General features: G+C 64.4%; 58 protein-coding genes and 2 pseudogenes (1 of these 60 cut by a window edge). 48 read left to right on the top strand and 12 right to left on the bottom strand.

Going from position 1 to position 56,593, the window contains the following annotated elements:
* The 19 genes from rplN to rplQ all read left to right on the top strand — a co-directional run.
* Positions 1-90: the 3' end of a 50S ribosomal protein L14 gene (rplN, locus tag NT151_00450; protein MCX6537391.1), read on the top strand. The gene continues 279 nt to the left of window position 1, outside the view; only the last 90 of its 369 coding nucleotides appear in the window; its start codon lies off the left edge, out of view; it ends in the stop codon at positions 88-90.
* Between the two features lie 4 nt (positions 91-94).
* The gene (gene rplX / locus NT151_00445) at positions 95-427 is read left to right on the top strand and encodes a 50S ribosomal protein L24 (protein MCX6537390.1); all 333 of its coding nucleotides are present in this window, start codon (positions 95-97) and stop codon (positions 425-427) included.
* Positions 424-966 (top strand): 50S ribosomal protein L5, encoded by a 543-nt coding sequence (gene rplE, locus NT151_00440; GenBank protein MCX6537389.1) that lies wholly within the window; start codon positions 424-426, stop codon positions 964-966. The genes rplX and rplE overlap by 4 nt, the downstream gene beginning before the upstream one ends.
* A 5-nt stretch (positions 967-971) precedes the next feature.
* Positions 972-1,157, top strand: a complete 186-nt coding sequence (locus tag NT151_00435) for a type Z 30S ribosomal protein S14 (protein ID MCX6537388.1) — start codon at positions 972-974, stop codon at positions 1,155-1,157.
* A gap of 24 nt (positions 1,158-1,181) precedes the next feature.
* Positions 1,182-1,595, top strand: a complete 414-nt coding sequence (rpsH, locus tag NT151_00430) for a 30S ribosomal protein S8 (GenBank protein MCX6537387.1) — start codon at positions 1,182-1,184, stop codon at positions 1,593-1,595.
* 21 nt (positions 1,596-1,616) lie between these two features.
* On the top strand, positions 1,617-2,153 hold the full coding sequence (rplF, locus tag NT151_00425; protein MCX6537386.1) for a 50S ribosomal protein L6: 537 nt from the start codon (positions 1,617-1,619) through the stop codon (positions 2,151-2,153).
* A 19-nt stretch (positions 2,154-2,172) separates the two neighbouring features.
* Positions 2,173-2,541, top strand: a complete 369-nt coding sequence (rplR, locus tag NT151_00420) for a 50S ribosomal protein L18 (GenBank protein ID MCX6537385.1) — start codon at positions 2,173-2,175, stop codon at positions 2,539-2,541.
* A complete protein-coding gene (rpsE, locus tag NT151_00415) occupies positions 2,542-3,063 on the top strand; it encodes a 30S ribosomal protein S5 (protein MCX6537384.1) in 522 nt (173 codons plus the stop codon).
* A 69-nt stretch (positions 3,064-3,132) separates the two neighbouring features.
* Positions 3,133-3,327: a 50S ribosomal protein L30 gene (rpmD, locus tag NT151_00410; GenBank protein MCX6537383.1), complete on the top strand. Its 195-nt coding sequence runs from the start codon at positions 3,133-3,135 to the stop codon at positions 3,325-3,327.
* A gap of 20 nt (positions 3,328-3,347) precedes the next feature.
* A complete protein-coding gene (rplO, locus tag NT151_00405) occupies positions 3,348-3,788 on the top strand; it encodes a 50S ribosomal protein L15 (GenBank protein MCX6537382.1) in 441 nt (146 codons plus the stop codon).
* A gap of 27 nt (positions 3,789-3,815) precedes the next feature.
* Complete coding sequence (gene secY, locus NT151_00400) at positions 3,816-5,204, top strand: preprotein translocase subunit SecY (protein ID MCX6537381.1); 1,389 nt, start codon at positions 3,816-3,818, stop codon at positions 5,202-5,204.
* Positions 5,205-5,260: 56 nt separating this feature from the next.
* Positions 5,261-6,046, top strand: coding sequence for a type I methionyl aminopeptidase (gene map, locus NT151_00395; protein MCX6537380.1), 786 nt, complete (start codon positions 5,261-5,263; stop codon positions 6,044-6,046).
* A gap of 30 nt (positions 6,047-6,076) precedes the next feature.
* On the top strand, positions 6,077-6,295 hold the full coding sequence (gene infA, locus NT151_00390; protein MCX6537379.1) for a translation initiation factor IF-1: 219 nt from the start codon (positions 6,077-6,079) through the stop codon (positions 6,293-6,295).
* A 76-nt stretch (positions 6,296-6,371) separates the two neighbouring features.
* On the top strand, positions 6,372-6,485 hold the full coding sequence (rpmJ, locus tag NT151_00385) for a 50S ribosomal protein L36 (protein ID MCX6537378.1): 114 nt from the start codon (positions 6,372-6,374) through the stop codon (positions 6,483-6,485).
* Between the two features lie 4 nt (positions 6,486-6,489).
* On the top strand, positions 6,490-6,864 hold the full coding sequence (rpsM, locus tag NT151_00380) for a 30S ribosomal protein S13 (GenBank protein ID MCX6537377.1): 375 nt from the start codon (positions 6,490-6,492) through the stop codon (positions 6,862-6,864).
* Between the two features lie 4 nt (positions 6,865-6,868).
* Positions 6,869-7,303 carry a 30S ribosomal protein S11 gene (gene rpsK / locus NT151_00375; GenBank protein MCX6537376.1) on the top strand — a complete coding sequence of 145 codons (435 nt, stop codon included), beginning with the start codon at positions 6,869-6,871 and terminating at the stop codon, positions 7,301-7,303.
* 33 nt (positions 7,304-7,336) lie between these two features.
* Positions 7,337-7,966: a 30S ribosomal protein S4 gene (gene rpsD / locus NT151_00370; protein ID MCX6537375.1), complete on the top strand. Its 630-nt coding sequence runs from the start codon at positions 7,337-7,339 to the stop codon at positions 7,964-7,966.
* Positions 7,967-8,050: 84 nt separating this feature from the next.
* Positions 8,051-9,037 (top strand): DNA-directed RNA polymerase subunit alpha, encoded by a 987-nt coding sequence (locus tag NT151_00365; GenBank protein ID MCX6537374.1) that lies wholly within the window; start codon positions 8,051-8,053, stop codon positions 9,035-9,037.
* Positions 9,038-9,170: 133 nt separating this feature from the next.
* Positions 9,171-9,776, top strand: coding sequence for a 50S ribosomal protein L17 (rplQ, locus tag NT151_00360; GenBank protein MCX6537373.1), 606 nt, complete (start codon positions 9,171-9,173; stop codon positions 9,774-9,776).
* A 32-nt stretch (positions 9,777-9,808) separates the two neighbouring features.
* Here rplQ and fusA read toward each other — a convergent pair whose 3' ends face one another.
* The 6 genes from fusA to NT151_00330 form a co-directional block, all read right to left on the bottom strand.
* Positions 9,809-11,908: an elongation factor G gene (gene fusA / locus NT151_00355; protein MCX6537372.1), complete on the bottom strand. Its 2,100-nt coding sequence runs from the start codon at positions 11,906-11,908 to the stop codon at positions 9,809-9,811.
* A gap of 318 nt (positions 11,909-12,226) precedes the next feature.
* Positions 12,227-13,534 (bottom strand): ABC transporter permease, encoded by a 1,308-nt coding sequence (locus NT151_00350; GenBank protein MCX6537371.1) that lies wholly within the window; start codon positions 13,532-13,534, stop codon positions 12,227-12,229.
* Between the two features lie 248 nt (positions 13,535-13,782).
* Entirely contained in the window at positions 13,783-15,096 is a 1,314-nt protein-coding gene (locus NT151_00345) for an ABC transporter permease (protein ID MCX6537370.1), read from the bottom strand.
* Complete coding sequence (locus tag NT151_00340) at positions 15,096-16,319, bottom strand: ABC transporter permease (protein ID MCX6537369.1); 1,224 nt, start codon at positions 16,317-16,319, stop codon at positions 15,096-15,098. Before NT151_00340 ends, NT151_00345 begins: the two co-directional genes overlap by 1 nt.
* Positions 16,320-16,323: 4 nt before the next feature.
* On the bottom strand, positions 16,324-17,658 hold the full coding sequence (locus NT151_00335) for an efflux RND transporter periplasmic adaptor subunit (GenBank protein ID MCX6537368.1): 1,335 nt from the start codon (positions 17,656-17,658) through the stop codon (positions 16,324-16,326).
* A gap of 2 nt (positions 17,659-17,660) precedes the next feature.
* Positions 17,661-18,422, bottom strand: a complete 762-nt coding sequence (locus tag NT151_00330; protein MCX6537367.1) for a YIP1 family protein — start codon at positions 18,420-18,422, stop codon at positions 17,661-17,663.
* 438 nt (positions 18,423-18,860) lie between these two features.
* On the opposite strand from NT151_00330, the gene pilB reads away from it, so the two are divergent.
* The 12 genes and pseudogenes from pilB (at position 18,861) to NT151_00270 (ending at position 32,438) form a co-directional block, all read left to right on the top strand.
* Complete coding sequence (pilB, locus tag NT151_00325) at positions 18,861-20,597, top strand: type IV-A pilus assembly ATPase PilB (GenBank protein ID MCX6537366.1); 1,737 nt, start codon at positions 18,861-18,863, stop codon at positions 20,595-20,597.
* Positions 20,598-20,640: 43 nt separating this feature from the next.
* Positions 20,641-21,762 carry a type IV pilus twitching motility protein PilT gene (locus NT151_00320; protein ID MCX6537365.1) on the top strand — a complete coding sequence of 374 codons (1,122 nt, stop codon included), beginning with the start codon at positions 20,641-20,643 and terminating at the stop codon, positions 21,760-21,762.
* Between the two features lie 5 nt (positions 21,763-21,767).
* Entirely contained in the window at positions 21,768-22,985 is a 1,218-nt protein-coding gene (locus tag NT151_00315; protein ID MCX6537364.1) for a type II secretion system F family protein, read from the top strand.
* 11 nt (positions 22,986-22,996) lie between these two features.
* Positions 22,997-24,649 carry an ATP-binding protein gene (locus NT151_00310; protein MCX6537363.1) on the top strand — a complete coding sequence of 551 codons (1,653 nt, stop codon included), beginning with the start codon at positions 22,997-22,999 and terminating at the stop codon, positions 24,647-24,649.
* 10 nt (positions 24,650-24,659) lie between these two features.
* Positions 24,660-26,123 carry a sigma-54 dependent transcriptional regulator gene (locus NT151_00305; GenBank protein ID MCX6537362.1) on the top strand — a complete coding sequence of 488 codons (1,464 nt, stop codon included), beginning with the start codon at positions 24,660-24,662 and terminating at the stop codon, positions 26,121-26,123.
* 256 nt (positions 26,124-26,379) lie between these two features.
* A pseudogene (locus NT151_00300) lies at positions 26,380-26,463 on the top strand (prepilin-type N-terminal cleavage/methylation domain-containing protein).
* 607 nt (positions 26,464-27,070) lie between these two features.
* Entirely contained in the window at positions 27,071-27,607 is a 537-nt protein-coding gene (locus NT151_00295; GenBank protein ID MCX6537361.1) for a prepilin-type N-terminal cleavage/methylation domain-containing protein, read from the top strand.
* A 112-nt stretch (positions 27,608-27,719) separates the two neighbouring features.
* Complete coding sequence (locus tag NT151_00290; GenBank protein MCX6537360.1) at positions 27,720-28,946, top strand: thioredoxin domain-containing protein; 1,227 nt, start codon at positions 27,720-27,722, stop codon at positions 28,944-28,946.
* Between the two features lie 3 nt (positions 28,947-28,949).
* Positions 28,950-29,918, top strand: a complete 969-nt coding sequence (locus NT151_00285) for an ABC transporter ATP-binding protein (GenBank protein ID MCX6537359.1) — start codon at positions 28,950-28,952, stop codon at positions 29,916-29,918.
* A complete protein-coding gene (locus tag NT151_00280) occupies positions 29,918-30,730 on the top strand; it encodes an ABC transporter permease subunit (GenBank protein MCX6537358.1) in 813 nt (270 codons plus the stop codon). The genes NT151_00285 and NT151_00280 overlap by 1 nt, the downstream gene beginning before the upstream one ends.
* Positions 30,727-31,674, top strand: a complete 948-nt coding sequence (locus tag NT151_00275; protein ID MCX6537357.1) for a hypothetical protein — start codon at positions 30,727-30,729, stop codon at positions 31,672-31,674. The genes NT151_00280 and NT151_00275 overlap by 4 nt, the downstream gene beginning before the upstream one ends.
* A complete protein-coding gene (locus tag NT151_00270) occupies positions 31,674-32,438 on the top strand; it encodes a prepilin peptidase (GenBank protein MCX6537356.1) in 765 nt (254 codons plus the stop codon). The genes NT151_00275 and NT151_00270 overlap by 1 nt, the downstream gene beginning before the upstream one ends.
* A 22-nt stretch (positions 32,439-32,460) precedes the next feature.
* On the opposite strand, the gene NT151_00265 is transcribed toward NT151_00270, so the two are convergent.
* Positions 32,461-32,616: a hypothetical protein gene (locus NT151_00265; protein MCX6537355.1), complete on the bottom strand. Its 156-nt coding sequence runs from the start codon at positions 32,614-32,616 to the stop codon at positions 32,461-32,463.
* Between the two features lie 300 nt (positions 32,617-32,916).
* Here NT151_00265 and NT151_00260 point away from each other — a divergent pair, with 300 nt between their 5' ends.
* The 8 genes from NT151_00260 (at position 32,917) to NT151_00225 (ending at position 39,540) form a co-directional block, all read left to right on the top strand.
* The gene (locus NT151_00260; protein MCX6537354.1) at positions 32,917-33,456 is read left to right on the top strand and encodes a GspH/FimT family pseudopilin; all 540 of its coding nucleotides are present in this window, start codon (positions 32,917-32,919) and stop codon (positions 33,454-33,456) included.
* Complete coding sequence (locus NT151_00255) at positions 33,404-33,877, top strand: hypothetical protein (GenBank protein ID MCX6537353.1); 474 nt, start codon at positions 33,404-33,406, stop codon at positions 33,875-33,877. Before NT151_00260 ends, NT151_00255 begins: the two co-directional genes overlap by 53 nt.
* On the top strand, positions 33,877-34,551 hold the full coding sequence (locus NT151_00250; GenBank protein MCX6537352.1) for a prepilin-type N-terminal cleavage/methylation domain-containing protein: 675 nt from the start codon (positions 33,877-33,879) through the stop codon (positions 34,549-34,551). The genes NT151_00255 and NT151_00250 overlap by 1 nt, the downstream gene beginning before the upstream one ends.
* A 7-nt stretch (positions 34,552-34,558) precedes the next feature.
* The gene (locus NT151_00245; protein MCX6537351.1) at positions 34,559-35,980 is read left to right on the top strand and encodes a hypothetical protein; all 1,422 of its coding nucleotides are present in this window, start codon (positions 34,559-34,561) and stop codon (positions 35,978-35,980) included.
* Positions 35,981-36,284: 304 nt separating this feature from the next.
* The gene (locus NT151_00240; GenBank protein MCX6537350.1) at positions 36,285-36,758 is read left to right on the top strand and encodes a hypothetical protein; all 474 of its coding nucleotides are present in this window, start codon (positions 36,285-36,287) and stop codon (positions 36,756-36,758) included.
* Positions 36,752-37,924: a hypothetical protein gene (locus NT151_00235; GenBank protein ID MCX6537349.1), complete on the top strand. Its 1,173-nt coding sequence runs from the start codon at positions 36,752-36,754 to the stop codon at positions 37,922-37,924. The genes NT151_00240 and NT151_00235 overlap by 7 nt, the downstream gene beginning before the upstream one ends.
* On the top strand, positions 37,896-38,651 hold the full coding sequence (locus NT151_00230; GenBank protein ID MCX6537348.1) for a pilus assembly PilX N-terminal domain-containing protein: 756 nt from the start codon (positions 37,896-37,898) through the stop codon (positions 38,649-38,651). Before NT151_00235 ends, NT151_00230 begins: the two co-directional genes overlap by 29 nt.
* Before the next feature lie 295 nt (positions 38,652-38,946).
* The gene (locus NT151_00225; protein ID MCX6537347.1) at positions 38,947-39,540 is read left to right on the top strand and encodes a hypothetical protein; all 594 of its coding nucleotides are present in this window, start codon (positions 38,947-38,949) and stop codon (positions 39,538-39,540) included.
* Here the strand turns inward: NT151_00225 and aroB are convergent.
* Positions 39,537-40,631: a 3-dehydroquinate synthase gene (gene aroB / locus NT151_00220; GenBank protein ID MCX6537346.1), complete on the bottom strand. Its 1,095-nt coding sequence runs from the start codon at positions 40,629-40,631 to the stop codon at positions 39,537-39,539. The genes NT151_00225 and aroB overlap by 4 nt on opposite strands.
* 132 nt (positions 40,632-40,763) lie before the next feature.
* Between aroB and proS the strand changes: the two genes are divergently transcribed.
* Positions 40,764-42,224 (top strand): proline--tRNA ligase, encoded by a 1,461-nt coding sequence (proS, locus tag NT151_00215; GenBank protein ID MCX6537345.1) that lies wholly within the window; start codon positions 40,764-40,766, stop codon positions 42,222-42,224.
* A 98-nt stretch (positions 42,225-42,322) separates the two neighbouring features.
* Here proS and NT151_00210 read toward each other — a convergent pair whose 3' ends face one another.
* The 3 genes from NT151_00210 to NT151_00200 all read right to left on the bottom strand — a co-directional run bounded on the left by NT151_00210 (position 42,323) and on the right by NT151_00200 (position 44,832).
* The gene (locus tag NT151_00210) at positions 42,323-43,387 is read right to left on the bottom strand and encodes a hypothetical protein (protein ID MCX6537344.1); all 1,065 of its coding nucleotides are present in this window, start codon (positions 43,385-43,387) and stop codon (positions 42,323-42,325) included.
* Between the two features lie 322 nt (positions 43,388-43,709).
* Entirely contained in the window at positions 43,710-44,549 is an 840-nt protein-coding gene (gene tatC, locus NT151_00205; protein ID MCX6537343.1) for a twin-arginine translocase subunit TatC, read from the bottom strand.
* A gap of 19 nt (positions 44,550-44,568) precedes the next feature.
* A complete protein-coding gene (locus tag NT151_00200; GenBank protein ID MCX6537342.1) occupies positions 44,569-44,832 on the bottom strand; it encodes a TatA/E family twin arginine-targeting protein translocase in 264 nt (87 codons plus the stop codon).
* Positions 44,833-45,037: 205 nt separating this feature from the next.
* Here NT151_00200 and NT151_00195 point away from each other — a divergent pair, with 205 nt between their 5' ends.
* The 4 genes from NT151_00195 to NT151_00180 all read left to right on the top strand — a co-directional run bounded on the left by NT151_00195 (position 45,038) and on the right by NT151_00180 (position 52,679).
* A complete protein-coding gene (locus tag NT151_00195; GenBank protein MCX6537341.1) occupies positions 45,038-46,660 on the top strand; it encodes a S41 family peptidase in 1,623 nt (540 codons plus the stop codon).
* Positions 46,661-46,667: 7 nt separating this feature from the next.
* Positions 46,668-50,402 (top strand): chromosome segregation protein SMC, encoded by a 3,735-nt coding sequence (gene smc / locus NT151_00190; protein MCX6537340.1) that lies wholly within the window; start codon positions 46,668-46,670, stop codon positions 50,400-50,402.
* A 61-nt stretch (positions 50,403-50,463) separates the two neighbouring features.
* The gene (locus NT151_00185; protein ID MCX6537339.1) at positions 50,464-51,390 is read left to right on the top strand and encodes a DUF4097 family beta strand repeat-containing protein; all 927 of its coding nucleotides are present in this window, start codon (positions 50,464-50,466) and stop codon (positions 51,388-51,390) included.
* A 113-nt stretch (positions 51,391-51,503) separates the two neighbouring features.
* Positions 51,504-52,679: a M48 family metalloprotease gene (locus NT151_00180; protein MCX6537338.1), complete on the top strand. Its 1,176-nt coding sequence runs from the start codon at positions 51,504-51,506 to the stop codon at positions 52,677-52,679.
* 64 nt (positions 52,680-52,743) lie between these two features.
* Here NT151_00180 and NT151_00175 read toward each other — a convergent pair.
* Positions 52,744-52,863 (bottom strand): annotated as a pseudogene (locus NT151_00175) (phage integrase N-terminal SAM-like domain-containing protein).
* A 278-nt stretch (positions 52,864-53,141) separates the two neighbouring features.
* Between NT151_00175 and NT151_00170 the strand changes: the two are divergent.
* The 4 genes from NT151_00170 to NT151_00155 all read left to right on the top strand — a co-directional run bounded on the left by NT151_00170 (position 53,142) and on the right by NT151_00155 (position 55,891).
* Entirely contained in the window at positions 53,142-53,756 is a 615-nt protein-coding gene (locus NT151_00170; protein ID MCX6537337.1) for a hypothetical protein, read from the top strand.
* A gap of 238 nt (positions 53,757-53,994) precedes the next feature.
* Positions 53,995-54,282, top strand: coding sequence for a BrnT family toxin (locus NT151_00165; protein MCX6537336.1), 288 nt, complete (start codon positions 53,995-53,997; stop codon positions 54,280-54,282).
* 7 nt (positions 54,283-54,289) lie between these two features.
* Complete coding sequence (locus NT151_00160; protein MCX6537335.1) at positions 54,290-54,556, top strand: hypothetical protein; 267 nt, start codon at positions 54,290-54,292, stop codon at positions 54,554-54,556.
* An 81-nt stretch (positions 54,557-54,637) separates the two neighbouring features.
* Positions 54,638-55,891, top strand: a complete 1,254-nt coding sequence (locus tag NT151_00155) for a pentapeptide repeat-containing protein (GenBank protein ID MCX6537334.1) — start codon at positions 54,638-54,640, stop codon at positions 55,889-55,891.
* Positions 55,892-56,593: the final 702 nt, after the last annotated feature.

The raw sequence follows: 56,593 nt of genomic DNA, 5'->3' as shown, positions 1-56,593 counted from the left end.
ATCGGCACGCGCGTGTTCGGGCCGGTGGCGCGCGAGTTGCGCCAGAAGCGGTTCATGAAGATCATTTCACTCGCGCCCGAGGTGATTTAGCGTCATGTCACGGTTGCAGACACCCATCCGTCGAAACGACACCGTCATCGTGACGGCCGGGAAGGATCGCGGCAAGCGCGGGCGCGTGCTCAAGGTCCTGCCGGAGAAGAACCGCCTCGTCATCGAAGGCGTGAACTTCATCAGCCGTCATACCCGGCCGAACCCGGGCAAGAACATCAAGGGCGGCATTATGAAGCGCGAGGCGCCCCTGCACGCGTCCAACGTGCAGATCATCTGCCCCGAGTGCAGCGCGCGCACGCGCATCGGCCGCCGGACGCTCGGAGACGGGCGCAAGGTCCGGATCTGCCGCAAGTGCGAGGGAGTGGTCGACAAATGAACCGGTTGAAGGAGAAGTACCTCCGGGACGTCGTGCCGGCCCTGATGAAGGAGTTCGGCTACACCAATGTGATGGCCGTCCCCAAGATCACCAAGGTCGTGGTCAACATGGGGCTCGGCGAGGCCACGCAGAACGCTAAGATCGTGGACGTTGCCCAGGACGAACTCGGCCGCATCGTGGGCCAGAAGCCCGTGGTGACGCGGGCGCGCAAGTCCATCGCGCAGTTCAAGGTGCGCGAGGGCATGCCGATTGGCAGCATGGTCACGCTGCGCGGCGAGCGGATGTTCGAGTTCCTGGATCGCCTCATCGCGATTGCGTTACCCCGCGTGCGCGACTTCAAGGGCATCTCGCCCAAGGGGTTCGACGGCCGCGGCAACTACACGCTGGGGCTGCGCGACCAGTTGATCTTCCAGGAGATCGACTACATGCGCGTCGACAAGGCGCGCGGCATGAACGTGTCGGTCTGCACCTCGGCGCGGACCGACCAGGAGGCCCGGCGGCTGCTGCAGCTGGTCGGCCTGCCGTTCCGGACGAGCTAGACACTATGGCTACTACCGCGAAAATCGCCAAGGAAGCAACGGCGCTCAAGTACAAGATCCGCCACCGTAATCGGTGCCGGTTGTGCGGGCGCCCCCGCGCATATCTGCGCAAGTTCGCGCTCTGCCGTCTCTGTTTCCGGGAGCTGGCGCTCCGGGGCGAGGTGGCCGGGGTTATCAAGAGCAGCTGGTAAGCACGACGACAGAGTTGAGAAGCCATGACCGATCCGATTGCTGACATGCTCACGCGCCTCCGCAACGCCGTACAGGCGAAGCATGCGCGTGTCGACGTACCGGCCAACACGCTGAAAGCCGAGATCGCGCGGATCCTCCAGGACGAGGGCTACGTCGCCGGCTTCAAGATGGTCGACGAACCCTCCGACACGGCGCGCAAGGTGCCCATGCGGCAGCTGCGCATCTTCCTGAAGTACGGACCTCGCGGCGAGGGTGTGATCAGCGGAATCCGGCGCATCAGCCGCCCTGGTCGCCGGGTGTACTACAGCCACGACAAGGTGCCGCCCGTGCTGGGTGGCCTCGGCATCAGCATCCTGACGACGTCGCGTGGCGTCATGACGGGACGCGAGGCTGTGAAAAGCGGCGTCGGTGGCGAAGTGTTGTGCAACGTCTGGTAGCGAAGGCGTAGGTAGACGTCCATGTCCCGTATTGGCAAGAAACCGATTGCAATTCCCAAAGGCGTGACCGTCAAGGTCAGCGCCGGTGCTGTCGACGTGCAGGGCCCGAAGGGCAAGCTGCACCAGCCGGTTCCAAAAGGCATCAACTTCGAACTCGCGGGCGCCGAGCTGCGCGCGACCACCGAGAGCGATGCGCCGGGGCTCGGCAAGTTCCACGGCCTGGCCCGGAGCCTGGTGGCGAACGCCGTCGAGGGCGTCGTCAACGGCTTCAAGAAGGAACTGGACATCGTCGGCGTCGGCTACCGGGCCGAGCTGAAGGGGCGGCAGATCACCTTCGCGCTTGGGTACTCGCACCCGATCGTGTTCGACATCCCGACCGGGATTGAGGTGACTGTCGACAAGCAGACACACGTGACGGTGACCGGAGTCGACCGTCAGATGGTCGGCCAGGTGGCCGCTGACATCCACCGGATGCGCAAACCGGATCCCTACAAGCAGAAGGGCGTGCGCTATACCGGTGAGGTGTTGAAGAAGAAGGTCGGCAAGACCGGCGCGTAGAGGTCGACTGAGTATGAAGATCAAGACGAAGCTAGATCGTCGCCGGCGCATTCAGCTGCGCATCCGGAAGCGCGTCCATGGAACGGGCGAGCGCCCGCGCCTCAGCGTCTTCCGGAGTGTCGAGCATATGTACGCGCAGGCGATCGACGACATGACCGGGCAGACGCTGGCCTCGGCCGCGACGACCGAGCCGGCCGTCAAGGCCGTACTGGCCGGCGGGTCCAAGGGCGGCAACCTGAAGGGCGCCAAGGCCATCGGCAAGACGATCGCCGAGCGGTTGCAGGCCAAAGGGATCAAGCGGGTCGTGTTCGACCGCAGCGGATTCCTGTACCACGGACGCGTCAAGGCCGTGGCCGATGCCGCGCGCGAAGCAGGGTTGGAGTTCTAGATGTTCAGAACACGAGAAAAGATCGATCCGTCCCAGCTGGAGCTGAAAGACACCGTCGTCTCCATCAATCGCGTGACGAAGGTCGTCAAGGGTGGCAAGAACCTGAGCTTCAGCGCGCTGGTCGTCGTCGGCGACGGGCATGGCGTGGTGGGCTTTGGCGTCGGCAAGGCGCGCGAAGTGCCGTCGGCCATCAAGAAGGGCATCGAGGCCGCCAAGAAGGGGCTCATCCGGGTGCCGCTGGTGGGGACGACGGTGCCGCATATCGTCACCGGCAAGTACGGGGCGGGCAGTGTCTTGCTCAAGCCGGCGCCCGAAGGCACGGGCATCATCGCCGGCGGCGCGGTTCGCGCGGTGGTGGAGTCGGCGGGCATCCAGAACGTGGTGACCAAGTCGCTTGGCAGCGCGAATCCGCACAACGTGGTGCGCGCGACGTTTGTCGGGCTGATGACGTTGAAGGATCCTGTGATGGTGGCTCGGATGCGTGGACGCGACCTGGCCGAATTCGAGAAGGGCTTGGTCTGACATCCTTCGACACGGCGCTCGTGGCGCCGGGTCTGAGGGCTGGCCGGCTGAGTGAGACGAGGCAGCGACATGAGCGGTGATCGCGGCGCGAAGAAGACACTGAAAGTGACATTGGTGAAGAGCACCATCGGCTTCAATCAGAAGCAGGCGTTGGTGGTCCGCGGCCTGGGGCTGCGGCGCATCCGCCACACGATTGACGTGCCGGACACACCCGAGGTGCGCGGGATGATTTTCAAGGTCCGGCATCTCGTCACGGTCGAGTAGCGGATCAGAGGTCGGACGTTATGGATCTCAGCAATCTCAAACCGCCAAAGGGCGCGACCCGGAAGCGGAAGCGCGTAGGTCGCGGCCCGGGGTCGGGTCAAGGTAAGACGGCGGGGCGCGGAAGCAAGGGCGCCCAGTCCCGGTCGGGCTATCACAAGAAGCGGGGGTTCGAAGGCGGCCAGATGCCGCTGCACCGCCGCGTGCCGAAGCGGGGCTTCACAAACCCGTGCCGGGTCGAATACGCCGTGGTGAATCTGGACGACCTGGCCGCGCGGTTCGCGGCCGGCGCGGTGGTGACGCCCGAGGCGTTGCACGAACTGCGCCTGGTGACCAGGAAGCTGCCGATCAAGGTGCTGGGGCGCGGCGACATCAGCATCACGTTGACGGTGAAGGCGCACAAGTTCAGCGGCAAGGCAGCCGAGAAGATCGCTGCCGCCGGTGGGTCCATCGAAACGCTCTAGTCCTTCGGGATCGACGGTCGAGACGGTATGGTTGAAAGCATCAGGAACATCTGGAACGTCCCGGACCTGCGCAAGCGGGTGCTGTTCACGCTGGCGATGCTCGGCGTGTACCGCATCGGGAACCATATTCCGACGCCGGGCGTGAACACGGCCGCGCTGCAGCAGCTTGCCGAACAGGCCAAGAACACGATGTTCGGTCTGTACGACATGTTCTCGGGCGGCAGCCTGTCGAAGGTGACGATTTTCGCGCTGGGCATCATGCCCTACATCAGCGCGTCCATCATCCTCCAGCTGCTGACCGTGGTCTGGCCGTACCTCGAACGGTTGTCGAAGGAAGGTGATCTCGGCCGGCGCAAGATTACGCAGTACACGCGCTACGGCACGATCCTGCTGAGCGTGGTGCAGTCGTGGGGCATCGCGATTTACCTGGAACACCAGACCCAGATCGCCGGCGGGATGCAGCTGGTCTACGCGCCAGGGTGGCGCTTCCAACTGCTGACCGTGCTCACGCTGACCGCGGGCACGACGCTCATCATGTGGCTCGGCGAGCAGATCACCGAGCGCGGGATCGGCAACGGCATGTCGCTCATCATCTTTGCGGGCATCGTGGCGCAGTTGCCGCGGGCCGTGATTGCGACATTGAGCCAGATGAGCACCGGCCAGATCGGCCCATTCACCATCCTGTTCCTCGTCGTGATGGCGGCGATCGTGATTGCCGCCATCATCTTCATGGAGCGCGGCAACCGGCGCATCACCGTTCAGTACGCCAAACGCGTGGTCGGGCGCCGGATGTACGGGGGATCCAGCACGCACATTCCCCTCAAGGTCAATACGGGCGGCGTCATCCCGGTTATTTTCGCTTCGTCGATTCTCGCGTTCCCGGCGACGATTGCGGGCATGTTCCCGCAGGGGAGCTGGGGCCAGACGGTCATCCACCAGATCAGCTACGGGATGCCGCTCTACAACCTGTTGTACGTGGTCGGCATCGTGTTCTTCGCGTACTTCTACACGGCCATCATTTTCAATCCGGATGACGTGGCCGAGAACATGCGGAAGTACGGCGGGTTCGTCCCGGGGATCCGGCCGGGCAAGCGGACCGCGGAGCACATCGATACGATCCTGACGCGCATCACGCTCGCCGGGGCGATCTATCTGGCGCTTGTCGCGATCCTGCCGGAGTTCCTGCTGGTGGGCTTCAAGGTCGCGCCGATTCCGTTCATCGGCGAGTGGCTCGACTCGGTGCTGCCCCGGTTCATCACCGAAGGGTTGAACGTGCAGTTTTACTTCGGCGGCACGTCGCTGCTCATCGTGGTGGGCGTGGCGATGGATACCGTGCAGCAGATCGAGTCCCAGCTCATCATGCGGCACTACGACGGCTTCATGAAGAAGACGCGGATCCGCGGGCGTCGGGGGTAGATGAGGCTGGCGGCCAGAGGGGCGATGCGGCTCGAGCGGTCGAGCGAGGCTGGTCGATGATTGTGTGCAGGTCGGCGGCGGAGTTGGCGAGGATGCGGGCGGCCAACCTGCTCGTGGCCGATGTGCTGGCCGAGTTGCGGGAGAGGGTCCGGCCGGGTGTGACGACAGCCGAGTTGGACCAGTTCGCGGAGAGCCGCGTGCGCGGAGCCGGTGCGGTGCCGGCGTTCAAGGGGTATCACGGGTTTCCCGCGACGCTCTGCACGTCGGTGAACGAGGAAGTGATCCACGGGATTCCCTCGGCGCGGGTGCTCAGCGAGGGCGACATCGTGTCGATCGATCTCGGCGTCCTGCTGGATGGCTTCTACGGGGATGCGGCGATCACGGTGCCGTTAGTGCCGATCGACAGACGGGTGGCCGAGTTGCTGAGAGTGACGGAAGAGTCGCTCTACCGCGGGATCGAGCAGGCCAGGGTGGGCGCGCGGGTGTCGGACATCGGCCACGCGGTTCAGCAGCACGTCGAAGCCCACGGCTTCTCGGTCGTGCGCGAGTTCGTCGGCCATGGCGTCGGGACCGCGTTGCACGAGGACCCCCAGGTGCCCAATTACGGGCCCGCGGGACGCGGACCGAGGCTGGCCGAGGGGATGACGCTGGCCATCGAACCGATGGTCGCGATGGGACGGGCGGCGGTAAAGGTGCTTCGGGACGGCTGGACGGCGGTGACCAAAGACCGCAGCCTGGCGGCCCACTTCGAGCACACCGTGGCTATCACGGCAGGAGGGCCGGTCATCATGACCGTCCCGACTGGCGCGGCCCGGCAGGCAAGTCGAGGCGACGCCACGTAAACTGTCAGGTTGGAGTGTGGAGCCGAACTGGTGCCGAAAGACGACTCGATTGAAGTCACGGGTATTGTGCTCGAGTCGCTCCCGAACGCGATGTTTCGGGTGGAACTGGAGAACAAGCACCAAGTGCTCGCGCACGTGTCGGGCAAGATGCGGAAGAACTTCATCCGCATCCTCACGGGCGATCGGGTGCTGATTGAGCTGTCGCCATACGACTTGAGCCGGGGCCGCGTGACGTATCGGTACAAGTAAGGCGACGCCGGGAGCGGACGGCCTGCCGAGCAGGCGAGAGGGACCGGGCGCGGCCCGGAAGCGAAGGACCAGGGCTATGAAGGTCAGAGCGTCGGTCAAACGGATTTGCGACAAGTGTAAGATCGTCCGTCGCCGCGGGGTGGTGAGGGTGATCTGCACGAACCAGAAGCATAAGCAGAGGCAGGGGTAACGTCATGGCACGTATCGCGGGTGTGGACCTGCCGCGGACCAAGCGGGTAGAGATCGGGCTGACCTACATTTTCGGGATCGGCCATACGCGGGCCGCCGGGATCTGCAAGGACGCCGGGGTGAGCCCCGACATCCGGGTGAAGGATCTCTCCGAAGACGATGTGCGGAAGATCAGCCGCGTCATCGAAGAGCAGGGTGGCGTCGAGGGCGACCTTCGCAAGGAGGTCTCCATGAACATCAAACGGCTGATGGACATCGGCTGCTACCGCGGACTACGGCATCGCCGCAGCCTGCCGGTGCGGGGCCAGCGGACGCGAACCAACGCGCGCACGCGGAAGGGGCCGCGCAAGGGCGCTATTGCCAAGAAGAAGACGGTGTAGCCACATGGCGAAGACAGAAGCAAACGAGGGCGGAGAGAAAAAAGAGGCCGGAAAGCCCAAGAAGGCTTTCAAGAAGCGCGGTGAGAAGCGGGTGGTGCACCACGGCATCGTCAGCATCCACGCCTCCTTCAACAATACCAGCATCACGATTGCCGATACTGAGGGCAACGTGATCGCGTGGTCGAGCGCCGGCGCGGTGTCCTTCAAGGGGTCGCGCAAGGGCACGCCATTTGCGGCGACCCAGGCGGCGCTCGCGGCGGCCAATGTGGCGAAGGGCATGGGGATGCGCTCCTGCGAGGTGCGCATGAAGGGACCCGGCGCGGGCCGCGAATCGGCCGTTCGGGCGCTCAGCACGGTCGGCATCGAAGTGAAGTCGATTCGCGACATCACGCCGATTCCGCACAACGGTTGCCGGCCCACCAAGCGCCGGCGCGTGTAGAACGACGGAAACCCAGGTACACGGAAGATACGCATGGCTAGATACATCGGACCTGTTTGCCGCCTGTGCCGCCGCGAGGGCATGAAGCTGTTTCTGAAGGGCGAGCGGTGCTACGCGGAGAAGTGCGCGATCGAGAAGCGCAACACGCCTCCCGGCCAGCACGGAAAAGCGCGCAAGGCGAAGCTGGCGGGCTACGGCCTGCAGCTGCGCGAGAAACAGCGCGTCAAGCGCATCTACGGCGTGCTCGAGAATCAGTTCCGCCGCTATTTCGAGGCGGCCGAGCGCCAGCGCGGGATCACCGGCGAGCTGCTGCTCCAGAAGCTGGAGTGCCGGTTGGACAACGTGGTCTACCGCCTGGGCTTCGCGACGTCGCGATCGCAGGCCCGGCAGCTGGTCCGCCACGGGCACTTCTCGGTGAACGGGAGAAAGGCGGACATCCCGTCGCTGCTGGTTCGCGAAGGTGACGTGGTTGGCGTGCGGGCGCGCAGCCAGAAGAACGTATTCGTGCTGCACGCAATGGAAGAGGTCAAGGGGCGCGGCGTCCCGGAGTGGCTCTCGGTGCAGCCGGAGCAGATGTCCGGCCGCGTCGTCAGGCTGCCGAACCGCGCGCAGATCAACCTGCCCGTGCAGGAACAGCTGATCGTCGAACTCTACTCGAAGTAATCAAGGCCAGGCGGGGCAGGCGGGCGGCTCCGGCGAGCGGCCCGGACGAGGCGGAAACTGGACCTGTAGAAAGGATCGCCAACGATGCTGTGGAAAGGTTTCCAGCGGCCGAAGCGGCTGGAGTTCGAGCGTGACACTCTGACCGACCGGTTCGCCCGGTTCTACGCGCAGCCGTTTGAGCGGGGATTCGGCACGACCATCGGCAATGCGATGAGGCGCGTGCTGCTGTCGTCGATCGAAGGCGCAGCCTGCTCGGCGGTGAAAATCGACGGTGTGATGCACGAGTTCTCGCCCATCCCCGGGGTGGTCGAGGACGCAACCGATATCATCCTCAATCTGAAGCAGATCCCGCTCAAGATGCACGTCGACTACACGAAGACGCTCTACGTGCGCATCGACAAGGCCGGCGAGGTCAGGGCCCGCGACATCGAGGCCGATGCCGACGTCGAGATCCTCGAGCCGGATGCCCACATCGCGACCGTGTCAGAGGGCGGCAAGCTCCACATGGAGATGCGGATCAAGCGGGGGCGGAGCTACGTAACGGCGGACCGCAACTTCGATGAGGACCTCGGCATCGGCTGGATTCCGATCGACTCGGTGCATTCGCCCGTCAAGAAGGTCAACTACCTGGTCGAGGCCGCACGCCTCGGGCAGACCACCGACTACGAGAAGCTGACGCTGGATGTGTGGACCAATGGCGCCGTGACGCCGCGCGACGCCGTGTCGCTCGCAGCCCGGCTCGTGCGCGACCACCTGAACATCTTCGTCAACCTCGAGGAGACGATGGAGCAGGGCGAGGACGGCCAGGGATCGGTGCCCGGGCCATCAGCCGGGAACGAGCACCTGGACAAGAGCGTCGAGGAACTCGAACTCTCGGTCCGGTCGTACAACTGCCTCAAGAACGCGAACATCCGGACGATTCGCGAGCTGGTGCAGAAGACCGAAGGCGAGATGTTGAAGACCAAGAACTTCGGCCGCAAGTCGCTCAACGAGATCAAGGACATCCTGCAGACGATGGGCCTCAGTCTCGGCATGAAAGTGGACTCGTCGGCCCACGCGGCGGCGGACTAAGCGGTAGGCGGTAGACAGTCGTCAGTAGACAGACGAAGGCTTCTCAGGACGGCTGTTTGCTGGGACCACGAAGGTCTCCGACTGGCTATCGACTACTGACCACCGGCTACGTACAGCGTAAGGAAGCGAAGACATGCGTCATCGAGTTGCCCATCGGAAACTGGGACGAACCACCGAGCACCGCATCAGCCTGCTGCGCAATCAGGCCACCGCGATCCTCGAGCACGAGCACATCATCACGACCGTGCCCAAGGCGAAGGAATTGCGGCCGTACGTCGAGCGCTTGATCAGCGTGGCGAAGCGCGGAGTGGCGGCAGGTGGACCCCAGTTGCTTCACGCCAGACGGATGGTGGGTCAGGATATCGCCAACCGCGACGTCCTCAAGAAGCTGTTCGACACGCTGGCGCAGCGATTCGCCGAGCGGCCCGGCGGCTACATCCGCATCCTGAAGGCTGGCGTTCGCAAGGGCGATGCAGCCCAGGTGGCTCTGGTCGAGTTAGTCGGCAGCGAATTCGATCCGAAGAAGGCTGAGGCCGACAAGGACGGCACGGCTGCCGGCAAGGGCGGCAAGCAAGGCGGCATGGCCGGTCGGCTGCGCCGCGCGGCCGAGCGGGTCCGCGGGCGCAAGGCCGACTCGGACGAGACCGGCGGCGCCGTGCACGAGCGCACCAAGGCCCCGGGAAGATCCACGGCGAAACCGCGTCAGACCGGCCGTACCGGCGGTAACAAGGGAAGCTAACGGTCGCTCCCCGCCGCCGCCCGCCGCCGGGGCTATTCTTCCTCTTCCTCGGCCGCCTCACCCTTCTCGGCCTTCGCAGCCGAGATGATCTTCGCCTGCAGGTGGGCCGGCACTTCCTGGTAGTGTGAATACTCCATGTGGTAGGTGCCGCGGCCGCCGGTGGTGGACGTCAGTGTCTGCTCATAGGTGAGCATTTCGGACATCGGCACCTGCGCCTTGACGACCGTGGTGATCCCGCGCGTGTCCATGCCCGATACGTGCCCGCGCCGGCTGTTGATGTCGCCCATGATGTCCCCGGCAAAGTCGCTCGGCACGTACACCTCGACGTTCATGACCGGCTCGAGGATGGTGGGCCTGGCGCGAGTCATGCCATCCTTGAACGCCAGCCGGCCCGCCATCCTGAACGAGAGCTCGTTGGAATCGACCGGGTGGAACTTGCCGTCGATCAGGGTGACCCGGAAATCGAGCACCGGGAAGCCGGCGAGGTACCCACGCACGCGGGTGTCCTGGATGCCCTTTTCAACCGCCGGCCGGAAGTTCAGCGGGATCGACCCGCCGAAGATCTTGTCGACGAATTCGAAGTCGGAGCCACGTGCGAGCGGTTCCATCTTAATCGTGCAGTCGCCGAACTGGCCGTGGCCGCCGGTCTGCTTCTTGTGCCGGCCGTGCGCCTCGGTCGCCAGCGTGATCGTCTCCCGGTAGGGTATGCGCGGCAGCTTCAGGTTGACCTCGACGGCGAACCGGCGCTTCATCTTCGCGACCGTCACTTCGATGTGCATCTGGCCTTGCCCGGCGAGCAGCAGCTCGTTGGTCTGCTGATCGCGGCTGTACCGGACGGTCGGATCCTCTTCGAGGATGCGGTGGAGCGCCGTGCTGATCTTGTCCTCGTCGCCGCGGGTCTTCGGCTCGATCGCGTACGAGAGCACCGGGTCTGGGAAGACCAGCGGATTGAAGCGCGCGCCGCCGTCCTTGTCGCCAATCGTGTGGTTGGTCTGCGTGTCCTTGAGCTTGGCCACCGCACCGATGTCGCCAGCCTTGATCTCCGGGACATCCGTCGGTGTCTTGCCCTGTAGCAACATCAGGTGACCGATGCGCTCGGGCGATTCATGCGACAGGTTCTGCACGGTCGAGTCGGCCTTGAGCGAACCGCGGACGACTCGGAACAAGCTGATGCGCCCGGCGAACGGGTCGGCGATGGTCTTCCAGACGAACACGGAGAGCGGCCCGCTGTCGGAGACCTTGATGGGGGTGTCCGCGCCCGCCTTGTCGGTCGCTTTCACCGTGCGCTCGGATGCCGCCGGCAAGTAGGCGAGTACCGCGTCAAGGGCCGGCTGGATGCCGATGTTCGCGAGGGCCGAGGTGCAGACCAGCGGAAACATCTTGCGTCCGACAACGGCCCGGCGCAGCCCGCCGACCAATTCGTCCTGCGTGAGCGTGCCAGATTCGAAGAACTTCTCCATCAGGGTGTCGTCAGCTTCCGCGACGATCTCGACCAGCGCGTCGCGCGCCGATGTCACCGCATCAACGAGGTCGGCTGGCACGGCGTCCTCGGTCATCCTGCCGGAGCCGTCGGCGGCGAAGGTGTACGCCTTCATGCCGATCAGGTCGACCACGCCCTTGAAGTTCTTCTCCTCGCCGATCGGCATCTGGATCGGGACGACCATGCGGCCAAACGACGCCTGGATGGCCTCGAGCGTCCGGTTCAGGCTGGCGCGCTCGCGGTCCATGCGGCTGAGCACCACCAAACGCGGCAGTTCCTGCGCCTCAGCTTCTTCCCACACCTTCTCGGTCTGCACTTCAACGCCAGAGACCGCGTCAATGACCACCAGCGCGCCGTCGGCAACGCCCAGCGCGGCCCGGGCATCGCTGAAGAAGTTCCCGAAGCCCGGCGTATCGATGATGTTGACCTTGGTCTTGTTCCACTCGGCGTAACAGATGCTGGCCGACAAGGTGTGCTTGCGGGCGATCTCTTCCTCGTCGAAGTCGGTCACCGTGTTGCCTTCGTCCACCTTGCCCAGCCGGTTGACCATGCCGGCGTCGAACAGGATGGCGGACGTCAACTGGGTTTTGCCTGATCCGCTGTGTCCGACAATTGCGACATTCCTGATATTTGCGGCGTCATAAACCTTCATATCGGATAGCCCTCTTTCTGCCGTCAATGCGACCACGCCAAAAATCACATTCTACTAGGCGCTGGGGGATTGGGGATAGAGAGATTCCCGCCTTCGCCCGACTCCGCTCTTCGAGCTTCGTCGGGCTTCGGCGGGCAAGCGGGATTCGGGAGTCTGGATTCGGGATTCGGAGTTCGGTGCTGGGGACTGGGGCATTCTCCCCTTCTCCCCTTCTTGCTACTTGCTACTTGCTACTTGCTTCTGTTCTTGTCTCCTACCGTCTACCGTCTACCGTCTACTGATTGCGGCGCGGGCGCAATCAATCGCGCCCCCGTCCCTCTACTCGTACCGCAGCGCCTCGATCGGGTCCAGGCGTGAGGCCCGGATGGCCGGCACCAGGCCGAAGAAAATGCCGACGCCGCCCGAGAAGCCGAGGCCGATTGCAAAGCTCCACCAGGGCATCGACACCGGGAAGCCGGCGAGGAAGTGCACGCTCATGCCAATCACGCTGCCCATCACGACACCGAGGATGCCCCCGACCGATGTCAGGAAGACCGCTTCGAACAGGAACTGCCAGAGGATCTCGCGACGGCGGGCCCCGAGGGCCTTGCGGACGCCAATCTCGCGGGTGCGCTCGGTCACCGAGATCATCATGATGGCCATGACGCCAATGCCGCCCACCATCAGCGCGATCGACGAGATCACCACCAGGCCGATGAAGATGGCGCCGGTGACCTGTCCGTACATCTTCAGGGCCGCGTCCGCTGTGACGATTTCGAAGTCGTTCTGCTGCTCGAGTTTCAGGCCGTGCCGGATGCGCATGACCTGCTCCACCTCGGTCATCGCCTGGTCGCGCGTGGCCCCTTCGTCTGGCACGACGGCAATCATGGCGCTCTTGAATGCGTTGGCGTTGGTGGCTGTCCCGCCCGCGTGAATGTTGCCCGACGCACTCCGCCACCCGAACTGCTTCTGATAGGTCGTGTACGGAATGACGACGAAGTCGTCCTGGCCACCACCCGGACCGCCGACGCTCGGACGCGGCGCGACGTAGCCGATGACTTCGTACTCCTCCCTGCCGATGCGAATCAGCTTGCCGACCGGGTCGACATTCGGAAAGAGGGCCTTGGCGGGCGAATCCCCAAGGACAGCGAGAGTGCGCCGGTGCTCGACCTCGGCCTGGAGGAAGAACCGCCCACCCGGCAGCTTGAGGGCGTTGACCACGGCGTAGTTCTCAGACGCCCCGAAGATGGTGAGTTGCTTGGTCTTCGTGCCCTTGTAGAAAACGCGCTCCCGTGTGACGGCTATCCAGTTGCCCAGCATCACGTCGACGCGGCCGACCGATGGGGCATCGCGCTCGATCGCATTCGCGTCGGCCACGGTCAGCACCGGGCGCTTGATGAGATCCTTGAATTCCTTGCCAGACATCATGCTCAGGCCGCTGAACTTCATGACAATCACCGTGTCCGGCCCGAGCTGCCGGATCGAGTCGCGCACCGATTCGTCGAAGCCCCGGATGAGCGACGTCATGCCGACAATCGCGGTGATGCCAATCACGACGCCGAGCACCGTCAACGCCGACCGCATCTTGTTGGCGCGCAGCGTGTCGTACGCCATCACGACGACGTCCGAGAGGAGCGCGAAGCGCATCACGACGCCTCTTTCTTCAAGGCTTCGGCATGAGATTCATGATGACAATGCCACACACGACGAGTGACAGGGCGACCACGCCAGGGAGCCTATTCTACTAGGCGTGAGGGATCGGGGATAGCGGGATTCGGGATGGAACGCCCTCCCATTCTTGCTTCTTGCTACTTGCTACTTCTCGGACGCGACCACCTCCGCCAAGGCTACGGCGGTCCGCCGAAGCTTCACGCGAAGGCGGATAAATCGCGCCCCTACTCGTACCGCAGCGCCTCGATCGGGTCCAGACGCGAGGCGCGGACCGCCGGCACCAGGCCAAAGAAGATGCCGACGCCACCCGAGAAGCCGAGGCCGAGGGCAAAGCTCCACCAGGGGAGCGACACCGGGAAGCCGGTAAAGTAATGCACGCCCATGCCAATCGAGGCGCCCATGACGACGCCGAGGATGCCCCCAAGCGACGTCAGGAAGACGGCTTCAAACAGGAACTGCCAGAGGATCTCGCGGCGGCGGGCCCCGAGGGCCTTGCGGACGCCAATTTCGCGGGTCCGCTCAGTGACTGAGATCATCATGATGGCCATGACGCCAATGCCGCCCACCATCAGCGCGATCGACGAAATGACCACGAGGCCGATGAAGGTCGCGCCAGAAATCTGGTCCCACATCTTCAGAGCCGCGTCCTGCGTGATGAGGTCGAAGTCGTCCGGCTGTTCGAGCTTCAGGCCGTGCCGGATGCGCATGACCTGTTCCACCTCGGCCATCGCCTGGTCGCGCGTGGCGCCTTCGGCCGGCACAACGGCAATCATCGCGCTCTTGAAGGCGTTGGCGTTGGTCGATGTCCCGCCCGCGTGGATGTTACCCGACATCCTCCGCCACCCGAACTGTTTCTGATAAGTCGTGAACGGAATGACGATGAAGTCGTCCTGGCCCCCGCCGAGACCGCCGACGCTCGGACGCGGCGCAATGAAGCCGATCACTTCGTACTCGTCCCCGGCGATGCGAATCAGTTTGCCGACCGGGTCGACATTTGGAAACAGGGCCTTGGAGGGCGAATCCCCAAGGACAGCGAGATTGCGCCGGTGCTCGACCTCGGCCCCGACGAAGAACCGCCCACCGGCGATCTTCAGGTAGTTGACCTCGGCGTAATTCTCCGACACGCCGATAATGGCGAGCTGCTTGGTCTTCTCACCCTTGTAGTAGGCGCGCTCCCTCGTGCCTACGCCCCAGGCGCCAAGCCACACGTCCACCTTGCCAGCCGACGGCGCGTCGCGCTCGATGGCACGCGCGTCGGCCACCGTGAGCACCGGGCGCTTGATGAGGTCCTTGAATTCCTTGCCGGAGGCGAAACTCAAGCCGCTGAACTTCGCGACAAAGAGCGTGTCCGGCCCGAGCTGGCGGATCGAGTCGCGCAACGATTCGTCGAAGCCACGGATGATCGAGGTCATGCCGACAATCGCCGTGATGCCGATCACCACGCCCAGCACCGTCAACGCCGACCGCATCTTGTTGGCGCGCAGCGTGTCGTACGCCATCACGATGACGTCCGAGAGGAGCGCGAAGCGCATCACCATTACTCTTTCCTCAACGCCTCGATCGGGTCGAGCTTGGCCGCCCGCATCGCCGGATACACACCAAAGACCAGGCCGACAACCGCCGTGATCCCGATGCCCAGGACCACCGACCACATCTGCACCGCGGCCGGCAGCGGGCTCAGCTTCGCGATCGCCAGCGCCAGCAGGAATCCGAGCGACGTGCCGACGATGCCGCCGGCGACCGACAGCGTCACCGACTCGGCGAGCACCTGCAGCATGATGTCCCGCCGCTTCGCGCCCAGGGCCTTCCGCAGGCCGATCTCGAAGGTGCGCTCCGTCACCACCATCAGCATGATGTTCATGATGACGATGCCGCCCACGACGAGCGACAGGGCGACCACGCCAATCAGCACCGCGAAGATGCCGGCGGTCGCCGTTCGGTAGATGGCCAGGATCGATTCGGCTGTGAACATGCCGAAATTGTCCCGCTGCTTCGGCTTGAGTCGGCGCTCGATGCGCAGGGCAATCGTCGCGTCGTTCATCGCTTCGTCCACGAGCGACGGGTGAATGGGCTTCACATTCAGCTGGATGCTCCGGCGCGAGCCGAAGATCTTCTGGAACGCGCCGAGCGGAATCAGCGCGAACTCGTCCTGGGACTGCCCGAAGATGGCCCCCTTCTTTTCGTTGACACCAATCACCCGGTAGTGGATGCCCTGGATCTTGATGCTCTGGTCCAGCGGGTTGCGTTCTCCGAACAGGCGATCCGCCGTGCCCCAGCCCAGGAGCACCACGTTGCGGTTGCGGTCGACCTCGCTCGGACTGATCAGGCGGCCACGCTCGGCGTTGTAAGACGAGAAGTTGATGTACTCCGCCGACACGCCCCGGATCGTGACGCTCTCAAGCAGGTGGTCCTTATAGGACACCTGGCCCGAGGTCTCGCTCGCGGCCATCACCGATCGGATTAAGGGACTATAGCGCCGGATCGCCTCGGCATCCTGCATCGTGAGCCGGGGATTGCTCCGCACCTTTTCGAAGTCTTCCTCGCTTCGCGTCAGCCCGTAGCGGTCGACCGTGAACGTGTCGGCTCCCACATCGGAGACGATGGCTTCGGTGACCTTCGCGTTCAACCCCTGGATGAGGGAGACGACGGCGATGATCGATGTCACGGCCACGATATTGCCGAGCACGCTCATGAACGAGCGCAGCTTGCTCCCCCAGATCGCCCGGAGCGCGATCGCGACGCCTTCGATGATACGGCCCATGACGCTACTTCTTCACCGTGGTGTCGATCTTGACCACGACGCCGTCCTTCAGCTCGCGCACCGCGCTGAACGGCCCGGTGATGACCTCGTCGCCGTCCTTCAGCCCGGAGAGCACCTCGAAGTACTTCTCGCCGGCGATGCCCGTCTTGATGGGCACGAATTCGACCTTCCCGGCCTTCGCGATAAACACGCCCTCGGTTTCCTTCTTCGTCTGGCCCGGCTTCAGCTCGGCCGCCGCCGCAAGCGCCGCCGCTGTCGCGGGTCGGCCGGTTTTCGGATCTGGCGCCGGCGGCTTCACGATGTTGCCCTTGTCGTCGTAGACGAGCTCCCGCACCGTGGTCGCCTGGATGGGCATCGCCAGCACGTCCTTCCGGGTCGCCGTCGTGATGTCGGCGGTGCAGGTGAAGCCCGGTCGGACCTCCGGGATCTGACCGTCGACGGTGACCACGACCTTGAAGTTGATGGCCTGCGAACTGGCCGACGCCGTCGTCTGGATCGGGCTGTTGCCGACCTCAGTCACCTTTGCCGGGAATTTCTTGTCGGGAATCGCGTCAATGCTGATCTGGACCTTCTGCCCGATCTTCACGTTCGGGATGTCGGTCTCGTCCACTTCCAGCTCGGCTTCGATGACCGACATGTCCGCCACGGTGAGCAGCACCGTGCCGGCGTTGTTCATCGTGCCAATCATGACCATCTCGCCCAGTTCGATGTTGCGGCGCGTGATGATCCCGTCAATCGGCGAGTCGATGGTCACTTGACTCAGGTTATACCTTGCATTCTCGAGGTCCGCCTGCGTCTGCCGGATGCGCGTCGTTTCCGAGGTAATCCCCGACTGACGCGCCTCGACGTCACGCTCTCGTAGTTGCACGTCGTTGACGGCGCGATCGAGTTCCTGCTTGGTCGTCAGCTGTTCCTTCCAGAGGTCCTGCTGGCGCTTCAGGTTGTCCTTTGCGAGGCTCAGCTGGAGCTTCGAAGACTCGAGGGACGTCTTCGCCTGCTCGACCGCTGTGCGCTGGGCCGACAGGCCCGCGTCGCCGCGCTCGACCTGGGTGCGGAGCTGCCGCGGGTCGATCTCCATCAGGAACTGACCGGCCTTGACGCGGGCGCCTTCCTCAACCGCCAGCTTGGTGACACGGCCCATGGTGTTGGCGCTGATATTCACTGTCGTCTTGGCCCGCACCTTGCCCGAGGCCGAGACAATCGCCTCGAGGTTCCGCTTCTGGATCTTTTCCACTTGCACGCTGAGCCCGGTTTCGCGCTTGAAATAGAGGTTGGCCCCAACCAGCGCGGTGCCCAGCAGGAGGATGAGGATGCCGATGATGATCTTCTTGCGATTCACGCTTATGCCCCCGCGCGGCCAGCCGTGACCGCAGCAAAGATGACGGCAATGATGCCGTAGACCACAAACAGCGCTGTGGCAATGGGCCCGGTCTTGCGCTTGTAGAGCACGCTCAGACCCGTGGCCAGGACGATGACCCACCAGACGCGAATCAGATCGACCGATCCGAGCAACTTCGCCAGGAACGAATTCTCATCGAGCATCGGCAGGAACACCCCGAGGTTGGTGACCCCTGTCATCGACCCGCGGAAGTACATCAGCGGCGTTGTGAAGAGCACGCCCACGAGCATGACGGGGTTGGCGTGCACGACGGTCGCGAACATCTGCTTGAAGGTCGCATCGCCCCCCAGCACGACGTTGAAGACCAGGAAGAACACGCCCGCCAAGATGAGCGGCAGCAGGATGCCCATCGTGACTTGTCCGAGCGCCGCGTTGAGTCCCAGTCGCCAGAGCGGCGCTTCCATGATGCCGCGCTCCATCTCGGCTTCCGCTTCGGGCGGGAGGTTGATGCCAAAGCTCTTCATGCCGCTTCGGCTCGCATCGAGCGCGGCCAGCCGGCCGGAGTCGGTCGCCATCAGGGCGGTGCCCGCCACGATTCCCACGATGACCAGCGCCGCGAGCATGCCGAACCACCGCGGCCTGGCGGCCACCTCGGCAAACGTGGCTCTCGGGGACGTCAGCACACCCAGAAAACGGGCGACGAAGCTCTGGCCTGGCGGAGGCGCCTGGACAACGGCAGGCTGGGTCGTAGGCACTTCACTCATGGCTCCTGGCCTTTCTTGAAAAAAATGCAATCTCAGGTGGCAGGTCGCTCCAAGGGAACCGTACCTTGAGGACGCGCAACCTGTTTAGTGTAGACGATTTCCAACGCTTTCTGGTTCCGGACCGGCGGGGTGGCCGGTCTGGCCCGCAATTGGCAGGAGTGTCCGATTGGAAGCCGTCGTGGCGGGTTTTGCCGAGTCAGGCTCAAGACCAGGGGGAGAAGCGCCGACAAGAAGGAGACGGAGCTTGGTGTCGTCCGGTTGGTTGGCGTGTGCGTGGGCTGTGCGGGTTGTTTTCTGTTGAATAGCCTAGAATGGTAGGTCTATCAATCTCGGTTTGCCGGCCAGAATGTCATGAAAACGCCAGAGTACGTCCCGAGATTGACGGAATTCGCGAGCCGTTGACAAGAATCGTCACAAAGCTATAGTTCGGCACGATCCATGGCTGTACGCATCGGCGAGCTGCTCCTCAAGGAGCGGCGCATCACACCGGAACAACTCCAGGAAGCGCTGGCTTACCAGAAGGCTCACGGAGGGAAGCTGGGGTCTGCGCTGGTGAAACTCGGCTTCGTGAAAGGCGAGGACATCACCGCCCTGTTGAGCCGGCAATACGGCGTGCCCTCCATCAATCTGCCGCAGTTCGAGATCGACCCCGTCGTCATCAAGCTGATTCCGGTCGAGACCGCGCAGAAGTACCAGGTGATTCCCCTGAGCCGCACCGGCGCGACGCTCACGATCGCGATGACCGATCCCACCAACGTCTTCGCCATGGACGACATCAAGTTCATGACGGGCTACAACGTCGAGCCGGTGGTCGCGTCGGAGTCGGCGGTCCAGGATGCGATCCAGAAATACTACGCGAGTGCGGTCAGACCGGCGGGCGAAAGCGCGCTCGAGATGGCCTCACGCGTGCTCGACGAGATGCCCGTGGGGGGCGATGCCGACGTCCAGGTGCTCGGGGACCTCGAGGAGATCAGCGTCGACGCGCTGCTGAAGCAGGGTGAGGAAGCGCCGATCATCAGGCTGGTCAACGTGCTGCTGATGTCGGCGATGCAGAAGGGCGCCAGCGACATCCACATCGAACCGTACGAGAAGGAGTACCGGATCCGGTACCGCATCGACGGCGTGCTCTACACCATCATGAACCCGTCGATGAAGTTCCGGGACGCGATCGCGTCGCGGCTGAAGATCATGGCGAAGCTCGACATCGCCGAGAAGCGGCTGCCGCAGGACGGCCGCATCAAGATCCGCTACAACGACCAGGGCAAGTCGAAGGACCTCGACTTCCGAGTGTCCGCGCTCCCGACGCTCTTCGGCGAGAAGATCGTCATGCGGTTGCTCGATCGCGACAAGCTGATGCTCGACATGACGCGGCTCGGGTTCGAACCCGAACCGCTGGCGCGCTTCGAGGCCGCGATCCAGCGGCCGTGGGGCATGGTGCTGGTGACGGGGCCGACCGGCAGCGGCAAGACCAACACGCTCTACTCGGCGATCTCCCGCCTGAATACGACCGAAACCAACATCATGACGGCCGAGGATCCGGTCGAGTTCAACCTGGCGGGCATCAACCAGGTCCAGATTCGTGAGAACATCGGTCTGAATTTCGCCGCCGCGTTGCGCGCGTTCCTGCGGCAGGACCCGAACATCATTCTGGTGGGCGAGATCCGCGACTTCGAGACGGCCGAGATTGCCGTCAAGGCGGCGCTGACCGGGCATCTGGTGCTCTCGACGTTGCACACCAACGACGCGCCGAGCACGATCAGCCGGCTGATGAACATGGGCATCGAGCCCTTCCTGGTGTCGAGCTCCGTCAACCTGATCTGCGCCCAGCGACTCGTGCGGGTTGTGTGCACCAACTGCAAGCAGCCGAATCCGGTGCCTCCACAGGCGCTCGCCAAGGCCGGGTTCAGCGCCGAGGACGCGCGGATCGTCGTGCCGCAGCGCGGCGCCGGCTGCGAGAAGTGCAATGGCACCGGCTACAAGGGCCGCGTGGGCCTGTACGAAGTCATGGAAATCTCGGAATCGCTGAAGGAACTCGTGCTGGTCGGTGCGTCGAGCCAGGAGCTCAGGCGCAAGGCGGTCGAGGAAGGGATGGTCACGCTGCGGCAGAGCGGCATCCTGAAGATCAAGGCCGGCGTGACCACCATCGAAGAGGTCCTGAGGGAGACGGTCAACTAGCCGGCGCCCCATGAGGGACGCCGGGTTGGGGAGAACACCAGATATGGCGACGCTTCCGGATCTGCTGAGGAAAGCGATCGAAATGGGCGCGTCCGACCTGCATGTCACCGCCGGCACGCCTCCCCAGGTCCGCGTCCGCGGCAGCCTGGTTCGTCTCGATCTGCCGGACCTGACGCCGACCGAAACCAAGCAGATCGCGTACAGCGTGCTGACCGACGCCCAGAAGAAGCGCTTCGAGGAAACATTCGAGCTCGACTTCTCGTTTGGCATGCGCAACCTGGCGCGCTTCCGCTGCAATGTGTTCAGCCAGCGGGGCGCCGTCGGGGCGGTGTACCGCGTCATTCCCGATCAGATCCGGAATTTCAGGGAACTGGGACTGCCCCAGGTCGTCTCGATGCTCGCCGATCGTCCACGCGGCCTGGTCCTGGTCACCGGACCGACCGGCAGCGGCAAGAGCACGACGCTCGCCGCGATGATCGACAAGATCAACATCGAACGCCATCAGCACATCCTGACGATCGAGGATCCGATCGAGTACATCCACATGCACAAGAACTGTCTGGTCAACCAGCGCGAGCTGCTCGGTGACACCCTGACATTCGGTGCCGCCCTGCGCTCCGCGCTGCGCGAAGACCCCGACGTGGTGTACATCGGCGAGATGCGCGATCTCGAAACGGTCGAATCCGCGCTGCGCATCGCGGAAACCGGTCACCTGACCTTCGCCACGTTGCACACGAACTCGGCCGCCCAGACCGTCAACCGGATTGTCGATGTGTTCCCGGCGCATCAGCAGACGCAGATCCGGACACAGGTGTCCATGGTGCTCGAGGGGATCGTCTGCCAGACGCTCCTGCCGCGGGCGGATGGCAGGGGACGGGTCGTCGCCGTCGAGATACTGATCCCGACGCCCGCGATTCGGAACCTGATTCGCGAGGACAAGGTCCACCAGATCTACTCATCGATGCAGGCCGGGCAGGAGAAAGTGGGATCGCAGACGCTCAACCAGTCGCTGGCCAGTCTGTACTATGCCGGCGCGGTCTCGCTCGACGTGGCGCGCGCGGCGTCATCGCTCAAAGACGAGTTGACGGACATGATCAACCGGGGTGTCGGCACCGTGCCGGGGGCCGGGACCGGACGGCCCGGTGGGATTCGTGATCGGGGATAAGCATCATGGCGACATTCGCGTATACCGGCCGGAAGCGTAGTGGCGAGACGGTCAGCGGCGAACGGGTTTCCGACTCGATGGAGAACGCGGTCGCCGCGCTGCGCAAAGAACAGATCCTGGTGACCAGGATCATGCCGATCGAAACCAAGGCCCAGTCTGTCGCGCGGACCGGCAAGTCGGGCCGCAAGGTCCCGGCCAAGAATCTGGCGATTTTCACACGCCAGTTCTCCGTGATGATCGACGCGGGCCTGCCGCTGGTCCAGTGCCTCGAGATCCTGGGCAACCAGGAAGAAGACAAGCACTTTGCGAAGACGATTCTGCAGACCCGGAGCGATGTCGAGTCGGGCGCGTCGCTGGCCGACGCCATGCGCAAACACCCCCGCGCGTTCGACAGCCTGTTCACCAACATGGTGGCCGCCGGCGAGGCGGGCGGCATTCTCGACACGATCCTCAAGCGGCTGGCGGTCTACATCGAGAAGAACGTCAAGCTGAAGGGCCAGGTCAAGGCGGCCATGATCTACCCGATCGCGGTGATCTCGATCGCGGTGGTGGTCATCGCCGTCATCCTGTGGAAGGTCATCCCGACGTTCGCCTCGCTGTTCGCGGGCCTCGGCGCGGAACTGCCGTTGCCAACCCGCGTGGTCATCTGGCTGAGCGAGACGCTCGTCAAGTTCATGCCCATCATCGTCGTGGTGGTGGTGGGCACGGGCTATTTCGTAAGGCAGTACTACGCCACCAATGCCGGGCGCCATGCGCTCGACAGGCTGGTCCTGCGCGCGCCCGTGATCGGCGCGATCCTGCGCAAGATCGCCGTCGCCCGATTCTGCCGGACGCTGTCGACACTGATCAGTTCGGGCGTGCCGATTCTCGATGGCCTCGACATCACGGCCAAGACCTCGGGCAACGCCATCATCGAGGACGCCATCCTGACGACGCGTACCAGCATCGAGCGCGGCGAGACCATCGCGCAGCCGCTCAAAGAGACGGGCGTGTTTCCGGCCATGGTCAGCCAGATGATCGGCGTCGGCGAGGCGACCGGGGCGCTCGATACGATGCTGGCCAAGATCGCCGACTTCTATGAAGAGGAAGTCGACACGGCCGTCGCCGGCCTGCTCACGTTGATGGAACCCATGCTGATCGGCTTCCTCGGCGGCGCGGTGGGCGGGATCGTCATCGCGATGTACATGCCGATCTTCGATCTGATCGGCAAGCTCACCGGATGAGTGGCCACGGCGTGACCCAACGCGGGATCCGGCGCGAAGTCGTCATGCTGATGACGGTGCGCCTCGCGGTCAGCGTGGCGCTGCTCGGATCGGCGGTGCTGCTCCAACTGCGCGCGCCCTTGGTCGGCGAGTCCGAGCTGCTCTACGGACTGATCGGATCGACCTTTGCGTTGTCGGCCGTCTGGGCCGTGACCCTCCGGCAGGCCGAGCGCCGCCCCTGGCTCGTGGATCTCCAGCTGGCGTTCGACACGCTGACCGTGTCGGCGTTCGTGTGGATGACGGGCGGGATCGCCAGCGTGCTGTCGTCGCTGTACTTTCTGCCCATCATCGGCGCAAGTACGCTCCGCTCCAGGCGTAGTGCCGTGCTCATGGCGACGTTTGCCGCCGTCCTCCATGCCGCCCTCGTGATCATGCAGTACGCCGTCGAGCAATCGCCCCTGTGGTCGCTCTGGCCCACCGGCACCTCCGGAGCCATTCCTCCGGCACAGGTCGCCGGGTATACGGTCGCCATCAACACCGCGGGTTTCTTTGCGGTCGCGTGGCTCAGCGGGTCACTCGCCGAGCGCGTCCGCCGCGCCGACGTGAGACTGGCGGATGCGTCGGCCGAGATTGCCGACCTCCAGGCGTTCAATCAGCACGTGATCGACAGCCTGGCCATGGGGCTGGTGACGACGGACTTGGCGGGGCGGGTGTTGACATTCAATCAGGTGGCTGAGGCCATCACCGGCCACGCCGCCCAGACCGCTCGGGGCGGCGACGTGGCCAGCCTGCTGCAACTGCCGCCGCCGTTCGCGGCGAAGCTGGGCGACCTGCCGGCTCGCACCAGCGCACGAGCTGATTATCGCTACACAAGAGCCGACGGCACCGTCGTCGATCTCGGCCTGGCCGCCACCGGGTTGATGACGTCGGCCGGGCATTCGGGCTTTCTGTTCACCTTTCAGGACACGACCGCACCCCGCAGGCTCGAGCGCGAAGCCAGGGTCCAGCACCGGATGGCGGCGGTCGGCGAGATGGCCGCCGGGATTGCGCACGAGATCCGGAATCCGCTGGCGTCGATGTCCGGCTCGATCCAGGTGCTCCGGAGCGAACTCAGCCTGAACCCCGAACAGGCGCAATTGATGGACATCGTGCTGCGCGAATCGGAGCGGCTCAACACGACGATTCGCAGCTTCCTGGCATACGCGCGGCCCCAACGCTTCAACATCGGCCGGATCGACGTTCGTTCGATTCTGCAGGACGCGGCGCTGCTGCTGCGCAACAGCTCCGAGGTCGGGGCGCGTCACAGCCTCGACGTGGAATCACCAGCCTTGCCCGTGTGGTGCGAAGCCGACGAAGGGCAGATCCGGCAGATCGTCTGGAACCTCGCCACCAATGGCCTGCGCGCCATGCCGGATGGCGGCCGGCTGCTGCTGTCGTCCCACGAAGGCGCGACCCAGCACGAGGCCGTCATCGTGGTCCAGGACGAAGGCGTGGGGATCGAAGATGCCGATCTCGATGCCATCTTCCAGCCGTTCCACGGGTCATTTGCGAAAGGGAGCGGGCTGGGGATGGCGATCGTGCATCGCATTGTCAGCGACCATGGCGGCGAAATCCGGGTGACGTCGAATCCAGGTGCCGGCACCACGGTCGAGGTGCGGTTGCCGGCCCGGGAGCCCGCCGCGTGAGGAATCTGCCATGACGACTGAACCCACGACCGCCCCGGACCGTCCGCACGGCCGCATTCTGGTCGTCGATGACGAGCGATCGATGCGGGAACTGCTGACCATTGTGCTGCGGCGAGAAGGGCATCACGTCCTGCTGGCGGAAACAGGCGAGGTGGCGCTGGCTACGCTCGAGCACGAGACCATCGACCTGCTGATCTCGGATATCCGGATGCCGGGAATGAGCGGCGTGGATTTGCTCAGGGCGGCCAAACGCCTCGACCCCGACATCGTCGGCATCATGATCACGGCGTTCGCGTCGACCGAAACCGCGGTGGAGGCGCTCAGGCTCGGGGCCTACGACTACATCACCAAACCGTTCGACGTTGAAGAACTGAAGGCCAAGGTCCGCAACGCGCTCGAACGTCGCGACCTGCGCCAGGAAAACGTGCTGCTGAAACGGGCCCTGCGCACCGCGTCGGCCTTTGCGAACATCGTCGGACGGAGTAAGGCCATGGAAGCCGTCTTCGATCTGATCGAGACGATCGCGCCGACTAACAGCACGATTCTCGTCACCGGCGAATCGGGCACCGGCAAGGAACTGGTCGCCCGGGCGATCCACGTGAACTCGATGCGCCGTGATCGAGCGTTTGTCGCGCTCAATTGTGGAGCGCTGCCAGAGACCCTGCTGGAGGCGGAGCTGTTCGGTCACATGCGCGGCGCCTTCACGGGCGCCGCCATGACCAGGAAGGGGCTGCTCGAGACGGCGGAACACGGCACCGTGTTTCTCGACGAGATCTCCGAGATGAGCCCGATGATGCAGGTGAAACTGCTCCGCGTCCTGCAGGAACGCAAGTTTCGCCGGCTCGGCGGCACCGACGAAATTGACGCCGACATCCGCATCATCACCGCAACCAACCGCGATCTGTCGCGACTGGTCGCCGAAGGGAAGTTCCGCGAGGACCTGTACTACCGCATCAACGTGATTCCGATCCAGTTGCCGCCGCTGCGCGAACGGCGGGAGGACATTTCGCTACTGGCCGAGCACTTCCTCGCGAAGTACCGAGAGCAGATGGGGAAGTCCATCGGTGGAATCTCATCAGACGCGGTGAGGTGTCTCGAGGCATTCGGCTGGCCTGGCAACGTCCGCCAGCTCGAGAACGTGATCGAACGGGCCGTCGCGCTCGAGCGGGGTCCAGTCATTCAACTCGACAGTCTTCCGGCCGACGTCCGCCTGCCCACGGCCGGCCCCGGCGCAATCGGTGACAGCGAGCACGCCATCCAGTTGCCGGCCCAGGGCCTGGACCTGCCGTTGCACCTGGAGAACCGTGAACGCGACCTCGTTCAGCAGGCGTTGAAACAGGCGGACGGCCGCCACGACAAGGCGGCCAAGCTGTTGGGCATTACACCCAGGCAATTGCGCCACCTCCTCGACAAGTACGACCTGCGCCGGCACCGGCTGGCGTCCGAAGACGCCGGCACCGAAGGTGGGGGCTGACAATTTGTGGCACTTGAACTGCCGCAGAGCGTCACTCCGTTGACGAGACTCAGAAGATTGAGACAAGCACCAGTTCAAGATAAGTCATTTAATATCAATACTTTAATGATACATGTATCTTCTTGAACGACATGGTACTGACATTGCATTTCGGTTGGTTGCGACGACAGCGTGCCAGGCGCCCCCGACAAGACCAGAGCGGCTGCCGCGTATTACGAGATTCCGTTAGAAACGATTCACGCAAAGGAGCTGAGCAATGAAGAACAACAAGGGGTTCACGCTGATTGAGCTGTTAATTGTCGTCGCCATCATCGGCATCATTGCCGCCATCGCCGTGCCCGGCCTGCTGCGCGCACGCCAGGCGGGCAACGAGGCGTCAGCCATTGGATCGCTGCGCGCCATCAACAGCTCGCAGTCGACCTATGCCGCGAGCTGCGGCAACGGCTTCTACTCGCCGAGCCTGGCGAATCTTGGCCTGGCACCGACAAACGGTACGCCCTTCATCAGCCCGGATCTGGTCGGCGCCGGCGCCGTGGTGAAGAGCAACTACACGATCACGATGAACGCAGCAACCCCAGCGCCGGCCGGGACGCCCGCGTCGTGCAACCTCGGTACGGTGACGACCGGGTATAACGCGACGGCGGACCCGGTGGGAGGAGGCGGCCGGTTCTTCGGCACGAACACGTCGTCGACGATCTTCTACGGTGCGGTCAACCTGGTGATGACGGACACGACGGCTCCGGCGACCGCGAGCCCGCTCCAGTAACTACCAGAGTACCAACGGGTTTCCTGCGAGGGATGTCGGCTGTCGTGCCGTCATCCCTCGTTTCTTTTCGCGCGGGTCGCGCGCCCTGGCCGGCGGTCGCTGGCGTGGCGTCGCGTGGTTGTTTGCTGTATCCTTTTTTCGACACGTCACGCGACCCATCAGGTTGATTGGCCACTCGCCTATGCGCAGCACGCAACCACGCGGATTCACGCTGATCGAGCTGCTGATTGTTGTGGCCATCATCGGCATCATCGCCGCCATCGCGGTGCCTGGCCTGCTGCGCGCACGCCAGTCCGCCAATGAGGCGTCGGCGATCGGATCGCTGCGCGCGATCAACAGCGCCCAAGCGACCTACGCGGCCAGCTGTGGCAACGGCTTCTACTCGCCGGGCTTGGTGAACCTCGGCACGGCGCCGGCGGCTGGCATGCCCTTCATCAGCCCGGATCTGAGCGGAGCGGCGTCGGTGACCAAGAGCGGCTACACCGTCACGATGGCCAGCTCGTCGGGCGTGGCGGCGACGGCTCCGGCTTCCTGCAACGGTCTGGCGGCCGGCGCGGCGGTGCAGGGCTACAACGCGACGGCGACCCCGGCGGCTGGCGCCGGCACGCGGGCGTTCGGGACGAACATGAGCTTGACGATCTTCCAGGCCATGTCGCAGACGGCGCTGGCGATGACGGACACGACGGCTCCTGCCTACGCTTCGGTCATCGATAGATAGAGCGATTTCAGGTGGCGGCACCACCCGGGTTGCCGCGGACCCAAAGTCCCCGCTTGACGGCGCTCCCCGGAAGCCGCTACAACTGCGAGAGTGAGGGGGTGCCATTCCTACGATGTCGAATAGCGTTCGCCGTGTCCTCTTCGTGTTGACCCTGGTCGGGCTGGCCTCGTCTATCGCGTCGCTGTACGTGCACGTCCAACTGCTGCGACAGCCAGGCTACGTCAGCTTCTGTGACGTGAGCCCGACGGTCAGTTGCACCCAGGTATACCAGAGCCGGTACGCAAGCCTTGCCGGGGTGCCGGTGGCCCTGTTCGGCGCGCTGTGGTACGTGGGCGTGATGGTGTTGCTGGCAGGATCGCGCTGGGGATGGCCGAGCCTGCGCGAAAGCGCCGTGGGGTACGTCTTCGTGCTCGGCGTGCTGGGGCTTGGCTCGGTGATCTACCTGGCGTACGCGTCGCTCGTGATCCTCAAGACCGTCTGCGCGATGTGCATCATCACCTACGTTGCGGTGACTGGTGTGTTTCTCACTTCAGGTGCAAGGATACCGTTTCCCATGACCACGATTCCCCGCCGGATCTGGCAGGACGTCCGGGCCGCGCTGGCCAGCCCGCCGGCCATGGCCGTCGTGATGGTTTTCATCATGTCGTCAACTGCAGCGATCGCCTTCATGCCGCGCCACGGCGATACGCAGGCGTCACCCGCCCCGCAGGCCGGCGGTGATTCCACCAGCGAGTTCATTCGCTTCTGGGAATCCCAGCCCCGGGTGCAGGTGCCGGTTTCAGCCGAAGGCGCGAGCGTCGTCATCGTGAAGTTCTCCGACTACATGTGCCCGGCGTGCGCGCAGAGCTACCTGGATTACAAGGAGATTCTGGCGAAGTACCGGGCGCAGTATCCCGGCGAGGTCAAGTTCATCGCGAAGGACTACCCGCTCGAGATGGAGTGCAACGCCAACATGAAGAGCGACATGCACCTGGCGTCGTGCGAGTCGGCCGTCGCGGTGCGACTGGCGCGGCTCAAGGGGCGGGGCGACGCGATGGAGGACTGGCTCTATACGCGAAACCAGGCGCTGACGCCACCCATCGTGCGGCAGGCCGCGCGTGATATTGGCGGCGTGCCGGACTTCGACGAGCAGTATCAGACGGTGCTGAACCAGGTCAAAAGCGATATTGCGCTGGCGACCATCCTCGGCATCAATCAGACGCCGACCTTCTTTATCGGGCATCGCGAGCCCGGCAAAGACACCGTGCTGTACATCCGGCGGAACGGCGCCCTCCCGCCGCAGTACTTCGACCTGGCCCTCCAGTACGAACTGAAGAAGGCCGGCAAGATTACACCCTGATCGATGGCTGCGATCGAGACAGACGGTCTCACCAAGGACTATGCCGTCGGCTTCTGGCGCCCGCGTCCGTACCGGGCGCTCGACGGCGTCACGCTGCGCGTGGAGGCCAACGAGGTCTTCGGTTTCCTCGGCCCGAACGGCGCCGGCAAGACCACGACCCTGAAGCTGCTGATGCAGCTCATCTATCCCACCTCTGGCCGAATCTCGATCCTGGGCCGGCCAGCCGGCGATCTCGAGGTGCGGCGTCGCGTCGGATTTCTGCCGGAGGCCCCGTACTTCTACGACTACCTGACGGCCGAGGAACTGCTCTCGTATTTCGCCGGACTTTTCGGCATCAGGAATCCCGAACGTCAGAGACGGGTGAGCGATCTGCTCGACCGCCTGGGCATCGGTGGCGAACGGCGGCTGCCGATGCGGAAGTTCTCCAAAGGCATGCTGCAGCGTGTCGGACTCGCGCAGGCCCTGATCAACGACCCCGAGGTCGTGTTTCTTGATGAACCGATGTCCGGACTCGACCCCATCGGGCGCCGTGACGTGCGCGCCCTCATCCTGAGCCTCCGCGATCGCGGGTGCACGGTGTTCTTCAGCTCGCACATCCTGTCGGATGCCGAGACGCTCTGCAGCCGCGTGGGCATTCTGGTGGGCGGGCAGATGGTGGCGATGGGCAGCCTGTCGGAGATGCTCGCATTCAAGGTCGCGGGATGGGAACTGGTGGTGGCCGGCATTGAGCCGGCCGCACTCGGCATGCTCGGCCCCGCCGTTCGCAGCGTCGCGCCGATTGCCGATGGCCGATGCACCGTCGATCTCGCACCGGACTGCGAGCCTGAGCGCGTCATCGCGGCGGTTCGCGATCGGGGCGGCCGCCTCGTCTCGCTGAATCCGCTGCGCACGACGCTCGAGGACGTCTTTGTGGAGCAGGTCAAGGCCAGCCAGGCCGCGGCGCCGGCCGGGCGATTCATGCCGGAGGGCTGATGGCGCGCGTCATCGGACTGATCGCCTACCACGTGTTCAAGGAATCGGTACGGGACAAGGTGCTGTACAACCTGGTTCTGTTCGCGACCCTGATGATCTCGGCGTCGTACCTGGTTGGGCAGTTGACGGCGGGGCAGGACATCAAGATCATCAAGGACCTCGGTCTGGCCGCCAGCGCCGTGTTCGGACTGTTCATGGCCGTCTTCATCGGCGTGGGCCTGGTCTGGAAGGAAGTCGATCGGCGCAGCGTCTACAACGTCCTGGTCAAGCCACTCCGGCGCCACCACTTCATCGTCGGCAAGTTCATCGGCTTGGCGCTGACGCTGCTGGTCAATCTCGCGGTGATGGCGACGGCCGTCTACCTGGTGCTGGCCGTCATGGCCTGGACGCAGCCGGCGTTGGCCAGGGCCGCCATGATCGATGCGCCGGTGGTCGATCCGAACCTGCTCAAGGCGTTCGTGCTGATCTACGTCCAGCTGCTCGTTGTCACGGCGGTGGCCCTGTTTTTCTCGACCTTCTCGAGCCCGATGCTGTCGGCGGCCCTGACGTTTGGTCTGTACATCGTCGGACACTTCAACGCGGATCTGGCGCATTTCGAACACATCGTGAAGTCGAGGGCCGCAGCTGTTCTGGCCCGTGCCCTTTACTACCTGTTGCCGAATCTCGCACCGTTTGATGTGAAGGCGGCGGTCGTGCACGGTCAGACGGTTCCGGTTGGTTACGTGCTGCTGACGAGCGGGTACGGCCTGCTCTACGCGGCCGCCGTCGTCGGACTGGCCATGCTGGTGTTTGCCAGGCGCGATTTCAAATGAGCGCCGACGCGGCAGCGGCGTCGGGCCGGCCCGATCGCCGCCAGGTGATGGTGGCCCTGGCGGCCTCGGCGTTGCTCGTGGCCGCCGCACTGGGGCTGCAGGCTGTGCGCGAGACGCACTATCGCATCGCGTCCGGTGATGCCACATTGCTGTACCTCAAGTCCGGCGCCTCTGCGAACCGCCTGGCGCTGTCGTACCACGCTCTGCTCGCCGACCTGTACTGGATCCGGGCGATCCAGCACTACGGTGACACGCGGGTGTCGACCAGCCCGACCAAGCAGTACTCGGCGCTCTACCCGCTGCTGGACCTGGCGACAAGCCTCGATCCGCGATTCACGATCGCGTACCGCTTTGGCGCGATCTTTCTGGCCGAGCCATTTCCCGATGGGGCCGGCCGGGTGGACCAGGCAATCGCCCTGCTGAACAAGGGACTCGCGGCAGAGCCAGCAAAGTGGCAGTACGCCCAGGACGCCGGCTTCGTGTACTACTGGTGGCTGCAGGACTACAAACAGGCGGCGATGTGGTTCGACAAGGCGAGCCGGATCGCGGGCGCGCCCTGGTGGTTGCGATCGATGGCCGCGACAACCCTGGTGCAAGGTGGTGATCGCCGGTCGTCAAGGGTGCTGTGGATGCAGCTGTACGAGACCTCGGACGACGACTGGGTCAAGACCAACGCGCGACTCAAACTCGCCCAGCTCGACGCGCTCGACGAGATTGATCAATTGGCGGTCCTGGTGGCCAGATATCAGCAGATCGTCGGTCGATTCCCGGTGGATTGGGAAGCCCTGCGCGCGGCGGGCCTGCTCAACGCGATGCCGTCAGATCCGTCGAGTGCGCCGTACATGCTCGATGCGACGCAGCCTGGCGGCGTGACCATCGCTCGATCGTCGAAGCTCTATCCGCTGCCGGCTCAATTCGCGCGAAAGGCAGGTCCATCATCGTGATGACCCCGTGGCTGCTGACACTGGCAGGCCTGCTGGGCTTGTGCGTCGGCAGTTTTCTCAACGTGTGCATCTATCGGTTGCCGCTCGACAAGTCGCTCCTGTGGCCGGCCTCGCACTGTCCCACCTGCGCGCAGCCGCTGAAGTGGTTCGACAACGTTCCAGTGGTGGCGTGGCTGGCGCTTGGCGGACGATGCCGCTCGTGCAAGACGCGCATTTCCGGCGTCTACCCGTTCGTCGAGGCGTTCACTGGCGTGATGTTCGTGTGGGCGACCTGGCAGTACGGCATCGATTGGATGCTCGCCTCGCGGCTGCTGTTCGGGTGTGCGCTCGTCGTCCTCTTCTTCATCGACCTCGAGCATCGCATTCTGCCGAATGCGATCACGATTCCCGGCACCGTCATCGGCTTCCTGTTCAGTTTTGTGACGCCGCCAGGCTGGGTGTCGTCGCTCATCGGGCTGGTGGTCGGAGGCCTGATTCCGCTGGTCGTCGCCGAGATCTACTACCGAGTGCGCCGCATCGAGGGCCTCGGCATGGGTGATGTGAAGATGCTTGCGCTCATCGGGGCCTTTCTCGGGTGGCGGCATGTGCTGTTGACGCTCGTGGTGGCCTCGTTTCTCGGTTCGCTCGTCGGTCTGCCGCTGGCAATTCGAAAGCGTGACATGAAGGCGTCGATGCCGTTTGGCACCTTCCTCGCGATCGGCGCCATGCTCGCGGCGAGCGCGGGCGACACGATGCTCGCCTGGTATCTCAGCTTCTACCGCTAGTGTCCCGATAGACCGTACGGGATCACTTGACGACAAACTGGAATGACTCCAGGGCCTCTGACGGGCCTGTGATCTTCTTCGCCAGGAATGTCATCCCTTCCGGCGTGATCACGCAGAACTTCGCCTCCGCTCCCGGCTTTCCCGAATATTTCAGCACAAGCTCGTTCTTGCCTGACACCACATTGTCAAGGACCGTCGTCCCAGGCATGTCATAAACAGGATGCAGGACATCAACCGTACTGCAAGTATCTTCATGGTGCCCTATCGTATGGCATCGACGCGAAGCCGCAACGGGAGACCATCCTCGAAAATGAGGGCCCGCTTTCCGGCCCATGATACGAACCTGCAGGATTGTCGCCTAGCGACCGATAAACGTAATCGGAGTTCCTTGCACATTTCCCGGTGAACCCCCCAAAACGGTCCGGGGGGCGGGATTTCGTGCAAAGATGGCCATGTGCCTGCGGCATACAATATGTATATGGGCGATCGACGGGCTGGCTGTCAGCCGGCAGACGGCTTTACCCTTCTCGAGCTGATGCTCGTGTTGGGTATTGGTGCCGTCCTCATCGGCGCCGCCATCCCCGCCATCAATGGTGCACGCCAGCGTCTCGAGTTGAGTGGGGCGATTCACGACGTGGCCGCCGCCGTCCAGTCGGCGCGGCTGCAGGCGCTGTCGAGCGGCCGGACCATGCGCGTGCGATTCAATTGCCCGGTCGCGGGCCAATACCGCGTGGTGGAGATCGTCGGTAATGCCACCATCGATAATGCGGCGAATCGCTGCGATCCTGCCGCGTATCCCTATCCTGATCAGAACGCCAACGCCCGGCCAGATCTGGACGGGCCGGTTCGAGGGTTGAGGGGCGGCGTGTCGTTCAGCCAGGCAACCAACGTCGATATCGCGCCGACCGGCCGCATCACGCCGGTGACCGGCGCGGCTCCGGTGTCGATTACAGTGGTGAAGAGCGATGCCACACAAACGCTCACGCTTTCGGCGGCTGGCCGCGTCAGCTTCCAATAGCCGGTATCGCCGGTCCGACGGCGTCACGCTGATTGAGACGCTGATTGCGGCGACGATCCTGGTGTTCGGGCTCCTGGCCATTGCCCAACTGCTCGGTGTGTCCGTGCGCGGGCATCAGCTTGCCCGCAACAGCGAGAATGCCGCACGCCTGGCGGTGGCCAAGATCGAGCAGCTCGAGAAACTGGATTTCGCGGCCGATGCAGCCATCCAGATCACGCCCGGGGGGACCGTCTCGCTCGACAACAACCTCGCCAACTACTTCGACAATCCGACGGCCGGCTTCACGCGTCGCTGGAGCGTTGCGGCCGGCCCGACGGCCAACAATAAAACTCGGGTCGTGACGGTGAGAATGACGCCTAGCAGCGGAAACCGGGGCATCACCAAGCCCGTCACGATCACGACGATTGTTCGCTCATGGTGATGGCATGGCGACCCATCGCGCGGGGATGGCACCGGGCGGCCAATGCCAAGGGCTATTCCCTTGTCGAGTTGTTGCTGGCGATGACGGTTGGCCTCATCCTGATGGGTTCGGCGCTGCTGGTCACGCGGCAGACGACACGAGCGTCGAACGTCCTGCTCGATGGATCGGCCACGCAGGAGGAAGTCCAGTTTGTCATCGAGTGGATTACCACGGCGCTGCGGTCGGCAGGCGCCAACCCATATATGATCACGACCGGCGCGTGTCCGGCGGCAGGCACCGTGTTCACGCCCATTCAGCTCGATCCGAACGGCACCGGACTCGCCGACAACGTCCGGATCGAGGCAGACATCAATCCACCCAACGGTCTGCTTGGCGGCGCCGCGGGCGCGTGCAACGAGGGCGGCGAAGACCTCACGATTGCTCACAACCTCGCGAACCTCACCATCACGAAACGCGACAACAACCTCGATCAAGCCGCAGTGGTGATGACCGACCGCGTGATCTCATCGTTGCGCTTCACCTATCTCAACGCGCAGCGCGTGGCGACGGCGGTGCCGACGCAGGTGGCGTACGTCCAAGTCTCGGTGACGGGCCAGACTATCACTCGCGACGAGTATCGCAACGCGCCGACGACGTACACGTTGACCTCCGAGGTTCGACTCCGGCTGAGGTGACGATCATATGATGGCGACCACCCCCCCGACGCTGCCAGCTGACCGGTCCATCCAGGCCGGCGTTTGCTCATCCGAGCGCGGCTTCGCGCTGATCGGTGTGCTGTTGCTGCTGATCCTGCTGACGGGGATGGTGGCGACGTTGACGGTGAGTGGCCAGACCGAGATCAAGATCTCGCAGAACTACGAAGCCCAGGCCAAGGCCAGAGCCGCGGCCGAGGCTGGGATCAATCACGCCACATCGGTCGTCATCGACAAACTCGCCACCTGGCAGGCCGATGGGTACGCGAGCGAGAGCGCCGCGATTTCCGCGCTCCTGAAGGGGCCAGACGGGTTGACGGGAACGACTGCCCTCGATGCCGATAACGGCAGCATCGAGAACCTCGGCGCGGATGCGACGCAGCGGATTCCCCGGTCGCCGGCGCGGCGGACGCTCGCCACCGACGAGTCGTATGAAGCGCGTGTGTTCGACGAGGACGACGCGGCCCGCGGCGTCACGCTGAGCGCGGCGGATGTGATCCGGATCAACGAAGTCACCGAGGCCAACCAGGCCTACATCGATCACAACAAGCGGCTCATCGTTCGCGCAACTGGCTACGGCCCGAACAACGCGCAGGTGACGCTGGAGGTGGTGGTGGGGTATGGCCCGGAGGATCCGGCGATCCTGGTCAACGGAAACTTGGACATCGGGGGCAACGTCAATATTTTCGGGACGGCGGGCGGCGTCCATGCGAACGGGAACTTCGAGATTTCCGGGAGTTCGAACATCGCTGGTGACGCAACGGCCAGTGGGGAATACGACCCGAGTGGCAATCCCACGGTGGGCGGCATGACAGGTGGTGGGTATCCGAGCCTGCCCGTGCCCGACATTCATGCCAGCGATCACCGGGCCGAGGCCGACTACATCCTGACCAGTGCTGGCACGATGACCAACCCGGGCGGGACGGTGCTCTGCACTGCCAGTGGTGGCGGCTGTTCCGCTCGCGGCTGGACATTTGGCAGCGCCACGTGGAGTGTCAGCAGCAACGCCCTGCAGGCGGGCACCTACTACGTCCAGGGTGACGTCAACATCTCGGGCAGCCCTGGTCCCGTCAACGTGAGCATCATCAGCGAAGGGTCGATCGACATTTCGGGCAACCTGCGGGCGACGGCAGACGATCCGGGCCTGTTCCTGCTGGCCGACGGCGATATCTCGATCAGCGGCAACCTCACGCAGACGGGTGCACAGGCGCGGGTCCTGGTGCGCGAACAGATCGAGATCACGGGCAACCCGACGATGCTAGGGCAGATCATCGTCCAGAATTCGCCGAGCGTGGCGAACCTCGTTCATTCGAATACCGTGAGCAGTTTTTTCGGTTCGTTTTCCCTGACCTACGACGGCGGTCTTGGCGGGAGCGGCGCGCCAGCCGTCGTCGGCTGGCGGCAGATGTAGCGTTCGCGCCGTCTACGAAGCCGCCTACTCGTCCTGAATGCATTTAGCCGGGCGGGCGGCACCTCACGTTGACGAGACCATGCTGACCATCGGAGCGATCCGGCGTGCCGTGCCGGCATCGCATCTTCTGCACCACGCCGCGTCGCTCCACGTGGCAATATCTGCCAGCCTCCTGATCCCGCGTCTCGCGGCCCGTTCACGTTGACTTCGGGCGCAGGACCCATTTCTATGGGCGTTATGCATCGCGCGCGGCGTCGGCGGATTGAAAGCGGTGTCTGGATCCCGGATTGCATCGTCCATCTGCGTGAGACGCGCACTCGATGACACCGGATCGACCCTGATTGAAGCGGTAGTGGCGATCGCCATTCTCACAACAGCGGTGGTGTCACTTGCCGGGCTGGCGTCGGTCGCCGTTCGGACGATCACATCAACGCGCGAGCGAACCATCGCGGCTATCCTGGCGGCACAGAAACTGGAGGAGTTGTCCCTCGCGCCCCGAGCGCTGTCGCAGTCGTCGCCCGACGCCGTGAGCCACGACGAACCCGGTTTCGTCGAGTACCTCGATGCGGCCGGCGTGGTTGTGGGCACGGGAGCGGAGGCGCGTGGCGCGGTCTACGTGCGCCGCTGGGCGATCAGCCCGCTCGCGGCCGACACGTCGCTCAACCTGATCCACGTCGCCGTCTCGCCGTGCCGCCGCGTGGCGGCACGCGCCGGCGAGTGCGGTGACGCCGCCGGAACAGTCAGGCTCGCCACGGTGCGATCGGGTGAGACGTGGTAAAGCGGGCTGGCGGATTCACGCTCGTTGAGTTCATGGTCGCCGCGGCGGTGACGTTGATAGCCGTGAGCCTGGCGGTGACGCTCGTCATGCCCGCCACCGGCGCGTTTCATTCGCTGCCGGAAGCAGCCGATCTTCAACAGCGTGTCCGCGTGGCCATCGACGCGCTCAGGTCCGATCTCACCGCGGCCGGCGGCGGGTTCAGCCTGGGATGGGGCGCACGAGCGGCGTTGACGTGGCCCGCGGTGTTGCCCTGTCGATGGACCGGCTCGTCCCTGTCGTCGGTCGTGGGCGGGTGCGCGAGGGCCGACAGCATCACCATCCTGTCGATGGCGTCGTCGGCACCTCAGGCACTCACGGATGCTGCCGTGGACGATCTTGCGTCGCCGATTCGGATCGTGCCGGCATCGGCGTGCAGTCTGGATCGTGCGGCGTGCCGGCTTCACGCCGGCAGCGTGATGCTTATCGTCGACGGCACGTCGGCCTTCGACCTGTTTACGGCCACGACCATCTCGCCTGATGGCGGGCAGGTGACGCATGCCCAGAGCCGGTTGTCGGGGCCGTATGCGGCCGGAGCGCTGGTCGGCGAGGTCAGCGCGAGGAGCTACTACCTCGCCGTGGAATCGGCGACGGGGATCGCGCAACTGCGCCGCGCCGATGGCGGAGGATCCAGTTTCCCGGTCGTCGATCACGCTGTGTCGTTGTCGTTTCAGTACTTCGGCGACCCGGCGCCTCCGGTCGTCATCAGTCCGGATGACCCGGTGCGGCGGACGGTCTCATACGGCCCGATGCCTCCGCCCGTGGGCATCGACAATCCCCTCGACGCGTGGCCGGCCGGTGAAAACTGCACGTTCGCCGTTGACGGGGACCATCACGTGGCGAGATTGGAGACGTTGTCGGCTGGCGCGTCGGGGCTGGCACCGCTGCCGCTGTCGGCGCTTGCCGATGGCCCGTGGTGCCCCGACCCCAATTCGGTAAACCGATACGACGCGGACCTGCTTCGGATACGACTTGTGCGGGTCACGCTCAGAATGCAGGCGCAGTCGGCCAGCGTGCGGGGCCCGTCAGCCACGTGGTTCAGCAATCCCGGCCTGTCGCGCGACTGGTCGCGGCTGGTCCCTGATCTCGAGGTGACATCCGATGTGGCTCCGCGATCGATGCGCAGATGATAATACACGCGGCGGCCAGACCGGCGAGACCGATCGGAACGCTCAGAGTGGTGCGGCGCTCATCGCGGTGTTGGCCATCCTGATGCTGGTCTCGGTGGTCGGCCTGGGCCTCGCGCTCACGACCAGTCTGGAACCGGCCATCGCGTCGGCACACGAGGCGTCGCTCAGTAGCGCGTATGCGGCTGAAGCCGGTCTGGCCATCGCGATCCACGAACTCAACGGCATCGCGGATTGGAACCTGGTGCTCTCGGGGCAGGTCCGGTCCGCCATCCTCCAATCCAGCACCGATGCACGCCTGCTCCTTCCGGACGGCACGCAGGCCGACGTGCGAAGCCTCACCAACGTCGCCAACTGCGGGCACACTGCCGTCTGCACGAATGCCGAACTGGACGCCTTCACGACTGATCGGCCGTGGGGTCCGAACAATCCGCGCTGGCAGGTGTTTGGGCACCGGCGACTGGATCAATTCGTGTCGACTGATTCCGCGCCGCCTCCGTGCGAGGTGATCGTCTGGGTTGGCGATGACCCGGCGGAACTGGACGGAGATCCCTTACGCGACAGCCAGCCGGCAGCTGATGGCACGCGTCGGCCTGGCGCCGGCGTCATCGTCGTTCGCGCCGAAGGCTTTGGCATCCGCGCGGCCCACCGGGTTGTGACCGTGACGGTGAGCCGTTCTCCGGCAGGGGACCAGCCGCCTCAGGTTGTCGCGTGGCGGGAGATCCGGTAGGGCCGCCAGGCAGAGCCCGGACCCTGAGCTTGCGTGGCTGGCAGACGGCGGCCGAAGGTCGGGTGGTGCGCAGAGAACTCCGGTCAAAGGGTAATCACAGCCATGGATTCGACCGATAATGGAGAGAGGGTGGGAGTGTCTCCTGGCCGCTAAGTCCTACGATCCACGAATTCGGTGACGAGTTCATCCAGTCAGGACTTAGTGCTGAGCGAGCAGTTGTGACCGGATCGCCTCACCAGCAGACGCACCCGCAGTGGCGAGTCGAAGCACGAGGGCGATCAAGGCAGGGATGAGGATGACCTGGCGTTTTCGATTGGTGATTGGAATCGGGGTTGTGGCTGCCCTCTGTGCCGGGGCGCGTCCGGCATCCGCCCAATCGTTGGGAGACCTCGCGCGTCAGGAGGAGGCCCGCCGGAAGGCCATCAAGGCCCCGGTCAAGCTCTATACGAACGACAGTCTCGTGCAGATCCCCGGAGAAACGATTCCAACGCCGCCAGGGCCCGTGCCCATGGTGCCCAAACCCGCCCCCAACCAGTCGGCCAGTCTGGCGGCTGACGCGCTAGCGGCCACCGGGACCACGCCCGCGACGCCCGAACCAGACCCCACGAAAACCCCTGAGTACTGGCGCAAGCGGATCGGCGATGCTCGCGACCAGCGCGATCGCAACCGCGTGTACCTCGATGCCCTCCAGAGCCGCATCAACGGGTTGTGGGCCGATTTCACCGCGCGTGACGATCCCGCGCAGCGGGCCCTGATTGCCGCTGACCGACAGCGCGCGCTGAATGAGCTGGATCGGCTCACGAAAGAACAGCAGGAACTCGAGAAACAGCTGGCGTCGATCGAGGAAGAAGCCCGGCGGGCTGGCGTGCCCCCGGGCTGGCTGCGCTAGGCCGATTCCGCGAGACCGACACCGGTCAGCGCCCGCATCAGTTCGTCGTCAGTCACATCATCCACAATGCTGGCTGATCCAATCGCGGCGGGAAGGACCATGTGCAGGCGTCCTTCGTGGACTTTCTTGTCCCGCCGCATCTGCTCGATCGTCGCGGGAGCTGCGAGATCCCCGAGGGGAGGTAACGGCCCAAGCTGAACGATCAGGCTCGCGAGCGCGTCACGGTCATCGGCGCTCATCAGTCCCCTGGCGAGCGCCAGTTCCGCGGCGACCAGCATGCCGTACGCCACCGCCTCGCCGTGCAGGAAACGACGGTAGCGCGTCAGCGCCTCGAGCGCGTGCCCGGCCGTGTGGCCGAAATTCAGAATCCTGCGGGGGCCCGCCTCGCGCTCGTCTCTCCCGACGATCTCCGCCTTGATCCGGCAACAGTCGGCAATCACGGGCGTCAGCGTGGCCGCATCGCGCCTGGAAATCGGACCCAGGCCCCCCTGCAACCGCACGAACAGGTCCCGGCTGCACGCGACACCGTACTTGATGACTTCGTAGATCCCGGCGCGGAACTCCCGGCGCGGCAGCGTCTGCAGGACCTCCGGATCGGTCAGCACGAGCGCCGGCTGATGGAACGCACCGACAAGATTCTTGCCTCCCGGCAGATTGACGCCAACCTTGCCGCCGACCGATGCATCGACCTGGGCCAGCAGGGTCGTCGGCACGTGCACCAGGGTGATGCCGCGCATATAGGTGGCGGCTGCGAAGCCGCCCATGTCGCCGACCACGCCGCCGCCGACCGTGATGAGGACGGCGGACCGATCCGCGCCGGCGCGCTGCAGGGTGTCGTAGATCCTCGCCACGGTCGGCAGGATCTTGAAGCGCTCGCCGTCGGGCACCATCACCGCTTCGGCGTCAGGTAACGCCTCGCGAACCGCGTCGCCCCAGAAACGCCAGACGGTCTGGTTCGACACCAGGAACCGGCGGGTTCCGCACCCGGCTTCGTCAAGCGCGCGCCGCAACTGCGGGAGGAGGCCCGATCCCACCAGCACGGGGTACGAACGCGACGGGGTCGCGACATCAATGCGAATCGGTGATGACATGGCCGAATCCGGGCGCGTCCCGGGTATCCCGGGCGCTGTGCCGTCAATGGTAGGATAACATCTACGGGAGAAATTGCCGGACGAGGCCGCCAAGGTGGCGGCCTTTGCCGCTTTTCAGCAGGACCCACAAAGATGGCCGAGAAAGACGACAAGAAGGAACAGTTCATCACGGCGATCACGCCACGGTCGGAGGATTTCTCCAGGTGGTACACGGATCTGGTCCGTCGTGCCGAGATGGCCGACTACTCACCGGTCAAGGGCTGCATGGTGATCAGGCCCTACGGCTATGCCGTCTGGGAACTCATCCAGCGTGGTCTCGACGATCGTTTCAAGGCTACGGGCCATGTCAACGCGTACTTCCCGCTGCTGATTCCCAAGAGCCTCCTGATGAAGGAGGCGGAGCACGTCGCGGGGTTCGCCCCGCAGGTGGCCTGGGTGACCAAAGGCGGGACCGAGGAACTCGACGAGCCGCTGGTGCTGCGTCCGACGTCGGAAGCCATCATCGGAACCATGTACGCGAAGTGGATCAAGTCGTGGCGGGACCTGCCCGTTCTGATCAACCAGTGGGCCAACATCGTGCGCTGGGAAAAGGTGACGCGGCTGTTTCTCCGCACGACCGAATTCCTGTGGCAGGAAGGCCACACGGCGCACGAGACCGCGGAAGAGGCCGAAGAGGAGACGCTGAAGATCCTGGCGCTCTACAAGGAGTTCTGCGAGACCGAGCTAGCCATGCCGGTGATGGCCGGGCGCAAGTCGGAGAGCGAGAAGTTCGCCGGGGCGTCGCGCACGTACTCGATCGAGGCCCTGATGGGCGACGGGCGTGCGCTGCAGGCCGGCACCTCTCACAACCTCGGCCAGAATTTCGCCAAGGCGTTCGACATAAAGTTTCAAGCGCGCGACAAGTCGCTGCAGTACATCTGGGGCACGTCCTGGGGTGTGTCGACCCGGCTGATCGGCGGCGTGATCATGACGCATGGTGACGAGACGGGCCTGGTGCTGCCGCCGCGTGTGGCGCCGTACCAGGTGGTCATCGTGCCGATCCCTCGCGGAAACTGGCGCGAGACCGTCCTGCCTCGAGCGCAGGAGATCAAGGCGGCCCTGATCGCCAACGGGATGCGCGTGATGCTCGACGACCGCGATGCGTACACGCCGGGCTGGAAGTTTTCGGAGTGGGAGCTGCGCGGTGTGCCGCTGCGGCTCGAAATCGGGCCGAAGGACATCGAGAAACAGCAGGTGATGCTCGCCCGGCGCGACACACGCGAGAAGATCCCGACCCCGATGGATGGACTCACGGGTCGCGTCAAGGACCTGCTCGATGCGATCCAGCAGAATCTGTTTGATCGGGCACTGGCGTTCCAGCGCGATCACACCACCGAGACGACCTCGTACGACGAGTTCAAGCAGATCATGGACGGTCGCCCCGGGTTCGTCGTGTCGCCGTGGTGCGGCACCGACGCGTGCGAGGCCGAAATCAAGACGGAGACACAGGCAACCATCCGCAACCTGCCGATGGAAGGCGGGCCGGCCAGCGCCACGTGCATCAAGTGCGGCAAGCCAGCGGTGGCGGACGCCTGGTTCGCGAAGTCCTACTGAGTCCTTCGATTCATAAATTCGGCCACGAGTTTATTCACTCAGGACTCAGTGCTGAGCGAGCATCTCTCACTGGATCGCTTCGCAAGCATACGCGACCGTTATCGCGAGTCGAAGCACTGGGGAAGGGCGGGCGGCGCGAACAGCAACGCGCCCGCGTCAGGCCAGGTTTTCAGGATCTTCTTCACAGCTGCGTGCCGCCGGGTCAATCCTTCGCGTTCGACAATGGCCCGGCCGGCGTCAACCAAACTGTCGTGGATCCGGTGATCCCGCGTCTCGATGTCGATGGGCATCCGGGCGATTGCCGCCACGATGGGTTCGAGACAAGTCGCATCGCCCACCAGGCGCAGCGCCGACACGAAATCCTCAGACAGCGGTAAGGCGGTCTGCGCGAGCGATTCGCGCAGGTCGTAAATCGCCACGCGGCTGGCGCGTGTCGCCAGCGCCAAGTGGATCACGCCGCGCGCCGCGCGCCATTCATCACGATCTGCCGCCGACGGTGCCTGCTCTTCCCGCGCGCAAGCCACCTCCACCAGCCGATGCAACGTGGACAGTGACGCGTCCTGCGCCGCCTCCTGCACCCACTGCCTCAGCGCCGTCGGATCGGTGGGATGGCCGCTGGCGACCAGGTCAAGCTGCGCCAGCCGATCGTCGGGCGTCGCGCCAGACGTGCCCTGGGCGGTCGCGCGGCGTCGGACCGCTTCGTCCGGATCAGCCGCGAGCCACTTTCGGATGGGCGCAATCAGCCGTGCGGGCATGCGCTCGAGTTCGGCAAACGCCTCGAGGCGGAGGGCCTGTTGGTACGCCGGGTCCAGCACAATCGCGCTCAGCGCATCGAGCGCGCGATCGGTTTCCGCCGCGTCCAGGTGGCTGCCGAGCAGTCGAACGGCGGCCGAGGCCACCTTGGGGTCCGTGGCACGCGAGTGCAGCACGCCGAGCGCCGCATCAATGCCGCGCCTGTCGCCCGTGGCTTCGAGACCTTTCAGCACCATGGCCCGCGCAACCGGAGACGTCGTCGAATCGAGGGCATCGAGCAGGTGCGGCACCGCACGGACGCCCGCCACACTGAGGCGAGCCAGAGCCGCCTCCCGCGTCGGCGGGTCGGCGTCGCTCAGGTGCTCGATAAACAGGCGAACCTCCGAAGCGGCCGATTTGCGAATCGCCACGGCGGAAGCATACAACAGACACCGGTAGACAGTAGTCGGTAGCCGGTAGGCGGAAGACACGAGAGACCGAACGGGCGGGCGCTCGTGCCGGTGGGAGGGCGGCTTCCGAAGCGGCCCCTCGAACCAAGCCGACAGCGAAGCCCTGAGCCCCTCGACCTTGCTCGGGGCTCCCTGAGCCTGTCGAAGGGAGCGAAGTCGAAGGGCGTCAGTCTGCAAAACGTGCCGTGAGGGCAAGGTGCGTCTTGGTGCGCGTGAGCGGGGACGCGGAGGAACCGTCGTCCCGCAGGCACCGGGCTGCGCCCAAGAAGCAAGAAGGAGGATGTCAGTCGGTGTCGGCGGGTTCCTGCTCCCGCTTCTTGCCGAAGACCCAGGCGATGATGATGCTGATGAAGTAGAGCCCGATCATCGGAGCGGCCACGAGTGACTGCGTCACCATATCGCCAGTCGGCGTGATGACGGCCGCGACGATGAAGATGATCAGGATCGAGTACTTGAGTTTGCGCCACAGAAACCCCGGCGTCACCAGGCCCATGCGCGCCAGCACCAGGATGACCGCCGGCATCTCGAAGACGATGCCCGTAGCGAGCAGCAACATCGAGTACAGCGAAAACACCGCCTCAACCTTCGGCATGAAGAGCGTGTACTCGGGCTTGAAATTGGCCAGGAATTTCCACGCCACCGGGAAGATGTAGTAGTGGGAGAAGGCGGCGCCGAGCACGAAGCACACCGAGGCCAGCACAATAAACGGTACCGCGAAGCGTTTCTCCTTCGCGTAGAGCCCGGGCGCGACAAACAGCCACAACTGCCAGGTGATCGCAGGCGCGGCGATGACGACGCCGGCCAGCAGGGCGATCTTCATGTACAGCATGAAGAATTCGGTCGGCTCGGTGGCGACCAGGCTCGACCCCTTCGGCATCGCGCTGGCGAGCGGCAGCATGATGAAGTCGAAGATGCGGTCAATGAACAAGAACGCGATCAGCACTCCCACGGCAAGCGCGATCGCCGACACCGTCAGGCGCTTCCGGAGTTCGTCCAGATGCTCAAGAAACGACATCTTCCCCGCACCATCATCGTCGGCATCATCCGGATCAACTGACGCGGGTAGGGAGGATCGAGGCGGGCCGATCTCGGCCGGCTGCTTGTGGCGAAACGGAAAATCCATCGATCAGCGCCCGGGCGACTTAGTTGGCCTGACCGGACGGTGGCGGCGCCGACGGCGGTGTGGCGTGCTCGGCGGGGGGCACCTGCCTGGCGGCTGACGCCGCCTTCCCGTCCTCGACGCGGATTTCCTCTTCGAGTGTGTTCTTCAGCTCGTTCGAGGCGCGCTTGAACTCGGCGATGCTCTTTCCAAGCGATCGGCCGAGTTCGGGCAGCTTGCGCGGTCCGAAGATGATCAGCGCGATGACCAGGATGACGATTAGTTCCGGCATGCCGATGGGACCCATAACAGCTCCAATAGGTTCCTGCGCCGCATACCCGGCCTCGGACGACCAGCGACTGGCCGGCCGAACCCCACGGGTCTCGGGAATGAGGATCGCAAGAGAACCCAGTCAATTATAGGAACCATGCGTCCGAACGGTCAAGGACGCCGGGGAATCTGACCCTGGCGAACTCGTTGCCGCTCCAGCAGTTATCTGGTACGATTTCCCCATGCGGACAGCTCGTTTGGTGGCGTTGGTGTCGTCGGTGCTCGTCGTGTCGGCCGTGGCTGGCGGCCTGGTGGGCCGAACCACGGTCGCAAGCCAGGAGCGGTTGCCCGAGCGCTATCGCGCCTATACGACCGCCGTTCGGCTCATCGAGACCAACTACGTCGAGAAGACGCCGACTGACCGCGTGGTCTACAACTCCATCTCGGGCATGCTGCAGACGCTGGATCCGCACTCGACGTTCCTCGATCCGCAAACCTATGCGCAGATGCAGGAGCGGCAGGGTGGGCGGTATTTCGGCCTTGGCATCACGATCCAGACGATCGATGGTGACGTCACCGCCGTGTCCCTGTTCGAGGGATCGCCCGCCTACAAGAAGGGCGTACGCCGCGGGGACATCATCGCAAGAGTGGACGGCGACAGCGCCAAAGGGTGGACCAGCCAGCAGGCGTCCCGCCGGATGCGGGGCCCCAAGGGCACGCTTGTGCATATCTCGCTCAAGCGCCGGGGCTTCGACCAGTTGATCGAACTCGACGTGCCGCGCGACGAGATCAACATCCCGACGATACCCGCCTCGTTCATGATCGATGAGACCACCGGGTACATCCGCCTGCAGGATTTCGCCCAGCAGACCGACAACGACCTGACGTCGACGCTCAAGGCGCTCAAAGACAAGGGCATGAAGCGGTTGATGCTCGATCTGCGCGGCAATCCCGGCGGGCCGCTGGATCAGGCCATCAAGGTATCGAGCAAGTTCCTCCTGCCCGGCCAGATGGTGGTCTACACCCGCGGCCGCGTGCCGAATTCCGATCAGGACTTCCGCGCCGCCAACAAGAGCGAGTACGCCGACGTGCCGCTGGTGGTGATAGCAAACCGCAGCAGCGCGAGCGCCGCCGAGATTGTGAGCGGTGCCCTTCAGGATCACGATCGCGCGGTCATCGTCGGCGAGACGACGTTTGGCAAGGCGCTCGTGCAGTCGGTCTACCGCATCAGTGAGGGAGCCGGTCTGGCATTGACCACCGCGCGCTACTACACGCCGAGCGGACGGCTCATCCAGCGCCCGTGGGACGGGACGTTCGACGAGTACCTCAATTACGGCCTGAAGGACCAGAGTGTGGAGCGCGAGCACGCACCGGCGCAGTTGCGCTACACCGACTCGGGCCGCAAGGTGTACGGCGGCGGTGGCGTCGAGCCCGACCATCGCCTCGAGGGGCCGATTGAAGGATTCAACCCATCGCGCTTCGGCCGGACGCTGTACGCGCGGCAGACCTTTTCGTCCTACGCGCAGAAGTTTTCGGCGGTGGGCGACACGCGCATCGCGGCGGCCTCCCACGACCGTAAGTTCGTGGCCAGGGACTTTGTTGTCGATGCGGTGATGGTCGAGGATTTCCGCCAGTACCTGCAGGCGGAGCACATCAAGATTGACGAAGCCGCCTTCGCCCAGGATCTCGTGTTCATCAAGTCGATGATGCGCTACGAGATTGATCTCAACCTGTGGACGGTCAGCGACGCCCGGCGTCAGTTGATTGCCACCGACCCCCAGGCACAACTCGCCCTGGGCCTCTTCCCGGAGGCCGAGCGGTTGGCCAGGATGGCCCGCGTCAAGTCCACGCCTGGAGAGAAATAGCGGTCCGATGCGTTTGCAGCGTCTGGAAATCACCGGTTTCAAATCCTTCTGTGACCGTTCCGAGTTGTCGTTCGACCGTGGCGTCACGGCGATCGTCGGTCCGAACGGCTGCGGCAAAAGCAACGTCGCGGATGCGATCGTGTGGGTGCTCGGCGAACAGAGCGCCAAGAGCCTCCGCGGCGACCGCATGGAAGATGTGATCTTCGGCGGCAGCGATGCCCGCAAGCCGAACGCCGCCGCCGAGGTCCGGTTGATGCTCGCCGGCGTTCCGGTCCTGCCTGATCGCGGGACGGGCACGACGCCGGATCTGGTCGATGACGACGGGCGGCCGATGGTGCGCGAAGTCGAGGTGACCCGCCGCCTGTACCGGTCGGGCGAGAGCGAATACCTGATCAACGGCGAGATCGTGCGGTTGCGGGATGTCCACGAACTGCTGATGGACACGGGGCTGGGCGCCAAGGCCTACGCGATTATCGAGCAGGGGAAGATCGGGCTCATCCTGAGTTCGCGCCCGACAGACCGGCGTCAACTGATCGAGGAAGCGGCTGGCGTCACCAAGTACAAGGCTCGCCGCCGGGCGGCGGAACTGAAACTCGATGCGTCACAGCAGAATCTCACGCGGATCGACGACATCGTCTTCGAGGTCGAGAAGCAACGCGGCGTGCTCAAGCGACAAGCGGCCAAGGCCCGGCGCCACCAGCGGCTTCGCGACCAATTGCGCCAGTGGGAGAAGGTGCAGCTCGCGAGGCGCCAGCGGGTGCTGGCCCAGGCGATTGCGTCCGCCGAAGCGCGCATCGTCCAGATCAAGGAATCGGAGATCGGCGCGTCAGGGCACCTGGCGCAGCTGGAATCCGATCTCGAGCGGCTTCGCCTCGAACTGGTCCAGTTGGAGAGCGCGGCCCGTACGGCGCGCGAGGCCGCGCATGCCCACGAAGTCGAGATCGGGCGTCTCGAGCAGCGCATTCAGAATGACGAGGAGCAGGTCACCGCGCTCGGCCGGCGGGCGACCGACATCGCGGGGGAAGTCGAGACACTCGGCCTGCGGCGGGGACCGGCCGCCCAAGGAGCGGCGCTCAAACAGCAGGAAGTTGAGCGCGCCGCGCAGGACCGCGAGGCCGCAGCGGCCACGCTCTCTGCGGCCAACGAGGCCCAGGTCGCTGTGCAGGGCGTGCTCGAAGGACTCGAAGCCGATGTCGAAGCGGCACGCAGCGAGCAGTTCGCCGCCGCCAGTGCGGCGTCCGCGCTGCAGCATGCCATCGACAACGCCAGCAGCGCCCGTGAGCGCGTGTCGCGTGATATCGCCCGCTGGACCGCCGAAGCCTCCGACCTGGACGTCGAGGCCGCGCGCGCGAAGGCCGATCACGACGGAGCCGCGACGTCGCTCGCCAGCGCCAGCGCCAGGCTCGATGAGGTGATGCGTGCGCGCAGCGCCCGTGAAGTCGAACTGACCGGCCTGCGAGCCGAACGGGAACGTGCAGGCCAGATGCTCCGCGAGGCGGAGCAGGAACTGGCTGGTCTGGCCGCTCGGCTGGACTCCCTCGAACGTTTTGAATCCGCCCGTACCGCGTACGGTGATGCGGCGCGACTCGTGCTGGCCGAGTCGGCCGGCGAAGTCCGGCATCTCGGCTCGGTTGCCGACTATCTCGACGTCAAGCCTGGCTTCGAGCGCGCGGTGGAAGCGTGCCTGGGCGACACGCTTCAATTCGTGGTCGTACCCACCCACGAGGAAGCCGAACGGGCCCTGCATCTGGTCAGCACCAGGGGCGCCGGACGCTGCGGATTCGTGGTCGTCGATGGGGCACCGGCGACTGATGGCGGGCGAAGGTCCGCCGAGGCGTTGCCGGGCCTCACGCCGCTCGACGCGGTCGTCTCGGTGTCGGGCGCCTGCGCCGGGGCCCTGCGCCCGTTTGTCACCAACGGCTGGATCGCAGGGACGTTTGCCGATGCCGTCGCTGCAGCGCGTCAGACGGCCGCGCCCGTGGCGACCAGAGACGGCGAGGTCTGCCGCGGCGCGAACCTCGTGTGGGGCGGGGCGGGACAACACGATCAGGGGGGCATCCTCCAGACCAAGAGCGACATCCGGCAGACGCGCGAACGTCTTGAGGTCGAGCGCACCCAGGTCGCCAGGCTCGACACGACGCTCGCCGATGTCGACCGCCGTGCGACCGCGGCGGCGGCGGCGATTGAAGCGATGTCGGCCGAGGTCCACGTCCACGAAAAGGCGATCGTCGAATTTGGACTGCGAGTGGCACAGGCGTCCGAGCAGGCACAGCGCGTGGATCAGAAGCGATCGGTCGTGGCGCTCGACATTCGCCGCGGAGACGAGGAGATCGCGGGTCTCGATGCGAGGCAGGTGGAAGCCAGACAGTCAGTGGTACGCCTGGCCGACGAGCAGCGCCTGGTCGACGAGAAACTCGGCGCGGCCCAACGCCGTCTGTTCGATGCGCGCGACGAGTCACGGCTGCGAGGCGAGCGCGTAAGAGACGCGATGGCCGAACACGCACGGCTGGTCGAACGGGCCGCGGCCGTGTCGCTCGAGGCCGCACGCCTCGAGGAAGCCTGCCGGGAAATCGAAGCCCGACTCGTGGCCAGGCGCGAAGAGCAGCAGCAGATCGCCGGTGAGCAGGATCGACTGCGTCACGCGCTTTCTGAGGCCACGCGATCCCTCGACGTCGAGTTGGCCGCGCTGGACGCCGGACGTGAGGCCGTGCGGAGCGCGGACGAAGCCGTGGGGCTCGTTCGGCAGCAGGGCGAGCAGCAGGAATCGGCCATTCGCGAGGCCAGACGCACGCTGGACGCGGTGCGGTCGTCGTTGTCTGAGGCCGAGGTCGGCCGCGCCAAGGCCGAGAGCGACCTGGCGCATCTTGCGTCGATCTGCGCCGAGACGCTGCAGACCGATCTCGAGTCGGTGATTGCAGAGGTCGAGCAGTTGGAGAGAGACGGCGAGGTCAGCCCCGACTGGCGGGCGATCTACGCGGACGAACCGGAAGACGAACCGGCGCAGGACACCGATGGGATCCAGTTGCCGCCGGCAGGCGCGGAGGCCGCGGAGGTCGCCGCCGTGGAGGGCTCGCCAGTGGTCGAGCCGGCGCCGCGTGCGCTGACGCCCGAAGACGCCATCACGGAACTCAAGCGCAAGATCGACAAGCTGGGCCCGGTCAACATGATGGCGATCGAGCAGTATGACGAACTCGAGTCACGGCACGGTTTCCTCACGACCCAGAGGAAGGACCTGGTCGATTCGATCGCGTCGACCGGTGAGGCCATCAAAAAGATCGACCACACGACGCGGGAGCGGTTCCGCGAGGCGTTTGACGCCATCAACCTGCACTTCCAGGAGATGTTCGCGTCGTTGTTCAGCGGGGGCCGGGCTGGCCTGACGCTGCTCGACGAAGACGACATCCTCGAGAGCGGCATCGAGATTATCGCGCAACCGCCGGGCAAGCGCCTCCAGAACGTGCAGTTGCTGTCGGGCGGCGAGAAGGCGCTGACGGCGATCTCGCTCATGTTCGCCATCTTCAGGTACAAGCCAAGCCCGTTCTGCGTGCTCGACGAGATCGATGCGCCGCTCGACGACGCCAATACCGGCAGGTTCCTCGATATGCTGCGGGCCATGCAGGCGGACACCCAGTTCATCCTGATTACCCACAACCGGAAAACGATGGAGATTGCCGACCGGCTCTACGGGGTCACGATGGAGGAGCCGGGCGTCTCGAAGCTGATTTCGGTCAAGCTCAACTGAGCGGGGCGGGATCTGGAACATCCCGACGGTGGTCGTCGTCAAAGTTCGTGGGGAGGTATTTATGCCGCACCTGCGCCTGTTTCGACGGATAGTGCCAGCCGCGTTCCTGATCGCGACCGCCGCCAGCCTTGCCGCCTGTGATGTGGTCATCAACAGTATGGAAGGCGGGATCGGCGGAGGCCGGTTCAGGGTCGTGAAGGACTACGCCAAGACGTTCACGCTTGGCGGGGCGGCCGGCACGGTTGAAATCGTCAACACCAGCGGGAAGATCAACGTGGAAGCCGTCGATGGCAACATTGTCGACGTCAAAGCCCATATCACGGCAAGGGGCGCCTCCATGGAGGCCGCCCTCGAACTGCTCAAGCAGGTCGAGATGCAGGCGGACGCGAGCCAGACGCGCGTGCGCGTTCAGGCGAAATACCCGGGCAGCCGCAACGCGGTTGAGGTGGTCTACACGCTGCGCGTGCCGCGGAACGTCAAAGTCAACCTGCAGAATGTGAACGGCACCATCGACGTCACTGGCGTCAGGGGTGGCCTGCAGGCCGAAACCACCAATGGCGGGGTGAAAGGGCGGGACCTGGCCAACACGGTCAATGCCAGCACGACCAACGGTGGACTCGATATCCAGATGACCAGTGTGGGGCCGGATGGCGTGACGCTGGAGACCACCAACGGGGGCATCGAGCTGAAGCTGCCGGCTGAGACGAAAGCCACGCTGAAGGCGCGGTCTGTGAACGGCGGTATCTCCGTGACGGATCTGCCGTTTGAGAAGGACAGTGACAGCAACCGGCGCAAAGTTGACGGCAAGATCAACGGCGGCGGTCCGGTGCTTTCGCTGGAAACCGTCAACGGCGGCGTTCGAGTGAGGCAGGTCGAGGCTGGCGGCAAGGAGGGCGGAAAGGTCGGCGCCGACCTTGATCGGCCAGGTGATCGCCACGGACTGAAAGGGCTGAAGGCGCTGAAGGGGCTGCACGGGTACGTTGGCTAGGACCGGGATCCTGACCGGATTTTGGCATCGGCCATCTTCCTCCCTCTCGCCTCGTTCAGCCGCACGGGCGCCAGACACCACTTCGGTGGCAGCCGGCGCCTCAATAGCCGGGCATGAACGAGGACAAGGCTACACGATTCCATCGGCTCCGTCGCCGCGCGGCCATTGCGGCGGCGGGTTGGTCTGTTCTGCTGCTGGCGCTGCTGCTGGCGACGGGCTGGTCTGCGCTGCTCCGCGATACGGCTCACGGCGTTCTGGAATCTTCCTTCGTCCCGGCATTCCTGGTCGTTCCCGCCATTGCCGTGGTCTACGCGCTGACCGTGGCGCTCGCCCACGAAGCTGTCGCGTTTCCGCTCGCCTTTTTTACGGGGTTCATCCTCGAACGGCGATATGGCCTGTCGCGGCAGACGGCGGGTGAGTGGGGCCGGGACCATCTGAAGGCACTCGGGCTCGGCCTCCTGTTCGGTGGCCTCTCGGCCGGGTTCGTCTACCTCGCGCTGACCCTCTGGCCTGATCGGTGGTGGCTGGCGACCACGGCGGGCGCCGTGATCGTGAGCCTCATCCTGACGTGGCTGGCGCCGGTCGTGCTCATCCCTCTCTTTTTCAAGGTGACCCCCCTGCAGAACGACTCGCTCAGCGAGCGGCTGAACGCGCTGGTCCAGCGCGTCGGCACGGGAACCATCGGCATCTATGAATGGCGGCTCAGCCAGAAGACGTCACGCGCAAATGCGGCGCTGACCGGGTTCGGCCAGACGCGGAGGATTCTGCTGTCGGACACGCTGGTCGGCGATTACTCCGAGGACGAAATTGAGGTCATCCTCGCCCACGAGTTGTCGCATCACGTGTCCCACGATGTCTGGCGGGCGCTCGTGTTGGAGGCCGTGGTCGTAGGCTTAGGATTCTGGGCTGGCAACGAGGTCTTGCGTCGGTCGATCGAGTGGCTCGGCCTCGGCGGCGTTGCCGATGTGGCTGGGCTGCCCGTACTCGTGCTGACGGCGATGGGCGTGTCGGTGCTCGCCCTGCCACTGGTGAATGCCATTTCCAGGTGGCACGAGCGCCGGGCGGATCAATTCGCGCTCGACATCACGCGAAACCCGGCCGCGTTCACCAGCGCGATGAAGAGACTGGGCGCCGGCAACCTGGCCGAGGAGAATCCACCCGCGTTTGCCCGCCTGTTCTTCTACACCCATCCACCGCTGGGTGATCGGCTGGACTTCGCCCGAGCCTGGTCCGCCCGCCAGATGAAGAAGGGGTCGGACCGATTTTCGCCGCCCACACCGCGAAAATAGGCCCGACCTCTTTTCCTCGCTGGCCGCGCTTGGCCCTCGGCGTGAGCGAGAGCCCCTCCGGGTTCAGCCCCAGCACTTCGCGGCACAGGAACAGGATGGCGCACATCGCCTGGTTCTGAGTGCTGGCCGAGACTCGCCGATGTACTGCCAGGTGCGTCAGGTAGTCGCGAACCGCTTCGGCGCCAGCGGCCGCACCCTCACGATCGCGTACCCTCAACCCCCGATCCCACGGCGCTTGGCCGAAGAATCCTGCACAGTCTAAGGTCGCCGGCCTTACAATCCCCATAGCCGCACGCCCCCCAACGCGGCTCAGTTCAACGGGGTCTTATCCGCGCGCAACCACAACGGCCTCGATCTCGGACGGGCATCGCGCGCGGATAAAACCCTATCCGTTGGGCTGACAGGAGGCAACGAACCAGGACGAGGAAGCACTGAAGCCCCTCGGCTTGACGGGAGGTCGGCATGAAACGAACTCTATTTGTCGTGTTCGTCGCAACCTTGGCGGCGTCAACCGTGGGCGTGGTTGCGCAGGAGGGAATGCTGGCGGTTTCCCAACCGCGTTTCAGTCAAGAGGCCATCAGGCACGCGGCCTCTGCGGTCACGCACAACGCCGCCCGGCCGGGCCGCCTCACAAGTCAGCCCGTCGCCGCCTCCGGTGCAGAACCCAACCGTTCTTGGGACACGCTGGTCGGCAAGGTCAAGGCCGGCGAGAAGGTCATCGTCACGCTCGTGAACGCGACACATGTGGAAGGCAAGCTGCTCGCCATAGATACGCATTCCATCCGCGTCGATCAACCCGGAGGGCCACGGGCCATCGAGGCTGCCGACGTCGTTCGTGTCCGATACGCCGGCGTCCGCAAGCGTCACGTCATCTATGGGATGCTCATCGGCATGGCGGGCGGCGCCCTCGTCACCGTGGTCATCGACAAACAATCCTCTCGCCCCTCGAGCACAGTCGAGGCTGCGGGACTTGGCGCCATCTTCATTGGACTTCCCGGCGGCGCGATCGGAGGAGCCCTCGTCCCGATTGGCCAGCCACTCTACGAAGCCGCAAGCGTTGTTCGCAAGACGCCCTGATTTGATGGCGGCTGGAAGATCAACGTCTCCAGTGACTTTATCCTTGGTGTCTCGATGTCGGCGACAGCTTCCGCAGCGAGAACGAGCAGCACGGGTGAGGGCCCTGCGGACCACGCCGACAAACGGGCAGCCCAACAACCGCTTGCAGCCGGCGCGGGCGCGATGGTGAGCGCCTGCGGGTGAGCGCGGGACGTCTAGGCCGAACCCCAACTGAACTCGATGCGGAGTAAAATCAATCGTGGAATTCGAGTGGGATCCCATCAAGGCCGCTGCAAACGCCAAGAAACACGGGGTCGATTTCGCCGAAGCCATGACCGTGTTTAGCGACCCGCTCGAGGTGACCATCCCGGATCCGGACCACTCGGTCGGCGAGGAACGGTTTCTGAGTATTGGTAGCTCGACGGCCCGGCGACTCATCGTGGTCGCGTACACTGAACGAGCCGGTCGAACTCGGATCATCAACGCACGTGAAGCGAACTCCGAAGAGCGCAAGCATTATGAGTCCACAAATCCAGCCAAAGGATAGCGACGAGATGCGGCCCGAGTACGATTTCTCGCACGGCGTGCGCGGGAAGCACTACAAGGCCTATCAAGCCGGCACCAATGTCGTGTTTCTTGCGCCAGATATTGCGGCGGTCTTCCCGGATTCGGCGTCCGTAAATCAGGCGCTGCGTTTATTGGTGCGACTTTCGAAGACGAAGGCCGTCATCGGCAGTCGGCCTAACAAGGCGCTGCAGCCGACGAGTCGCGTTCGACAGAAAGCCAAACCGAAGCAGCGATCACGTGCGGCTCGCGGCTGAGCGCCGATCGTTAGGCCACATGGGTGACAACCGGAGACACAAATGGCTTGCCACGGAATGAGTAGCGCCGCGATAGGTCGAGTGCTGGGCTTTGGCATTCTCCTGCTTCTATTGGTGGTCCCTCCGACCAAGGCGCAGCAGAATAAAGAGTGGACCTGGGAGGACAAGGCCGGCAAAACCCATACTCGAGCCGAACTGGACGAGATTCTTAAGAAAGCTCGTCGATACAGTGAACCGTACCTAAGTGAGGAGCTAGTGGGTGCAAAGCTGCTCTGGGCAGACCTAGAGAGCATGATCTGGCAAGGCGCGAATCTGAGCGGGGCGAATCTGATGGGGGCGAACCTGACCAGTGCGTTCATAAATGGCGCACATCTAGACGGCACGAACCTTGCCACGGCGCATCTAGACGGAGCAGGCTTGGAGGGTGCTTCGTTACGAAACGCCAATCTCGTCTATGCTGACCTGAGGCGCGCGAACCTTCGCGATGCAGAGCTAAGCGGCGCCTTTCTTGGTGGAGCAAAGCTGGATGGAGCTAATTTTGAGCCCAAGTCCCTTCCGGAGTTGCTGGGATTTGCGACAGCAAATGGTCTGGAACACCTAACCTACGAAGTCAATCCAAGTGCTCTCGTTCAGCTCCGCCAGCAACTTGCAAACGGAGGCTTCCGGGAACAGCAAAGGAAGATTTCATACGCATTGAAACGAAGAGAGGCGGAACTCTCTCGGGCGGGGTGCACTTCGAGGAGACTTCCCCAATTAAATGGGCTCGGACAGCCTGTCGGCCCGAATGGTCCTCCGCGCGCGATACTGTGGTGGTCAGACAGTAATCTGGCGAACTGTGGCTCTTTTATCCTCAGCACGGTGTTTTTTGATTGGACCTGCCAGTATGGACTGAATCCGGGACGACCGCTGAGCCTCGGAGTTTTGCTTTGGCTCATATGCTCCTTGCTGTATTTCGCCTGCATCCATACCTCCGGCGAGACAGGACTTTATCGCGTTTACGGACCAAGCATCGACGAAAACCCCTCGGCGCGACAACGCGCGGTGAGAATTTTATCTCTTGGCAACGAGCAAACGGGGGGCGCGCAACGGTTTCTTCGATTTTTCTGGCACGAATGGTTGTTATTGCGCACGTCAATGTTTTTCAGCCTTATGAGCGCTTTCAACATTGGGTTTCGGGGGTTCGACTTTGGGCGCTGGCTACGGCTGCTGGCGAGACAAGAATTCGATATCAAGGCTGTGGGATGGGCGAGGGCGGTGGCGGGATGGCAGTCGCTGATCAGCATGTGTCTGATCGCTCTGTGGGTTTCGACCTACTTTGGGCGGCCGTTTGATTAATGGGATTGGCCTAACAGACGAATGGAGCCGGCGCGCGCGGGGTCGTGGCCGCGCGCGGCTCAGTTGCAGGCGTTGGCCTTCAGCACCATGAAGACAGTCAGTGCCAGAATCTGCCGTGCGGCTACACTCCTCACAGCGAAACGATAAACGCAAACGGAAAAGGAGTCACACAATGGGAGACAAAGGTGGGAAAAAGGATAGGAACAAGGGTCAGAAACAGAAGGTAACCAAACAAGAGCAAAAGGCCCAGAAGAAGCAGGATAAGCAACAGAAGAGCACTCCGTGAGAGGAATCAGGATTCGAGCGCGCGAAGACCCCAATTCCCGACGAAGTCCAATGCCTGTTCACGGAACCACAGAAACACCGAGAGGCCAACAAGCGCTTGCAGCCGTCGGCGGTCGGTGCGATCGTGAAGCGCCGCGGCTGAAGCGCAAGCGTTGATGGCGCCAGAGTCATGGACGGGAGTTCAGGGTGGTGAGCAAGAAGTACATTCCCGACGTCGAAGCCGTTCTTGCCAGACGGCACGACAACGGCGCTGACTTCTGGGCTAGTGCCGATGGCCGCCTAACAGCCCGTGGCAGAAGTCGCTGTTTTTAGGCACCACATACTTGGCCACGATAAGACATGGTGACGACAGCTAACAACCGTGGGCTCAGCGGTCGGAACCGCGTGGAGCCGCCGAGCGGCCCCACGCGTGAGGAT

The organism is Acidobacteriota bacterium (assembly GCA_026393675.1).
Taxonomy (GTDB): domain Bacteria; phylum Acidobacteriota; class Vicinamibacteria; order Vicinamibacterales; family JAKQTR01; genus JBAXOX01.
Note: the sequence above shows the minus strand (reverse complement) of the source record. Positions and strands in the feature narration are given on the sequence as shown.

Excerpts from the sequence above, each read along its gene's own strand:
- NT151_00285 (MCX6537359.1), top strand. The coding sequence starts at position 28,950 with ATGGCTGCGATCGAGACAGACGGTCTCACCAAGGACTATGCCGTCGGC.
- NT151_00180 (MCX6537338.1), top strand. The coding sequence starts at position 51,504 with ATGAACGAGGACAAGGCTACACGATTCCATCGGCTCCGTCGCCGCGCG.
- NT151_00270 (MCX6537356.1), top strand. The coding sequence starts at position 31,674 with ATGACCCCGTGGCTGCTGACACTGGCAGGCCTGCTGGGCTTGTGCGTC.
- NT151_00195 (MCX6537341.1), top strand. The coding sequence starts at position 45,038 with ATGCGGACAGCTCGTTTGGTGGCGTTGGTGTCGTCGGTGCTCGTCGTG.
- NT151_00340 (MCX6537369.1), bottom strand. The coding sequence starts at position 16,319 with ATGGGCCGTATCATCGAAGGCGTCGCGATCGCGCTCCGGGCGATCTGG.
- rpsK (MCX6537376.1), top strand. The coding sequence starts at position 6,869 with ATGGCGAAGACAGAAGCAAACGAGGGCGGAGAGAAAAAAGAGGCCGGA.
- NT151_00260 (MCX6537354.1), top strand. The coding sequence starts at position 32,917 with ATGGGCGATCGACGGGCTGGCTGTCAGCCGGCAGACGGCTTTACCCTT.
- secY (MCX6537381.1), top strand. The coding sequence starts at position 3,816 with ATGGTTGAAAGCATCAGGAACATCTGGAACGTCCCGGACCTGCGCAAG.
- NT151_00295 (MCX6537361.1), top strand. The coding sequence starts at position 27,071 with ATGCGCAGCACGCAACCACGCGGATTCACGCTGATCGAGCTGCTGATT.
- NT151_00275 (MCX6537357.1), top strand. The coding sequence starts at position 30,727 with ATGAGCGCCGACGCGGCAGCGGCGTCGGGCCGGCCCGATCGCCGCCAG.
- NT151_00185 (MCX6537339.1), top strand. The coding sequence starts at position 50,464 with ATGCCGCACCTGCGCCTGTTTCGACGGATAGTGCCAGCCGCGTTCCTG.
- NT151_00170 (MCX6537337.1), top strand. The coding sequence starts at position 53,142 with ATGAAACGAACTCTATTTGTCGTGTTCGTCGCAACCTTGGCGGCGTCA.
- rpsE (MCX6537384.1), top strand. The coding sequence starts at position 2,542 with ATGTTCAGAACACGAGAAAAGATCGATCCGTCCCAGCTGGAGCTGAAA.
- NT151_00320 (MCX6537365.1), top strand. The coding sequence starts at position 20,641 with ATGGCGACGCTTCCGGATCTGCTGAGGAAAGCGATCGAAATGGGCGCG.
- rpmD (MCX6537383.1), top strand. The coding sequence starts at position 3,133 with ATGAGCGGTGATCGCGGCGCGAAGAAGACACTGAAAGTGACATTGGTG.
- NT151_00345 (MCX6537370.1), bottom strand. The coding sequence starts at position 15,096 with ATGGTGATGCGCTTCGCGCTCCTCTCGGACGTCATCGTGATGGCGTAC.
- map (MCX6537380.1), top strand. The coding sequence starts at position 5,261 with ATGATTGTGTGCAGGTCGGCGGCGGAGTTGGCGAGGATGCGGGCGGCC.
- rplQ (MCX6537373.1), top strand. The coding sequence starts at position 9,171 with ATGCGTCATCGAGTTGCCCATCGGAAACTGGGACGAACCACCGAGCAC.
- fusA (MCX6537372.1), bottom strand. The coding sequence starts at position 11,908 with ATGAAGGTTTATGACGCCGCAAATATCAGGAATGTCGCAATTGTCGGA.
- pilB (MCX6537366.1), top strand. The coding sequence starts at position 18,861 with ATGGCTGTACGCATCGGCGAGCTGCTCCTCAAGGAGCGGCGCATCACA.
- aroB (MCX6537346.1), bottom strand. The coding sequence starts at position 40,631 with ATGTCATCACCGATTCGCATTGATGTCGCGACCCCGTCGCGTTCGTAC.
- NT151_00255 (MCX6537353.1), top strand. The coding sequence starts at position 33,404 with ATGCCACACAAACGCTCACGCTTTCGGCGGCTGGCCGCGTCAGCTTCC.
- NT151_00330 (MCX6537367.1), bottom strand. The coding sequence starts at position 18,422 with ATGAGTGAAGTGCCTACGACCCAGCCTGCCGTTGTCCAGGCGCCTCCG.
- NT151_00250 (MCX6537352.1), top strand. The coding sequence starts at position 33,877 with ATGGCATGGCGACCCATCGCGCGGGGATGGCACCGGGCGGCCAATGCC.
- NT151_00200 (MCX6537342.1), bottom strand. The coding sequence starts at position 44,832 with ATGGGTCCCATCGGCATGCCGGAACTAATCGTCATCCTGGTCATCGCG.
- proS (MCX6537345.1), top strand. The coding sequence starts at position 40,764 with ATGGCCGAGAAAGACGACAAGAAGGAACAGTTCATCACGGCGATCACG.
- rplO (MCX6537382.1), top strand. The coding sequence starts at position 3,348 with ATGGATCTCAGCAATCTCAAACCGCCAAAGGGCGCGACCCGGAAGCGG.
- NT151_00245 (MCX6537351.1), top strand. The coding sequence starts at position 34,559 with ATGATGGCGACCACCCCCCCGACGCTGCCAGCTGACCGGTCCATCCAG.
- smc (MCX6537340.1), top strand. The coding sequence starts at position 46,668 with ATGCGTTTGCAGCGTCTGGAAATCACCGGTTTCAAATCCTTCTGTGAC.
- NT151_00350 (MCX6537371.1), bottom strand. The coding sequence starts at position 13,534 with ATGCGCTTCGCGCTCCTCTCGGACGTCGTCGTGATGGCGTACGACACG.
- NT151_00225 (MCX6537347.1), top strand. The coding sequence starts at position 38,947 with ATGACCTGGCGTTTTCGATTGGTGATTGGAATCGGGGTTGTGGCTGCC.
- NT151_00435 (MCX6537388.1), top strand. The coding sequence starts at position 972 with ATGGCTACTACCGCGAAAATCGCCAAGGAAGCAACGGCGCTCAAGTAC.
- NT151_00230 (MCX6537348.1), top strand. The coding sequence starts at position 37,896 with ATGTGGCTCCGCGATCGATGCGCAGATGATAATACACGCGGCGGCCAG.
- NT151_00160 (MCX6537335.1), top strand. The coding sequence starts at position 54,290 with ATGCGGCCCGAGTACGATTTCTCGCACGGCGTGCGCGGGAAGCACTAC.
- NT151_00290 (MCX6537360.1), top strand. The coding sequence starts at position 27,720 with ATGTCGAATAGCGTTCGCCGTGTCCTCTTCGTGTTGACCCTGGTCGGG.
- NT151_00315 (MCX6537364.1), top strand. The coding sequence starts at position 21,768 with ATGGCGACATTCGCGTATACCGGCCGGAAGCGTAGTGGCGAGACGGTC.
- NT151_00305 (MCX6537362.1), top strand. The coding sequence starts at position 24,660 with ATGACGACTGAACCCACGACCGCCCCGGACCGTCCGCACGGCCGCATT.
- rpsH (MCX6537387.1), top strand. The coding sequence starts at position 1,182 with ATGACCGATCCGATTGCTGACATGCTCACGCGCCTCCGCAACGCCGTA.
- rplE (MCX6537389.1), top strand. The coding sequence starts at position 424 with ATGAACCGGTTGAAGGAGAAGTACCTCCGGGACGTCGTGCCGGCCCTG.
- rpmJ (MCX6537378.1), top strand. The coding sequence starts at position 6,372 with ATGAAGGTCAGAGCGTCGGTCAAACGGATTTGCGACAAGTGTAAGATC.
- tatC (MCX6537343.1), bottom strand. The coding sequence starts at position 44,549 with ATGGATTTTCCGTTTCGCCACAAGCAGCCGGCCGAGATCGGCCCGCCT.
- NT151_00365 (MCX6537374.1), top strand. The coding sequence starts at position 8,051 with ATGCTGTGGAAAGGTTTCCAGCGGCCGAAGCGGCTGGAGTTCGAGCGT.
- rplF (MCX6537386.1), top strand. The coding sequence starts at position 1,617 with ATGTCCCGTATTGGCAAGAAACCGATTGCAATTCCCAAAGGCGTGACC.
- NT151_00280 (MCX6537358.1), top strand. The coding sequence starts at position 29,918 with ATGGCGCGCGTCATCGGACTGATCGCCTACCACGTGTTCAAGGAATCG.
- rplX (MCX6537390.1), top strand. The coding sequence starts at position 95 with ATGTCACGGTTGCAGACACCCATCCGTCGAAACGACACCGTCATCGTG.
- rpsD (MCX6537375.1), top strand. The coding sequence starts at position 7,337 with ATGGCTAGATACATCGGACCTGTTTGCCGCCTGTGCCGCCGCGAGGGC.
- rpsM (MCX6537377.1), top strand. The coding sequence starts at position 6,490 with ATGGCACGTATCGCGGGTGTGGACCTGCCGCGGACCAAGCGGGTAGAG.